50 protein-coding genes, 2 tRNA genes and 3 rRNA genes (2 of these 55 only partly in view) are annotated in these 57,671 nt (G+C 43.6%); 22 read left to right on the forward strand and 33 right to left on the reverse strand.

Translation table 11 applies throughout. The features are described 5' to 3' along the window. The 3 genes from QE417_RS10905 to QE417_RS10915 all read left to right on the forward strand — a co-directional run. A protein-coding gene (locus QE417_RS10905; RefSeq protein ID WP_311949892.1) for an MGH1-like glycoside hydrolase domain-containing protein crosses the window boundary here: on the forward strand, positions 1–418 show its 3' end. 2,189 nt of this gene lie to the left of the window's left edge; the window shows 418 of its 2,607 coding nt (coding positions 2,190–2,607); its start codon lies beyond the left edge, outside the window; it ends in the stop codon at positions 416–418. A 532-nt stretch (positions 419–950) separates the two neighbouring features. Further along, entirely contained in the window at positions 951–1,718 is a 768-nt protein-coding gene (locus QE417_RS10910) for an MIP/aquaporin family protein (protein ID WP_311949893.1), read from the forward strand. A gap of 55 nt (positions 1,719–1,773) precedes the next feature. Beyond that, positions 1,774–2,544, forward strand: a complete 771-nt coding sequence (locus QE417_RS10915; protein ID WP_311949894.1) for an SDR family NAD(P)-dependent oxidoreductase — start codon at positions 1,774–1,776, stop codon at positions 2,542–2,544. Between the two features lie 449 nt (positions 2,545–2,993). Here the strand turns inward: QE417_RS10915 and QE417_RS10920 are convergent, their stop codons facing one another. The 24 genes from QE417_RS10920 to QE417_RS11035 all read right to left on the reverse strand — a co-directional run bounded on the left by QE417_RS10920 (position 2,994) and on the right by QE417_RS11035 (position 24,482). Then, a complete protein-coding gene (locus tag QE417_RS10920; protein WP_311949895.1) occupies positions 2,994–3,371 on the reverse strand; it encodes a hypothetical protein in 378 nt (125 codons plus the stop codon). A gap of 51 nt (positions 3,372–3,422) precedes the next feature. Continuing rightward, the gene (locus QE417_RS10925) at positions 3,423–3,827 is read right to left on the reverse strand and encodes a hypothetical protein (RefSeq protein ID WP_311949897.1); all 405 of its coding nucleotides are present in this window, start codon (positions 3,825–3,827) and stop codon (positions 3,423–3,425) included. Between the two features lie 19 nt (positions 3,828–3,846). Next, complete coding sequence (locus tag QE417_RS10930) at positions 3,847–4,389, reverse strand: gamma-glutamyltransferase (protein WP_311949898.1); 543 nt, start codon at positions 4,387–4,389, stop codon at positions 3,847–3,849. Further along, the gene (locus QE417_RS10935; protein ID WP_311949900.1) at positions 4,286–5,548 is read right to left on the reverse strand and encodes a gamma-glutamyltransferase family protein; all 1,263 of its coding nucleotides are present in this window, start codon (positions 5,546–5,548) and stop codon (positions 4,286–4,288) included. Before QE417_RS10935 ends, QE417_RS10930 begins: the two co-directional genes overlap by 104 nt. 56 nt (positions 5,549–5,604) lie before the next feature. Then, positions 5,605–6,192 carry a nucleotidyltransferase family protein gene (locus QE417_RS10940; protein WP_311949903.1) on the reverse strand — a complete coding sequence of 196 codons (588 nt, stop codon included), beginning with the start codon at positions 6,190–6,192 and terminating at the stop codon, positions 5,605–5,607. Next, complete coding sequence (locus QE417_RS10945; protein WP_311949904.1) at positions 6,189–7,349, reverse strand: XdhC family protein; 1,161 nt, start codon at positions 7,347–7,349, stop codon at positions 6,189–6,191. Before QE417_RS10945 ends, QE417_RS10940 begins: the two co-directional genes overlap by 4 nt. Positions 7,350–7,443: 94 nt before the next feature. Beyond that, on the reverse strand, positions 7,444–8,631 hold the full coding sequence (locus QE417_RS10950; protein WP_311949906.1) for a molybdopterin molybdotransferase MoeA: 1,188 nt from the start codon (positions 8,629–8,631) through the stop codon (positions 7,444–7,446). Further along, positions 8,628–9,824 carry a HesA/MoeB/ThiF family protein gene (locus QE417_RS10955; protein WP_311949907.1) on the reverse strand — a complete coding sequence of 399 codons (1,197 nt, stop codon included), beginning with the start codon at positions 9,822–9,824 and terminating at the stop codon, positions 8,628–8,630. Before QE417_RS10955 ends, QE417_RS10950 begins: the two co-directional genes overlap by 4 nt. 38 nt (positions 9,825–9,862) lie before the next feature. Next, the gene (gene moaA / locus QE417_RS10960) at positions 9,863–10,858 is read right to left on the reverse strand and encodes a GTP 3',8-cyclase MoaA (protein ID WP_311949908.1); all 996 of its coding nucleotides are present in this window, start codon (positions 10,856–10,858) and stop codon (positions 9,863–9,865) included. Between the two features lie 8 nt (positions 10,859–10,866). After that, positions 10,867–11,277 carry a molybdenum cofactor biosynthesis protein MoaE gene (locus QE417_RS10965; protein ID WP_311949909.1) on the reverse strand — a complete coding sequence of 137 codons (411 nt, stop codon included), beginning with the start codon at positions 11,275–11,277 and terminating at the stop codon, positions 10,867–10,869. Between the two features lies 1 nt (position 11,278). Next, positions 11,279–11,518, reverse strand: a complete 240-nt coding sequence (gene moaD / locus QE417_RS10970; RefSeq protein WP_311949910.1) for a molybdopterin converting factor subunit 1 — start codon at positions 11,516–11,518, stop codon at positions 11,279–11,281. Between the two features lie 89 nt (positions 11,519–11,607). After that, positions 11,608–12,462: an ATP-binding cassette domain-containing protein gene (locus QE417_RS10975; protein WP_311949911.1), complete on the reverse strand. Its 855-nt coding sequence runs from the start codon at positions 12,460–12,462 to the stop codon at positions 11,608–11,610. Further along, entirely contained in the window at positions 12,459–13,133 is a 675-nt protein-coding gene (modB, locus tag QE417_RS10980; RefSeq protein ID WP_311949912.1) for a molybdate ABC transporter permease subunit, read from the reverse strand. The genes QE417_RS10975 and modB overlap by 4 nt, the downstream gene beginning before the upstream one ends. Before the next feature lie 90 nt (positions 13,134–13,223). Then, positions 13,224–13,961: a molybdate ABC transporter substrate-binding protein gene (gene modA / locus QE417_RS10985; protein ID WP_311949914.1), complete on the reverse strand. Its 738-nt coding sequence runs from the start codon at positions 13,959–13,961 to the stop codon at positions 13,224–13,226. Position 13,962: 1 nt separating this feature from the next. Then, a complete protein-coding gene (locus QE417_RS10990; RefSeq protein ID WP_311949916.1) occupies positions 13,963–14,445 on the reverse strand; it encodes a hypothetical protein in 483 nt (160 codons plus the stop codon). Between the two features lie 38 nt (positions 14,446–14,483). After that, entirely contained in the window at positions 14,484–15,629 is a 1,146-nt protein-coding gene (locus tag QE417_RS10995; RefSeq protein WP_311949917.1) for an NTP transferase domain-containing protein, read from the reverse strand. Continuing rightward, positions 15,622–16,110, reverse strand: a complete 489-nt coding sequence (moaC, locus tag QE417_RS11000) for a cyclic pyranopterin monophosphate synthase MoaC (RefSeq protein WP_311949918.1) — start codon at positions 16,108–16,110, stop codon at positions 15,622–15,624. Before moaC ends, QE417_RS10995 begins: the two co-directional genes overlap by 8 nt. Positions 16,111–16,294: 184 nt before the next feature. Then, positions 16,295–16,406, reverse strand: a 5S ribosomal RNA gene (gene rrf, locus QE417_RS11005). Positions 16,407–16,611: 205 nt separating this feature from the next. Beyond that, positions 16,612–19,495 (reverse strand): 23S ribosomal RNA (locus QE417_RS11010). 281 nt (positions 19,496–19,776) lie between these two features. Continuing rightward, positions 19,777–19,850, reverse strand: a tRNA-Ala gene (locus QE417_RS11015). Positions 19,851–19,944: 94 nt separating this feature from the next. Next, a tRNA-Ile gene (locus tag QE417_RS11020) sits at positions 19,945–20,019 on the reverse strand. Positions 20,020–20,174: 155 nt separating this feature from the next. Then, positions 20,175–21,696, reverse strand: a 16S ribosomal RNA gene (locus QE417_RS11025). The 16S, 23S and 5S rRNA genes sit together here with 2 tRNA genes alongside, the layout of an rRNA operon. Positions 21,697–22,435: 739 nt before the next feature. Continuing rightward, positions 22,436–23,158: a fibrobacter succinogenes major paralogous domain-containing protein gene (locus tag QE417_RS11030; RefSeq protein ID WP_311949919.1), complete on the reverse strand. Its 723-nt coding sequence runs from the start codon at positions 23,156–23,158 to the stop codon at positions 22,436–22,438. Positions 23,159–23,264: 106 nt separating this feature from the next. Further along, the gene (locus QE417_RS11035; RefSeq protein ID WP_311949921.1) at positions 23,265–24,482 is read right to left on the reverse strand and encodes a right-handed parallel beta-helix repeat-containing protein; all 1,218 of its coding nucleotides are present in this window, start codon (positions 24,480–24,482) and stop codon (positions 23,265–23,267) included. 257 nt (positions 24,483–24,739) lie between these two features. Here QE417_RS11035 and QE417_RS11040 point away from each other — a divergent pair, with 257 nt between their 5' ends. The 9 genes from QE417_RS11040 (at position 24,740) to QE417_RS11080 (ending at position 34,770) form a co-directional block, all read left to right on the forward strand. Next, on the forward strand, positions 24,740–25,672 hold the full coding sequence (locus QE417_RS11040) for an outer membrane protein assembly factor BamD (protein ID WP_311949922.1): 933 nt from the start codon (positions 24,740–24,742) through the stop codon (positions 25,670–25,672). A 15-nt stretch (positions 25,673–25,687) separates the two neighbouring features. Then, positions 25,688–26,017, forward strand: a complete 330-nt coding sequence (locus QE417_RS11045) for a DNA-directed RNA polymerase subunit omega (RefSeq protein ID WP_311949924.1) — start codon at positions 25,688–25,690, stop codon at positions 26,015–26,017. Between the two features lie 156 nt (positions 26,018–26,173). Next, the gene (coaBC, locus tag QE417_RS11050; RefSeq protein WP_311949925.1) at positions 26,174–27,373 is read left to right on the forward strand and encodes a bifunctional phosphopantothenoylcysteine decarboxylase/phosphopantothenate--cysteine ligase CoaBC; all 1,200 of its coding nucleotides are present in this window, start codon (positions 26,174–26,176) and stop codon (positions 27,371–27,373) included. Then, positions 27,370–28,263 (forward strand): type IX secretion system protein PorD, encoded by an 894-nt coding sequence (gene porD / locus QE417_RS11055; protein ID WP_311949926.1) that lies wholly within the window; start codon positions 27,370–27,372, stop codon positions 28,261–28,263. The genes coaBC and porD overlap by 4 nt, the downstream gene beginning before the upstream one ends. A gap of 61 nt (positions 28,264–28,324) precedes the next feature. Further along, the gene (locus QE417_RS11060) at positions 28,325–28,693 is read left to right on the forward strand and encodes a BlaI/MecI/CopY family transcriptional regulator (protein ID WP_311949927.1); all 369 of its coding nucleotides are present in this window, start codon (positions 28,325–28,327) and stop codon (positions 28,691–28,693) included. 21 nt (positions 28,694–28,714) lie between these two features. Next, positions 28,715–30,739: a M56 family metallopeptidase gene (locus tag QE417_RS11065; protein WP_311949928.1), complete on the forward strand. Its 2,025-nt coding sequence runs from the start codon at positions 28,715–28,717 to the stop codon at positions 30,737–30,739. 126 nt (positions 30,740–30,865) lie between these two features. After that, complete coding sequence (gene recN, locus QE417_RS11070) at positions 30,866–32,527, forward strand: DNA repair protein RecN (RefSeq protein WP_311949929.1); 1,662 nt, start codon at positions 30,866–30,868, stop codon at positions 32,525–32,527. Positions 32,528–32,652: 125 nt separating this feature from the next. Next, positions 32,653–33,465 (forward strand): enoyl-ACP reductase FabI, encoded by an 813-nt coding sequence (locus QE417_RS11075; protein WP_311949930.1) that lies wholly within the window; start codon positions 32,653–32,655, stop codon positions 33,463–33,465. Between the two features lie 90 nt (positions 33,466–33,555). Further along, positions 33,556–34,770, forward strand: a complete 1,215-nt coding sequence (locus QE417_RS11080) for a carboxypeptidase-like regulatory domain-containing protein (protein ID WP_311949931.1) — start codon at positions 33,556–33,558, stop codon at positions 34,768–34,770. Positions 34,771–34,850: 80 nt separating this feature from the next. Here the strand turns inward: QE417_RS11080 and QE417_RS11085 are convergent, their stop codons facing one another. Beyond that, complete coding sequence (locus QE417_RS11085) at positions 34,851–37,385, reverse strand: ATP-dependent Clp protease ATP-binding subunit (RefSeq protein WP_311949932.1); 2,535 nt, start codon at positions 37,383–37,385, stop codon at positions 34,851–34,853. Between the two features lie 518 nt (positions 37,386–37,903). Between QE417_RS11085 and ettA the strand changes: the two genes are divergently transcribed. Beyond that, complete coding sequence (gene ettA, locus QE417_RS11090; RefSeq protein WP_311949933.1) at positions 37,904–39,583, forward strand: energy-dependent translational throttle protein EttA; 1,680 nt, start codon at positions 37,904–37,906, stop codon at positions 39,581–39,583. A gap of 372 nt (positions 39,584–39,955) precedes the next feature. Continuing rightward, positions 39,956–40,531, forward strand: coding sequence for a hypothetical protein (locus QE417_RS11095; RefSeq protein ID WP_311949934.1), 576 nt, complete (start codon positions 39,956–39,958; stop codon positions 40,529–40,531). 45 nt (positions 40,532–40,576) lie between these two features. On the opposite strand, the gene QE417_RS11100 is transcribed toward QE417_RS11095, so the two are convergent. The 3 genes from QE417_RS11100 to recA all read right to left on the reverse strand — a co-directional run bounded on the left by QE417_RS11100 (position 40,577) and on the right by recA (position 43,997). Then, positions 40,577–41,608, reverse strand: a complete 1,032-nt coding sequence (locus QE417_RS11100) for an aldo/keto reductase (protein ID WP_311949935.1) — start codon at positions 41,606–41,608, stop codon at positions 40,577–40,579. 101 nt (positions 41,609–41,709) lie between these two features. Next, positions 41,710–42,777 (reverse strand): hypothetical protein, encoded by a 1,068-nt coding sequence (locus QE417_RS11105; RefSeq protein ID WP_311949937.1) that lies wholly within the window; start codon positions 42,775–42,777, stop codon positions 41,710–41,712. A 200-nt stretch (positions 42,778–42,977) separates the two neighbouring features. Continuing rightward, positions 42,978–43,997: a recombinase RecA gene (gene recA, locus QE417_RS11110; protein ID WP_311949938.1), complete on the reverse strand. Its 1,020-nt coding sequence runs from the start codon at positions 43,995–43,997 to the stop codon at positions 42,978–42,980. Positions 43,998–44,223: 226 nt separating this feature from the next. Between recA and QE417_RS11115 the strand changes: the two genes are divergently transcribed. Beyond that, complete coding sequence (locus QE417_RS11115) at positions 44,224–45,024, forward strand: methyltransferase, TIGR04325 family (protein ID WP_311949939.1); 801 nt, start codon at positions 44,224–44,226, stop codon at positions 45,022–45,024. 48 nt (positions 45,025–45,072) lie between these two features. Here the strand turns inward: QE417_RS11115 and QE417_RS11120 are convergent, their stop codons facing one another. Further along, on the reverse strand, positions 45,073–45,984 hold the full coding sequence (locus QE417_RS11120) for a LysR family transcriptional regulator (protein WP_311949940.1): 912 nt from the start codon (positions 45,982–45,984) through the stop codon (positions 45,073–45,075). A 108-nt stretch (positions 45,985–46,092) separates the two neighbouring features. Between QE417_RS11120 and QE417_RS11125 the strand changes: the two genes are divergently transcribed. The 5 genes from QE417_RS11125 (at position 46,093) to QE417_RS11145 (ending at position 50,936) form a co-directional block, all read left to right on the forward strand. Beyond that, positions 46,093–46,644: a hypothetical protein gene (locus QE417_RS11125; protein WP_311949943.1), complete on the forward strand. Its 552-nt coding sequence runs from the start codon at positions 46,093–46,095 to the stop codon at positions 46,642–46,644. Between the two features lie 180 nt (positions 46,645–46,824). Beyond that, entirely contained in the window at positions 46,825–48,180 is a 1,356-nt protein-coding gene (locus tag QE417_RS11130; RefSeq protein WP_311949944.1) for a DUF418 domain-containing protein, read from the forward strand. 20 nt (positions 48,181–48,200) lie between these two features. Next, on the forward strand, positions 48,201–48,614 hold the full coding sequence (locus QE417_RS11135) for a hypothetical protein (RefSeq protein WP_311949946.1): 414 nt from the start codon (positions 48,201–48,203) through the stop codon (positions 48,612–48,614). A 421-nt stretch (positions 48,615–49,035) separates the two neighbouring features. Next, positions 49,036–49,407, forward strand: coding sequence for a BlaI/MecI/CopY family transcriptional regulator (locus tag QE417_RS11140; protein WP_311949947.1), 372 nt, complete (start codon positions 49,036–49,038; stop codon positions 49,405–49,407). After that, positions 49,404–50,936, forward strand: a complete 1,533-nt coding sequence (locus tag QE417_RS11145) for a M56 family metallopeptidase (protein WP_311949948.1) — start codon at positions 49,404–49,406, stop codon at positions 50,934–50,936. Before QE417_RS11140 ends, QE417_RS11145 begins: the two co-directional genes overlap by 4 nt. Before the next feature lie 25 nt (positions 50,937–50,961). On the opposite strand, the gene QE417_RS11150 is transcribed toward QE417_RS11145, so the two are convergent. From QE417_RS11150 to QE417_RS11165, 4 genes are all read right to left on the reverse strand, one after another. Next, positions 50,962–51,435: an OsmC family protein gene (locus tag QE417_RS11150; protein WP_311949949.1), complete on the reverse strand. Its 474-nt coding sequence runs from the start codon at positions 51,433–51,435 to the stop codon at positions 50,962–50,964. A 1-nt stretch (position 51,436) separates the two neighbouring features. Next, the gene (locus tag QE417_RS11155; RefSeq protein ID WP_311949950.1) at positions 51,437–52,573 is read right to left on the reverse strand and encodes a TlpA disulfide reductase family protein; all 1,137 of its coding nucleotides are present in this window, start codon (positions 52,571–52,573) and stop codon (positions 51,437–51,439) included. Between the two features lie 100 nt (positions 52,574–52,673). Then, a complete protein-coding gene (locus QE417_RS11160) occupies positions 52,674–54,410 on the reverse strand; it encodes a phospho-sugar mutase (RefSeq protein WP_311949952.1) in 1,737 nt (578 codons plus the stop codon). A gap of 198 nt (positions 54,411–54,608) precedes the next feature. Beyond that, positions 54,609–55,196, reverse strand: coding sequence for a TMEM175 family protein (locus QE417_RS11165; RefSeq protein ID WP_311949953.1), 588 nt, complete (start codon positions 55,194–55,196; stop codon positions 54,609–54,611). A 107-nt stretch (positions 55,197–55,303) separates the two neighbouring features. Between QE417_RS11165 and QE417_RS11170 the strand changes: the two genes are divergently transcribed. Both QE417_RS11170 and QE417_RS11175 read left to right on the forward strand, forming a co-directional pair. Continuing rightward, positions 55,304–56,938, forward strand: coding sequence for an ABC transporter substrate-binding protein (locus QE417_RS11170; protein ID WP_311949954.1), 1,635 nt, complete (start codon positions 55,304–55,306; stop codon positions 56,936–56,938). A 27-nt stretch (positions 56,939–56,965) separates the two neighbouring features. Continuing rightward, positions 56,966–57,671, forward strand: the 5' end (the start) of a protein-coding gene (locus tag QE417_RS11175; protein WP_311949955.1) for a YfcC family protein. The gene runs 791 nt beyond the window's last position; the window shows 706 of its 1,497 coding nt (coding positions 1–706); it begins with the start codon at positions 56,966–56,968; its stop codon lies off the right edge, out of view.

Here is a 57,671-nt window from a genome sequence, read left to right on the forward strand (position 1 = left end):
TGGCGGCGAAGATTATTCGGTAAAATACACTCCTGCCGAAAGCGACAGTAACATGTTTGGTGGCAACAGCAACTGGCGCGGCCCGGTTTGGATACCGTTAAACTACCTGCTGGTCGAATCGCTATACCGTTTTCACGAGTATTACACCGATGATTTTAAAGTTGAATGCCAGGCAGGTTCAGGTAATTACGCTACCCTTGCTCAAATTGCCGGTGAGTTAGGCAATCGTTTAAAATCCATTTTTTTATGTAACGATAAAGGCGAACGCCCGGTTTTTGGCGGTCACCCCAAGTTGAACCATGATGAGCATTTTAAAGATTACATTCTGTTTCACGAGTATTTTCATGGCGATAACGGCAAAGGTTTAGGCGCAAGCCATCAAACCGGGTGGACGGGATTGGTGGCGTTGTTAAAGTAGTGGAGCGGGGATGAGAAAGCGAGAGAACTTAAACCACACGTCATTGCGAGACAGAGGGGACAGCAGCGGAGCCGTCGAAGCAACCGCTGCACATTCATAAGCAACTTTGTGTTTGTGCTTTAATTTCATGTAGTGCCCTGGTAGCACAGGGACGTACTTGCCGTAAGCCAGTGGATGTTACTTTTCTATTATACAAAAGAAAAAGTAACCAAAAAGAAAACTTGTGGCTACGTTTATTTGCTACGTTAGTGCTGTGCTTTTACTTGGGCTACTGCTACCCGCAAAACACTGATGCCGCGGAAAGAGGTTACGCCCGGGTAGTGCTTTTGCTTGGCACCAGCATACAGGGCAGTTAAAGAGCGCAGGGCATTCAGCGCACCCGGCCGGGAGCTGCCTGTGCGTTGGGAATGATTGCGATGAATAGGCCTTTTTGTTTATTTTGTGGCTATGACAAAAGAAGTAGCCTCCGCGGCAATGAGCGGTATAAAAGCGATAAGTAGAGACATTTAAAATCAACTTAAGGTATTTTTCAATGAACAAAACTCTCCTCAAACTCTACCTTGCCGAATTTATAGGCACAGCCTTATTGCTGGGGTTTGGGCTGAGCATTGTGATATTTAACTGGGGCGAGGGCACTGTTATGGAAAGCCTGGTACCCGATGCAGGTTGGCGGCGCTTGTTAACCGGCTTTTTATTTGGTACTACAGGTTGTTTGGTTACGCTATCGCCTGTGGGTAAAATTAGCGGCGCGCATATTAACCCGGCCGTGAGCATTGCATTTTGGCTTTGCGGTAAAATGAAAGACCATGCTTTGGTGGGTTACATCATTAGCCAGTTATTGGGTGCCGTGGTGGGCTGCCTGCCTTTGTTACTGTGGGGTGCTCAGGGTAAAAGTGTGGCATATGCCAATACTGTACCTGGTGATGTCGGCATAGTGGCGGCCTTTATTGGCGAAGTAATTACCACGGCAGGCCTCATCACCTTACTCTACATATTTGTAAGCAGCGATAAACTGCGCGATTATACCCCTTATACCATGCCCTTTTTATATGGGTTTATGGTCTGGGCCGAATCGCCGTTATCGGGGTGCAGCACTAACCCGGCGCGGAGTTTTGGTCCGGCGGTGGTGAGCGGTGTATATACGGCACAGTGGGTTTACTGGCTGGCACCGTTAACCGGTGTGTTGCTGGTAATGGGTTTTGTTAAGATGATGAATATTTACCGCCATCATGAAATGGAAGCCGCGCGGGTGAGCTATCATGACGAGCATTCGCCGCAAAGCATAAAAACTTCATCATGAGGCAAACCAGCAACCGCTTTTTACCTTTTATATACGTACAACTTAAAACTATAACATGACTCGTTTCCAAAACAAAGTAGCTTTAGTAACAGGCAGCAGCCAGGGCATTGGCGCAGCCTGCGCCTTACGCTTAGCCGCCGATGGTGCCGACATTATTTTGAACGGCCGCAAGCTTGATGAACGTGGCGAGGATATAATTAAACAAATAGAAGCATTAGGTCGCCGGGCGCATTTTTTGGTGGCCGATGTAAGCAAAATGCAAAACGTGGTCGATTTAGTGAATGAAGCCATTAGCGTATACGGTCAGCTGGATATACTGGTGAACAATGCCGGGGTTGAAAAGAACAACGATTTTTGGAACGTAACCGAAGAAGAATATGATTTTGTGATGGATACCAATCTCAAGGGCATCTTTTTTGGCATTCAGGCTTTTGTGAAATACTGCATGAATAACAAACGCGGCGGCGTAGTGGTAAACATGAGTTCGGTACACGAGGAAATTATTTTCCCCCACTTTGCAGCCTACTGCGCCAGTAAAGGTGGACTCAAAATGCTTACCCGCAACCTGGCAACTGAACTGGCCCCGCTCAACATTCGTATTAACAATGTAGCGCCCGGAGCCATTGCCACCCCCATCAATAAAAAGCTGATGGAAACCCCCGAATTGCTGGAAGGAGTACTCGACAATATCCCCATGCGTAAATTGGGCACCCCCGAAGATGTAGCCGCACTGGTTGCCTTTTTAGCCAGCGATGATGCCAAGTATGTAACCGGGTCTACTTATTTTGTGGATGGCGGGTTGACGTATCATTATGAAGAGCAATAGGCTTTGGTGGTTGGTGACAACACCAACCACAGGCTAAAAAATCGTGTCATCGCGAGGAGCGGGCGAGGCAAGAGCATTGGGGCGACGTGGCGATCTCTTACCACCACGTCTTTGCGAGACAGTAGTGGGCAAAAGCGTGAGTTGTCGAAGTAATCTCTGCGTAGGATTGGGTGGTGCTTTAACTTAATGCAGTACCCTGTTAGCACAGGTAAGTTAGTTGCACCGCAGCCTGTGGATGTACTTTTTCTTTTATACAAAAGAAAAAGTACCAAAAGAAACTAAGCATAGCGTTCTCATGAACACCACTAATAAAAACATCTGTGAATAAACTTGCGGCTACGTTTATTTGCTAATTAAGGCTGTGCTTTAACTTGGGCTTGTGCTACCTGCAAAACACTGATGCCGCGTAAGAAGCTATCGTTAGGGTAGTGCTTGTAGGAATTTTTAAATCAATTACATTCAAAATTAGTCTCCACCAGCTTTCCTCCTCTAAAATAAAACTCTGCGTAACACATTTCACCTGTTGAAATAAGTTTACCCCTTTGGCATTTACTATTGAAATAATACCTTAATACCTGCTGAATTTGCGTCCTGAACTCTTCATCGGGAGCCTGAAAAAATTTTAGAAAATGCTCTTCGGTATTATACATCAGATGATGCTTTTTAATGATTTGAAGTGCCATATCCTTTGACCGTGACAACTTGCAACCCAATGTATCATTCACCCATTGATGGTGTGATGCCGGCTTTTTTATGGCAATGCCTTTTTTATTGGAAAAATTACAGCTTATGAAAAAGATAGCAAGAAAGGCGAATGCACTTTTCATATATTTAAGCAAGATTAGTGGTTGATTATAGCATCAAGATTGTACTTAAAATTATAATTGCTTTGACATTGGTAAAGCAAGTTTCGGGTCAAGATTCACCTTCTCTATTCTGAATTCTACAATATGCAACTCATTGACTAATCGTTCCAACTCACCAATTATATACTCACACGTATTAGCCGGAATTTTCATTTTACTATTCGTTAGCTGCTTGAAAATAATTGGCATTAATTGTTTAATTGTTTTTTGTCCATCAGCATCTAAAAACAACTCCTGCGGCCAAAAATCCATGGTAATCATAGAAGGGTTGCCATCAATTTTCCCAGCAACATATATTTCATTATGTGTTAACCAATCCCATGGGGCAGTTCTGACGAAATATTTATCCTTATTTATGTATGACTCTAAATAGGATAAATCCGGCGGAGAGTCTTTCTTGAACAAATTCTTAAACATCTAATTTGATTTTATTGACCTACCACCCAGCAGCCTGCCCATCCTTGCGGCTTTCACTTGCACCATGATATACTTTTTCACGCGCATCAAACCGGATGGCCTGGTAACCGCCATAACTGCCGGGTATTTGAAAACCTACCTTATGCCCCAAGCTCATGAGGCCGCGTATGGTTTCGAATGAGTAGCCTGATTCGAGGTACACCATGCCTACGCCGTCGCGTTTTTCGCCGGTGGGTTCTGATGAGCCTTGATGATCGATGCGGGGGGCGTCTCCGGCTTCCTGGGCGTTCATGCCATAGTCTATCATGTTCATCAGTATTTCGGTATGGCCGAGGGGCTGAAAGCTGCCGCCCATTACGCCAAAGCTCATCCAGGGTTTACCATCCTTGGTTACAAAAGCCGGTATAATGGTATGGAACGGGCGTTTATGCGGCGCATAGGTATTGTTTTGCCCTTCTTCAAGAGTGTACATTTGGCCGCGGTCTTGCAGCATAAAACCCAAACCATCGGGCACCATGCCTGAGCCAAAGCCCCGGTAATTGCTTTGTATGAGCGATATCATGTTGCCATCTCCATCGGCCACGGTCATGTAAAATAGTATCGCCATCCTTAAGGGCAGGGTTACCGGCTTCGTAACTGTTTGAGGCACGGTTCATGTTAATGAGTTTGCGACGTTCGGCGGCATAATCTTTAGAAATAAGTTCCTTAACCGGAATTTTGGCAAAGGTTGGGTCGGCGTAATATTTGGCGCGGTCTTCAAAGGCCAGCTTTTTTGCTTCTAAAAACAGGTGTATACGCTCGGGACTATCAAACGGTATCTTACTAAAATCAAACCCCTCTAAAATATTGAGCATTTGCAAGGCACATATGCCTTGCCCGTTAGGCGGCAGTTCCCAAACATCATACCCACGGTAATTGGTCGATACCGGCTCAACCCAGTTGGAGGTATGGTCGGCCAGGTCTTTCATGCTCAAAAAACCACCGTTTTTTTTCATAAACTGATCGATAGTGCGCGCAATATCACCTTTATAAAAAGCATCGCGGCCGCCCTTGGCAATTTTTTCGAGCGTGTTGGCCAGTTGCGGGTTTTTAAATATTTCGCCACGTTTGGGCGCCATACCACCCGGGTTATACACATTCACTACGTTAGGGAATTGGCCGTATAAGGCCTTAACACGCGCCAAGGCTCCTGCTGCTTCATCGGCCACCGGGAAACCGTGGCGGGCATAGCCTATGGCAGCAGCCAAAACCTTATCAATAGGTAATTTGCCAAACTTTTTATGCAGGGCAAACCAACCATCCACACATCCCGGAACGGAAACGGGCAACGGACCAAGTGCAGGAATAAATTGAATATTGCGCTTTTTAAACTCCTCGAGCGTTAATGAATAAGGCGACCGTCCCGAACCATTCAACCCTATTAGCTTGCCCGTTTTGGCTTCGTAAACAATGGCAAAAATATCGCCGCCTATGCCGTTTACCTGCGGTTCAACCACGCCTGAAACTGCGTTGGCTGCTATGGCTGCATCAATGGCCGAACCTCCCTGTTTTAAAATATCCAGTGCCGCCTGTGTAGCCAGCGGCTGACTGGTACAGGCCATACCATGCTGAGCCAACACCTCGCTACGGGTGGCAAAGGTTTTACCAAAAGGCCTGTCTTGAGCGCAAAGCCCAAGGGGCAAAACAAGGCTGATGAAAGCGGAGAGTAATTTTGTTTTCATACGCTTGATAATGAGCCTTTAAGATACTCATTTCAGCGTACAATTTGTAGTTGTATTTATAATTGACCTTTTTTAAGCCTCTTTAAATCGTCGGGGGTATCAATATCAATACTGCCTTGGATAAAAGGGAGGGTTATAACGGTGCTTTGTTGCTGCATTAATAACTTTTTTGCTCCTTCGTTACCAGTTAAAGCCAACAGTTGACTAAAATGATTTTTACTAAATAATGCAGGCACGCCAATGGTATCGCTATATCCGCAGGCAATAATATAAGAGGGAGCTGATGTTTTTAGCCCGATCAGTTGCTTAAGCAAGGCGGCATCTACAAAAGGCTGGTCGCATAACATGAGCAAGGCATCGTCAACATCGGGGTACGCGCTTAAAGCTGTTATTCCTGCTTTTATTGATGATGACATGCCGCTTTCCCAATCATCATTATAAATAATGTTGACCGGTAAATGTTCAATGGTTAGTTTGATAACTTCGGCATTAGCCCCTAATACCACGTAAACAATTGCATTGGATATCCCCAAGGCTGCATCAATACTGCGCTGCAACAGCGTTTTTTGTTCATAAATTAGTTGCTGTTTGGGTTTCCCCATTCGGGTTGATGCCCCGGCCGCAAGTATGATAATGCCGGTCATAAATTTTCGTGGTTTACCGGCAGGGCATCCATTTCATGGACATGTATAACCGTAGTTTTGTTCCGTAACGATTTACCCTCTCGCTGCTGCAATACGGCCTGTATTTCGGATAGTATAGATAATGAAATTTCTTCGGGTGTTTGCGCGCCAATATCTAACCCGGTCGGGCCATATATGCTTTGCAGTTGGTTGGGCGTTATGGTCATGCCTTCCTGCTGTAATTCATCTAGCATACGCTCCAATTTCTTTTTGGGACCCAGGCTGCCTACATAAGTTAATTGCAGCGGAAGCAACTGCCTGAGCATTGCCAGATCATAATTGTAATTGTGGGTCATTAACACCACTACAGTATTTTCGTCAATGCTCAATTGCGATAAGGCTTCCTGTGGTTTAGCCAGCAACATTTTTGGGGCCGAAGGAAAGCGGCCAGCTACGGCGTAATTTGCCCGGCCATCAATAATTGTTACATGCCAGCCCAGCACTGCCGCCATTTGCGCCAGCGGAATGGCATCATTACCGGCACCAAATATCAGTAATGAAACAGCGGGTTTTAACAGCTCTACAAAAGCGGTTAGCTCATTTCCGTTGGGCGTAGTGTAAGTATGCGTGGCCGACCGGCTTGCTTTCAAAACCGCTTCGGCATCAGCTTGCAGCTGCATTGTTAACTCCGGGGTATCGTATTGAATAAAAAACTCATCACCCCTCAAAAACAAACAGGTGCCCGGTTGCGCTGCCTTGCGGTTAGTTAACGAAAACAGGGTAACAACCACGGCATTCTGTCGCTTGCTTAAAATTTTTTTAAAAAGGTTGATAGGTTGATGCTCATCATCAGCAAATATGGGTTCGATGAGGATATGGATAATGCCGTTGCAGCCCAGGCCAACGCCCAGCTTGGCATCGTCATCGTCGGTGGTATCATAAGTTACCAGCATGGGTTGTTGTTGTGCCATAGCCAAACGGGCTTTGCGCAGGGCATCGCCCTCTAAACAGCCGCCGCTTATGGCACCGGTAAGTTCACCATCTTCGGTAACCAGCATGCGGGCACCGGCTCTGCGGTACGATGAGCCCTCCACCTGCACCACCGTAGCCAGCGCAGTTTGCTTACCATGCTGTTGGGCAATGTCAAAAGCTTTAACAATATCTTCGAGTTCCTTCATTTCCTTAAATGTAAACTTAGGAAATAACCTGGAAATTATAGATTGGTTTAAGTTATTAGGAGCTATGCAGATAGCTGGGAGGTGACAAATAATATCAGAACAATTGCACCTCGAAAACTCTTCCTTCGGCAAACACTTCTTCGTTGGCGGGGAGGCTTAAAAAACCGTCGGCCTTCATGAGGTTCACCATATCGCCCGAGGTTGAGGTGTCAATGGGTTGGGCTATTATTCGGCCGTTTTTGTAATTTAATTTTACCAGTAGATGGTGTGTAAGTGCCGGTTTAAATACCACAGTTTTACCCAGCTCTGCCGAAACAGATGGTATGGCAATTCCTAACGATTGGTACAGCCACGCCTTAAAATATAATTGGTAGCAAACCCAGGTTGATACCGGGTTTCCCGGAAAACCAAACACAATTGGTCCGTTATTAAACTGGCCAAGCAACAGGGGTTTCCCCGGTTTTTGGGCTATGCTATGAAACAGCGTTTGCATGCCCAGTTGCTGCAATACCTGCGGCAAAAAATCAAACTTACCTTTTGATACCGCACCCGAAAACAACAGCACATCATATTGCTGCAGCATGGTTTTCATTTGGCTGGTCATGGCTTCGGGCTCGTCGGGCAGGTGATAGTTTGTTGCCGTAATACCCTCCTGCTGCAAGGCCGACAGCAGCATATAACTATTGGATTGCCGGATTTGATGCGATTCGGGTTGCTGCGTAACAGGCACCAACTCATCGCCGGTAGAGCATACGGCTACGCGCGGCAGGCAGTAAACCTTTACGGTTGATAGCCCCACTGTAGCCATAGCCGCAATAATAGCGGGAGTAATTTTCACACCTGCATTTGCCAGTATTTCGCCTTTCTTTTCATCGGTGCCTTTTAAATGCACGTTTTGGTAAGGCGAAACTGAATTAAGATTTACGGTTGCAACTCCATTAGCAATATCAAGATCTTCATACCTCACCACGGCATCGGTACCTATAGGCAGCATTGCACCAGTCATAATTTCGATGCAGTTATTATCGTCTTTAAGCTCTTTTTGCGGATGGCCTGCGGGCTGAATGTCTTCTATATTAAAACAACGGGCACCCTCTTCAAACGACTGGCTGCTGATGGCAACACCATCCATGGTAGCACGATTAAAGGGCGGAAAATCTCGGTCGGCTACAACGATTTGCGCAAGTATGCGGCCGGTAGACTGCAACAGGTCAATTTCTTCAATGGCAAAGCGTGTGGCTTGGGCTGATATGATTTGGAGGGCTTGGGTTACGGAGATCATAAAATGGCCCCTCCTAAATCCTTCTCCGCCTTAGGCGGAAGGACTTTTAAATTGTTCTTCACCAAATATTCATCATCAAACTCATCCTGCCAGTAATCCATTCCGCCTAAAACACTATAAATTGTGGCAGTTGGATATTGCTGTTGCAGCAGTTGTGAGGTTTTGTTACTGCGTGCTCCTTTTTGGCAAAACATCACCATGGGTTTGAGCTTATCAACAATTACATTTGTTGGTTTAAACTCGGAATAAGGTATTGAAATAGCGCCTTCCAGGTGTTCTTCTTCAAACTCATCTGCCTCACGTACATCCAGCAATTGAAATTCTTTACCGGCCTCGTACCAATCGTACAGCTCATCTACCGATAACAGCGATACCGTTTTGCACACAACAGCCTCGTAACTGGTTTGCAGGGTAGTTATTTGTTTGTTTTCGGGCTTTGTTTTCAGCTTCATTTTATACTGACTGTCTTCCAAAAAATCAAATATTTGTAAGTAACCCGATATTGTTTTACCTATGCCCGTTATTACCTTAACCACCTGTAAAGCCTGCTGACAGCCTACGATTCCGGGAGCTACACCTAACACACCGGCCGTATTGCAATCAGGTATTTCACCCGCAACGGGCGGGGTTGGGTACAGGCAACGGTAAGTTGGTCCATCCTGGTAATTAAAAACGCTTACATGCCCTTCGTACTGCTGCACAGCACCGTATACAAATGGTTTATTCAATATTACACAGGCATCATTTATTAAATACCGGCTGCTAAAATTGTCGGTAGAATCAACTACCATATCAAAATTGCCTATTACATTTAGCGCATTATGCACGCTAAGTAACTCATTGTATATTTTAAAGTCAACCTCGCTGTTTAGCTCACCTAATTTGGCAGCGGCGGTATATGCTTTACTTTGCCCTACTTCATTATCCGTATATAAAACCTGCCGGTGCAAGTTGCTCAGGCTAATTACATCGGCATCAATAATACCAATTGTACCCACGCCCATACCCGTTAAATATTGCAGCACAGGCACCCCTAAGCCACCTGCACCCACTACCAAAACTTTAGCCGAAGCCAATTTTTGCTGTCCCGCCAAACCAAATCCAGCCAAACCAACCTGGCGGGCGTAGCGGAGCCCCCCGGCTCCCTGAAGGGGTAGTTTTTGATTGGGCTTAGTTAAATCTCCGTTGGGCATTGTCTTGACTCTTGGTTCTTGGCTATTGATTCTCTTCGCTATCCTCCCAACACCGACATCGACGTATTGATCTCTCCCATACTGGCAGCTTCGGCGGCAAAGCCATCGGCTTCGCGTTTGCTTACCGCTATCAGGATTTGCTGTTCAATATCTTCTGTGGATGCGCCTTTGCGCAGTAAATCGCGCAGGTTGGTTGCAGGGAGGCCGTACAGGCAGGTGCGCAGTTCGCCGGTTGCCGATAGGCGGATACGGTTACAGGTACCGCAAAAGGTACGGCTAAACGATGGTATAATTCCAAAGCTCCCTTTGTAACCCGGTATTTTATAATTAATCGAGGTTGAACTGGTTTCGCTGATAAGTTGGCCGGCGTTAGGGTAATGCTGATGGATATAATCATATATACGCACATGGTTCCAGTCTGACAGTACCTGCGAGCCATCGCTGCCGTTAAAGGGCATTTCCTCTAAAAAACGCACTGACAGCGCGTTCTCTCTGGTTAGTTCGATGAAAGGAATTATATCCTGAATATTCTTATTTTCGGCTACCACGCAGTTTAGCTTCACCTCGAAACCGCTGTTGAGCAGTTTAAAGATCCCAGCGTACACACTTTCAAAATTATCGCGGCGGGTTATTTGCTCAAAGCGTTCGCGGCTTAACGAGTCGAGACTGATATTGATCTTGCGGATGCCCATTTGCAGCAACCCGGCCTGGTATTTAGCCGAAAGGGTTCCGTTGCTGGTAACAGTTATTTCATCCAAACCGTCAACTACCCGCAGCTTTTGTAAAAAGGGCATTATACCGTTGCGGATGAATGGCTCGCCACCGGTAATACGTATTTTAGAAACGCCCAGGTTGCAGAATATGGTTGATAGCTGCAACATCTCCTCAAACGACATCAGATCTTTACGGCGCGCAAAATCGATGCCTTCTTCGGGCATACAATAGTAGCACCTAAAATTACAGCGGTCGGTTACCGATAGCCGCAGGTAATTCAGTTGCCTGCCATATTGATCAATAAGTACGTTTTCTTTCATTTATTTGCTTACGGATGCGCATTCACCCAAACGCTGTTATCTTCAAAATATTCCTTTTTCCATATGGGCACCGTTTTTTTCAACTCGTCTATCAAAAAACGACAAGCCTCAAACGAGGCATCTCTGTGTGCCGACGATACGCCTACCACCACTACCGGTGTACCCGGCTCTTTAGCACCTACCGCATGTATTACCGCAACTTTAGCCAAAGGCCATTTTTGCATAGCCAGGCTGGCCACATGTTCCATTTGCCTGAGTGCCATGGCATCATAGGCCTCAAAATCGAGCCTCAAAACCTCCTTGCCCTTGGTTTGATTACGTACGGTACCTACAAACAGGTTTACCGCACCCGCATCGGGCGAGTTGAGGTGGGCATAAGCCTCATTTAAATCTATATGGTCAACTAATTTTATCAGCATATTATCCGCCGCTCACGGGTGGTATTAAGGCAATTTCTTGTCCTGCATGTATGGCATCATCGTCCTCAGCATACTCACTATCAACAGCCACAGCCAGCGAACTTAAAGTTTGCATAGCCGGGTATTGTTGGCCAAGCCAGCTTTTAAGCTCCTTTACTGTACTAACACCGGCATTGGCAGGCACGGTAAGCTTACTATGCCCGGTAATATCGCGTGTTATGCCAAATAGCAGTATGTTCATTGTTGTCTGTTGTCTGTTGTCTCTTGTCTGTTGTCTCTTGTCTGTTAAGGAAATTCTTAACAACAGCAAAAGTTTGCCTGAAAGTAAAGTTACGAAAGCTTTTGTAAAGAAAGGTCAGCGGCATGTATACTTACCTTATCGCCCACTTTTAGGCTATGGGTTTGTGCCGATGTGGGGATTGGTATAATATTACCCTGTGCAAGGATTTCGATGCGGCTATCATCGGCAAATAATACTTCACCAATTAAAATTAGTTTGCCTTGTTGTTGGTGCAGGCCAAATACCTGGGCAGGTGTTCCGGCTTGCAAAATGCTTCCCTGATCCATGCGGATAACCCTATTAGCCAATTTATAAATTTCGGGGATGTGATGACTAACCAGCACCGTGGTTAATTTAAGTTGTTGGTGAATAAGTTGCAGCTCGTTTTGCAGGTTAATGCGCGTTGCATCATCCACAGCCGACAAGGGTTCATCCAGCAAAAGAATTTCGGGTTGGCGCACCAGGGCACGGGCCAAGGCCACACGCTGTTTTTGCCCGCCCGACAAGACCTGCGGTTTTTGCTGTGCCAGGTTTTGCAGGCCTGTTATTTCAATTAATTGCTGCACTTTGCTTTTATTGGCATTAGCAGGCAGGGCGTACAATAAGTTTTCCTCCACCGTCATATTAGGAAACAGGGCATAATCCTGAAACACCAAACCTATGTTACGTTTTTGCGGCGGCAGGTTTATTTTTTTAGCAGTGTTGAGCCAGATTTTTCCGTTAACTTCAATGATGCCCTGCTCGGGCTGCAATAATCCGGCAATTATGCGCAATAAACTGGTTTTGCCCGCGCCGGATGCGCCGTATAAGGCGGTGAATGATTGAACCGGTAGCTCTACATCAATATTGAGCGCCCCATCGCCACCTGCCATATGCAGTTTTTTCTGTATACTGATTTTTATCATGTGGCTATGCGGCTTTTGTTTAAACGTTTGTTGGTAAGGTATACCGTTAACAATATAACAAACGAAACCACCATCAATATAGCCGCATAAATATGCGCAGTACTAAAATTGAGCGATTCTACCTCATCATAAATGGCAATGGATGCTACTTTGGTAACGCCCGGAATATTGCCGCCAATCATGAGTACCAAACCAAATTCGCCCAGCGTATGGGCAAACGTAAGGATAATGCCCGTTAACAAGGCTGGTTTTATATTGGGCAGCAAAACTTTAATAAACGTTTGCCAGCTTGATTTTCCCAACGTTTGCGATGCTTCGCGCAAGCTGGCCGGCAAAGCTTCTAATCCCGCCTGTACCGGGTGCACCATAAACGGCAAACTGTAAATAATTGAACTAATTACTAACCCGGAAAAAGAAAATAAAAGCCTGATGTTAAAAGCTACATCCAGCATTTTACCAAAACCATTTTGCGGACTAAAAGCCAGCAACAAATAAAAACCCAGCACCGATGGCGGCAGCACTAAAGGCAAACTAATAATGGCTTCTAAAAAAGGCTTCAGTTTAGACCGGCTTTTGGCCAGTACCGCCGCTATGGGAATACCCAGCAGTAACAAGCACAAGGTAGTTGCAAGTGCCAATTTGAAAGTAAGCCATAGGGGTTGATACATCATAAAACCTCTCCTAAATCCTCTCCAAAGGAGAGGATTTTTAAACCACTACTATATTTTAAAGCCCTCCCTCCCGGGGAGGGTTGGATGGGGCTATTTGTAACCATAGGCTTTAAATATCGCCTTTGCTTGAGCGCTAAACAAAAACTTATAAAATTTCTTTACCTGTTGCAAATTCCCACCTGTTGATGATTTAAGAATAACCACTGCCTGGGCAATGGGTTTATATAACTTGCTATCGATTTCGGTGTAGCTTCCTTTATCTTTTTGTGCAGGATCTAACACTACCGATTTTGCTGTAAATGCCACATCAACCGCACCGGTAAGTAAGTATTGATTTACCTGTGCAATGCTTTCGCCGTAAACTATTTTAGGTTGAAGCTGGGTGTATAGTTTAAGTTTTTGCAAAGTTTGAATTGTGGCCTCGCCATAGGGGGCTAATTTAGGATTAGCAACGGCTATTTTTCTAATATCGGCTTTTATGAGGTTGTTTACGGGCAGCTTTATTGTAGTATTGCTCCATAACACCAATGTTCCGTAAGCATAAACCTCTGGTTTACCTATAGTAAGCTGTTTTTCATAAAGCTCTTGGGGGTATTTCATATCGGCCGACATGAATATATCAAACGGTGCGCCCTGTTCAATTTGTGCAGTAAATTTGCCTGATGAACCTATAATCAGTTCTGGTTCTATACCGGTCAGTTGTTTAAACTCTTTTACCAATTCCTGGCTTACAAATTGGGCATTAGCGGCCGCCGCAATACGTAAACGTTGTGCATTTGAGCAAAATGGCACCAACAAAATGGTAAGGGCAAATAGTGTTAGTTTCATATTATTGAACGGTTACCAATTCAATACTAACTACCTGGCGCAGCCAACGAGCATGTTTTCTTTCGCCCGGAACAATTATCTGGTAGGGTGCATAACCTTCGGGCAAAAGTTGCTTATCAACTTTGTTAGCCAATATAATGGTGCGGTTGGCAAACAACGGGTCAATTTCAGGAAGTGTATAAATGGCCTTGTAATTATCAGCAGCTGTAACAATTATATACGAAACAATGGTTTTCTTTTTAGCCGAATCGCCCAATATTACTCCGGAATTTTTTAAAACATCGGCAAGGGCAACACCGGTGTATCTGTGTACTTTTTCATCGTGGCCTTTGGCCATCAATACAACAGGCTTAAGATTGGCAAACATCGCCTTAGTAAAATTAAAGCTGTTAATACCTTTACCGCTGATTGTGATATTTTGTGCCTTGCTACCAAACGAAAGCACTGCCATAACAATGAGCAGCACCAGTAATTTTTGTTTCATGAAGATTTTGTTTCAATGTGCCAATATAGTTCATTTTGCTATGAGGTTCGCTGCAAATGCTGCATTACCCTATCGCGTTCTTCAGGGTAGTTTATATTTTGAAGGTCGGCAACATCAGGAACCTGCAATAACTCAACTTCCGAATTGATGAGCACCTTGCGCGGACAGGAATAACCCTGGCTCAAAAACTGTAACATAGCCGGATAAGCACGTGGCTCCCAAATGGTAATCAACGGTTCGGGAAACTGGCTATCACTATCCATAAAACAGGTAGCCATTTTTGACGGATTACGTTGCTCGACCAAATAGGCTAATGTTTGTGCCGATAAATAAGGTAAATCGCAAGCAACAGTTAGCCATGCAGTATTTGGATTATTTTGAAAAGCCGAAAGTATACCGCCCAAAGACCCTAATCCTATAAATGTATCTGTAATTGCAGGTAAATTCTCTTCAGCATTTATGGTTGCGGCATTTGCATATGAAATAAATGTTTGGGCACAGTGCGCACTTAATAATTCGTGCATGTGTATGCGCTGGCTTTGCCCAAAGTAATTTATGCCACCCTTATCGGTTTGCATACGCTCGCTTTTACCGCCGGCTAATACCAAGCCGTTTAATGGCGACAGTTTTTGCTTAAGCCAATTGCTAACAAAAGTTGTAATAGCAAGCGTATCGCTTAGTTTTAAAATTGGAGCTGCAAAACCAACAGGCAAATGCTTTATAAGATAATCGGGCAGGCTGCTAACATCATCAGTCAGCAAAATGAGTTGCACATTGGTTAGCTTTTCCAGTTTTTTTTCCAGTGGTTTTGCCGGGTCGATAACTATAACCTGGCTTTGGGCAATAAAGTGATTGCCGTTAACCAATACAAAATCCTGTTCGTTAAACAGCACCCGGTTTTGAAAGGGATTGAACGAATGTTTATAGCTTATACTCCGATAAGTAATTTTGTCTATAAACTCAACCGAACCACCATTAGTTAATACGGAATCTTCATTAATTGCAGAACCATTATGCTCAGTATCAACATAAGCAATGTTGTATTGCTGGTTCAGTTCTTGTATTATACCATTAACCAAATTACGTATGGCGGCACAGTTTGTACCTAATATGGCCAACTCATTACGATGAAACTCGCCATAACCGGGCTTTGATAATTTTGCGTGTTTCTGATGTTTAGCCATTGTAATCGTTTTTACCACCAGTTTTTCTAAGCAATTTTGTCTCCTTAATAACAATATGGTGTGAAAATGCTTTGCACATATCGTAAATGGTTAATGCAGCAACACTTGCCCCCGTTAAGGCCTCCATTTCGACACCGGTTTTAGATGTAATGCTCACAGTACATTCAATTACTACTTCATGATCTTCATTAACGCTGATGTTTACCTTGCAATTCTCTAAAGCCAACGGATGGCATAGGGGTATCAGATCTGCAGTTTTTTTTGCAGCCATAGTGCCGCCAATAATAGCGGTTTGAAATACGGGCCCCTTTTTAGTTTGAATATCATTTCCTTCAAGCTGCTGCATAATTTCATTACCAAGCACCACTATACTTTGAGCCACTGCTGTACGTTTGCTTACCAGCTTATCACCAACATCTACCATAGCAGGGAAACCACTTTCGGGGTTAATATGGGTAAATGTTTTGTCGGAATTATTCATATTTTTTTGTATTTAAAGCAAACACAAATTTACTGAAGAATTTAGTTAGAAATGGGGGTATAATGAAAGGGAAGTGAGCTAATGTACTTATGATACATAAATGTATAGGTATAATACTATGAGAGAAAGGGTATTAAACGCAAAAAACCCCGCTACGAGTGAACGTACGGGGTTGATTGATAAGGTTTGGCGCCGACCTACTCTCCCACATTTTACTGCAGTACCATCGGCTCTGGCGGGCTTAACTTCTCTGTTCGGAATGGGAAGAGGTGGACACCGCCGATATAGGCACCTAAATTTCTTTTTGTTTGAAGGGAAGGATGGAAAGGAGAAGGGTGAAAGGTTTTGATACCTTTATCCTTTTGCCTTTGACCTACCGGCCTTAACAATGACATATTATTGAAAGAAGCAACTGTTTTTTCCTGAAAAGAACTTTACAGTACTATTTTGTTTTTTGAGTTCGGTGATGTGACCGGAAAGATCACACCACCTTATCTGTTTGCGAAGAAAGCGTCGGGCAATTAGTATTACTCGGCTATGATGTCACCACCTTTACACCTGTAACCTATCAACGTAGTAGTCTACTACGACCCTCAAGGGAAGTCTCATCTTGTGGCTAGTTTCGCACTTAGATGCTTTCAGCGCTTATCTATTCCGAACGTAGCTACTCTGCAGTACAGCTGGCGCCATAACAGATTCACTAGAGGTTCGTCCAACCCGGTCCTCTCGTACTAAGGTCAGCCCCACTCAAACTTCCAACGCCCACAACAGATAGGGACCGAACTGTCTCGCGACGTTCTGAACCCAGCTCGCGTGCCACTTTAATCGGCGAACAGCCGAACCCTTGGGACCTTCTCCAGCCCCAGGATGTGACGAGCCGACATCGAGGTGCCAAACCTCCCCGTCGATATGAGCTCTTGGGGGAGATCAGCCTGTTATCCCCAGCGTACCTTTTATCCTTTGAGCGATGGCCCTTCCATGCAGAACCACCGGATCACTATATCCGTCTTTCGACCCTGCTCGGCTTGTCTGCCTCACAGTCAAGCAAGCTTATGCTATTGCACTCCACGTACGGTTACCAAGCGTACTGAGCTTACCTTTGAAAGCCTCCGTTACCTTTTTGGAGGCGACCACCCCAGTCAAACTACCCGCCAAACAATGTCCTCCATTGTATAGAGTTAGACACCAAATACAGAAAGGGTGGTATTTCAACGTTGACTAACATACTCCTAGCGAAGCATGATCACAGTCTCCCACCTATCCTACACATCCTGTAGCCGATATCAATGTTAAGTTGTAGTGAAGGTGCATGGGGTCTTTCCGTCCCGTTGCGGGTAACCGGCGTCTTCACCGATACCACAATTTCACCGAGCTCATGGCTGAGACAGCGCCCAGATCGTTACACCATTCGTGCAGGTCGGAACTTACCCGACAAGGAATTTCGCTACCTTAGGACCGTTATAGTTACGGCCGCCGTTTACCGGGGCTTCGATTCAATGCTTCGCCTTGCGACTAACATCCCCTCTTAACCTTCCGGCACCGGGCAGGTGTCAGGCCATATACGTCATCTTTCGATTTTGCATAGCCATGTGTTTTTGTTAAACAGTCGCCTGGGCCTTTTCACTGCGGCTCCCATTGCTGAGAGCGCCCCTTCTCCCGAAGTTACAGGGCCATTTTGCCGAGTTCCTTAGCCATGAATCACTCGAGCACCTTAGGATTCTCTCCTCGACTACCTGTGTCGGTTTACGGTACGGGTTTTTATAACCTGAAGCTTAGCAGGTTTTCTTGGAAGTCTGATTACCATCACTATCACGCCACCCGAAGGCTTTGTGTACTATCAGCGTTCAGCAAATCTGGCGTACTTAACTACCAAACCTATACCTACGGCCTTTAACGTCCTATTCCGTCAGGACGCGGATGTGTCACTACTCCGTCACTGCATCGCAGTTATAAAAAGTACTGGAATATTAACCAGTTGTCCATCGGAATCTCCACTCGGATTATCCTTAGGCCCCGACTAACCCTGATCCGATTAGCGTTGATCAGGAAACCTTAGTCTTTCGGTGGGCGGGTTTCTCTCCCGCCTTATCGTTACTTATGCCTACATTTGCTTTTCTATCCTCTCCACATGCACTTGTCGTGTCATGCTTCGCCGATGATAGAATGCTCCCCTACCAGTATATACAATGTATATAATCCATAGCTTCGGTATACTGTTTAATGCCCGTTTATTATCCATGCCCGGCCGCTCGACTAGTGAGCTGTTACGCACTCTTTAAATGAATGGCTGCTTCCAAGCCAACATCCTAGCTGTCTGTGCAGCCGGACCTCGTTAGTTCAACTTAACAGTAATTTAGGGACCTTAGCTGATGGTCTGGGTTCTTTCCCTCTCGGCCCTGGACCTTAGCACCCAGAGCCTCACTGCAGCGTATATTATAAAGCATTCGGAGTTTGTCTGGATTTGGTAGGATTTGACTCCCCCGCACCCAATCAGTAGCTCTACCTCTTTATAACTTTACCGCCACGCTGTTCCTAAAAACATTTCGGGGAGTACGAGCTATTTCCCAGTTTGATTAGCCTTTCACCCCTACCCACAAATCATCCGGAAACTTTTCAACGTTTATCGGTTCGGTCCTCCAGTACCTGTTACGGCACCTTCAACCTGTCCATGGGTAGATCACAAGGTTTCGCGTCTACCTCCTCTGACTGCACGCCCTATTCAGACTCGCTTTCGCTTCGGCTTCGTGTCTTAAACACTTAACCTTGCCAGAGAAGAGTAACTCGTAGGCTCATTATGCAAAAGGCACGCCGTCACAGATCAAGTCTGCTCCGACCGCTTGTAAGTACACGGTTTCAGGTTCTATTTCACTCCCCTGTTCGGGGTTCTTTTCACCTTTCCCTCACGGTACTGGTTCACTATCGGTCTCTCAGTAGTATTTAGCCTTACCGGATGGTGCCGGCAGATTCCTACAGGGCGTCTCCGACCCCGCAGTACTCAGGAACTCACTAGGTTATTATTCCTTACGCGTACGCAACTCTCATGCTCTATGGTAGGCCTTCCCATGCCTTTCCGCTTCAGTTTAATATACCACATCGTGGTCCTACAACCCCAGTTATGCCGTAACATAAATGGTTTGGGCTGTTTCCCTTTCGCTCGCCACTACTCAGGAAATCACTATTGTTTTCTCTTCCTCTGTTTACTTAGATGTTTCAGTTCAACAGGTTCGCGCATTTGCAGTTATCCTTCAGATAACTAGGTTTCCCCATTCGGAAATCTCCGGATTAATTCATATTTGCTAATCCCCGGAGCTTATCGCAGCTTATCACGTCCTTCATCGCCTCTGAGAGCCAAGGCATCCCCCGTGTACCCTTTCTTACTTTCTTCTACCTGTATCGCTTTTGCTCGATACGGTATGTTTTATTTAGTTCAAGTTATTTCAGAGTCAGGAGTCAAGAGTCAGGAATCAAGACAATTGCTTGTCTGTATTATTGAGTCTTTATTCTGTACTCTTCGTAACTGTCCTTCACTGTTGTTTTTTCAGTTTTTCAATTACTTCTTCCAATATGTCAAAGAACGTTTTGCTTTTAGTACTTAGTAGTGAGTACTTAGTATCAAGACCGGAGTCTTTTTACTTTATACTTGCTACTTACTACTCGTAAGCATCGTGGAGAATAACGGATTCGAACCGTTGACCCCCTGCGTGCAAGGCAGGTGCTCTAGCCAGCTGAGCTAATTCCCCTTTTAAAAAGCAATGAGTGATTTGGTGAATGTTATAATGACTGAATGTTTCACTCATTCGCTCATTCATTCCTTCTCTCATTTAACCCCTGTAGTAGTCCCGAGCAGATTTGAACTGCTGACCCCTACATTATCAGTGTAGTGCTCTAACCAAACTGAGCTACGAGACTATGGTTTGATGTTAGCCACTTTTCTGATATGGCTTCCTTTTTAAAGGGTTTCTCTTTTTTCTTCTTCTTTAATTTCTTAAGAAATACATGTACGTAGCAGGACTTTCTGTCTTTCCAATTGTTCCTTCAAGGCCACTTTCAGAATACTGCTCCAGAAAGGAGGTATTCCAGCCGCACCTTCCGGTACGGCTACCTTGTTACGACTTAGCCCCAGTTACCGGTTTTACCTTAGGACGCTCCTTGCGGTTACATACTTCAGGTACCCCCAGCTTCCATGGCTTGACGGGCGGTGTGTACAAGGCCCGGGAACGTATTCACCGCGTCATTGCTGATACGCGATTACTAGCGAATCCAACTTCACGGGGTCGAGTTGCAGACCCCGATCCGAACTGTGAATGGCTTTTAGAGATTGGCATCCTGTTGCCAGGTAGCAGCCCTCTGTACCATCCATTGTAGCACGTGTGTAGCCCCGGACGTAAGGGCCATGATGACTTGACGTCGTCCCCTCCTTCCTCTCTACTTGCGTAGGCAGTCTGTTTAGAGTCCCCACCTTGACGTGCTGGCAACTAAACATAGGGGTTGCGCTCGTTGCGGGACTTAACCCAACACCTCACGGCACGAGCTGACGACAGCCATGCAGCACCTAGTTTCGTGTCCCGAAGGACTGATTCGTCTCTGAATCATTCACTAACTTTCAAGCCCGGGTAAGGTTCCTCGCGTATCATCGAATTAAACCACATGCTCCTCCGCTTGTGCGGGCCCCCGTCAATTCCTTTGAGTTTCACCCTTGCGGGCGTACTCCCCAGGTGGAATACTTAACGCTTTCGCTTAGACGCTGACCGTATATCGCCAACATCGAGTATTCATCGTTTAGGGCGTGGACTACCAGGGTATCTAATCCTGTTTGATCCCCACGCTTTCGTGCCTCAGTGTCAATCACAATTTAGTGAGCTGCCTTCGCAATCGGTGTTCTGTGACATATCTATGCATTTCACCGCTACTTGTCACATTCCGCCCACTTCATCTGTATTCAAGCCCATCAGTATCAAAGGCACTGCGATAGTTAAGCTACCGTCTTTCACCCCTGACTTAATAGGCCACCTACGCACCCTTTAAACCCAATAAATCCGGATAACGCTTGGATCCTCCGTATTACCGCGGCTGCTGGCACGGAGTTAGCCGATCCTTATTCTTACCGTACATTCAGCTTCGGTCACGACCAAAGGTTTATTCCGGTACAAAAGCAGTTTACAACCCGTAGGGCCGTCTTCCTGCACGCGGCATGGCTGGTTCAGGCTTGCGCCCATTGACCAATATTCCTTACTGCTGCCTCCCGTAGGAGTCTGGTCCGTGTCTCAGTACCAGTGTGGGGGGCCATCCTCTCAGATCCCCTAGACATCGTCGCCTTGGTGGGCCGTTACCCCGCCAACTAGCTAATGTCCCGCATGCCCATCTTTATCCTATAAATATTTGATGACACCTCAATGCTGAGTCGTCATGTTATGCGGTGTTAATCTCTCTTTCGAGAGGCTATCCCCCAGATAAAGGTAGGTTACATACGTGTTACGCACCCGTGCGCCACTCTCATGAGAAGCAAGCTCCTCAATCCCGTCCGACTTGCATGTATTAGGCCTGCCGCTAGCGTTCATCCTGAGCCAGGATCAAACTCTCCATTGTAAAATGTTTTGTTTGTATCCAGACCCTACTTTACTTAAAAATAGAAATCTGATTATTTGTATATCTTTATACAGTATTCAGTAGCTATATTTGAAGGTTTCTTTTTTTTTGACAGAGTAGACAATTACTTATCTCTCCCGCTACGTTACATGTTACTTCTTAAAAGAACTTTGTCGTCTCACCATCCCGGTTCGACTTTATATCTGGCACCATTGCGGTGTTTCGAAATCTTTGTTTGTTCGCCCTAAGGCTTTTCAATCTTAGTTAACAATTGCTGTTAACTTTTCTCTTCCCGCTCTTCTTTTCAGCCTCTCAGCTTCGTTCCGTTTGGGAGTGCAAAGGTAGATATTCTTTTTACTTTTCCAAAAAAAAGTTTTTCTTTTTTTTTGGCGGCCTTTTCTTTCGAAAATAACCTTTTAAAATACCCCTGTGCCGCTTTTCAATTCTTTTCCCTTTCGTTGCGATTGGGAGTGCAAAGGTAGAAAAGGTTTTCATTTCTGCAAAATAAATCTGAAATTTATTTTGAGCTGCTTTTTCTTTCTGTTTTTCCTGGTGTTTATTACTAAACCTCCCCCTCAAACCCCTTGCCTTTCAAATAACGCCCCGCTTTCTTTCTTGCGGGTTGCAAAGGTAACTATTTATTCTATTCACTAAAACTTTATTCATGGTATTTTGTATCACAATGCCTAATGCCCTACGCGTCAAGATGATAAAATAGCTTGAGGCTCTAAAAAACCTTTCAATCTTTAATACAACGCACGCTAAAGCCGCAAACACGGTCGTCAACATCCAGCTTTATGGCTGTGCTTTGGGCTAATAACCTATAATTGGCAGCAAAATCGGCGTCGGGTTCGGTTGTTGTTGTCCACCACACGGCCAAAAAGGCCTTGTTATCAAATATGCCGTTGTTATTACGCATTCCGCAAGGTTGCGCGTTAAACAGGCTTTGCCCTGTGGCTGTATGATCATCAGCACCCCAAAAGTTGTTTGCTTTGAGTTTGCTGCCAGCCACCGGCAAACCGCCCAGGTGCTTAGCAAGTATCTCCCACTCGGCATCGGTAGGGATATGCCATCCGCGCGGGGCCAGTTTCCGGTTATCTGTTACCGCATGCCAGTTATATAAGTAACCGCAATGGGCCGTGGTATCATTATTATATATACACCAGGCGCCGGAGGGGTAATTGCGCCATTGCTTATCGCTCTTAATATGGGCTATGGCATCTCCACTATTATAGTGTGCTACACGCAGGTTTTCGGCCATCCATGTTTGGGTACCTATTTTAACGGTACGGTATGTATTGCCATCGTAATCTATTACTTTGCCAACAGGTACGGTTACCGCAATTTTTGCGGGTACTTTGTTAGTTAGGGTGTCGGCAGTATCATGGCCTGATTGAGCACTATTGCAGGCAGTGCTGCTAATTACCAGCAAGCCTATCAGTACATATATATAAGTATGCATATAAAGGTTAGTATAAACCCCGGCATATTGATTAGGTACGCCGGGGTAAGCCTTCTTTCAAAAGCTGCCAATTATCTGTATAGGTTTGTTGAATAATAAGTGTGTACTATAAGGTATTACCTGTTGATACACTGTTGGGGCCGGCCAAGCTTAAGCCGTTACCATTAAGTTTACAGTTTTTAACCGTATTGTAGTTTGATGGGGCTGTTTCGCGAATGCCGAAAGCGTTACCTGATACATTGAGATTTTGCACAATATTGTCGCGACAGATGTAGCTCAAGGTGGTTGAAAACCTGATACCATCAGATCCATTGCCTGATATGGTACCGCCATTAATTTGAATTTGCTGTGCATTCTCTAATAAAGCACCGTGCGATTCGCAATTTTTAGCATTTAGCGTGCCTATGGTGCAACCATTACTGCTGGTTACGCTAAAAAAGCCACGTCCGCATCCGGTGGAGTTAACCGTAGTTACCCGAATGTTGGGACCGGCATTGTTGGCTATCCGAAACCCGGCATACCCCGTACCCTGACCGCAATTTGTTGCATTAACCGTTCCTACCGTTCCGTTTTTTGATTTGTTAAGCAGCAAACCACACGCGCCGGCATTACTGGCCGTTACGGTGCCAATGGTAAAACCGTCTACTCCGTAGGTTTCAACGGCGTTATCGCCCGAGCCGCTGATATTACAACTGGTGAGGGTGAAGTTGCGAGACCAATCGCCTTTGCTGTCGTCAACCCGGATGCCTAAACCCGATGACGAATTAAGTGTCATGGTAATATTGCTCAGGGTAATGTTGCTGCAGGTTTTTAGCCAGATGCCATACCGTGGGTTACCGCTAACCTTCATGTTTTTAACTTCTATGTCGGTACGGCGTTCGCCTTGTATGGGTACAATTAACTGGTCGGTGCTGTTGCAGGTAAAGGTTGTGTTGCCAAAATCGAGTATGGTATAGCTTGGAATATTTACCGCTTTTATAGCACCGCCAGATTGGCCCGAACTACCTGAATTTTTAATTAAAACGGTTTCTTTGGTGGTACGGCCCGCAGTTAGATTATTGCACGCAGCTTGTATAGCTGCAATGTAATCGGTACCGGTATATTTGGTTACACCGTTTACTTTGGCAGTAAAGGTACCGCCCGAGCCGGTTACCTCGGCAGAGCTTGTTGCGGCCGGGCGAATGTTACTGCCATCATCGGTAGCGACAGTGGTTTCTTCGGGCGTGGTTGATTGTTTTTCTTTCTGGCAGCTGCTGAAGCACAAAAACAGGCTAACAGCAAAGCCCATGTGGAGTAAACTCCAAGGCAGGTTTTTTCTTTTCATAAAGGTTTTTAGTTGGTTTTCAGATAATTGGTAAAACGAATGTGACACATATTACCATGATAACTATCCTGCACCTTCCTGAACTTAAACGAAAGTTTTATTTAACCCGCCAACAAATAGCAGGGGCTCCTTTTAGGTATCTTTTAGTTAAAAGATGTTAAATAAAAAATTGACATGCATTTGTAAACAATATGCCTGTTATTTTCGGGCTGAAATAAATAATTGACTGATTTACATTATATAATTATCTTTGCAGGATGTTTAAAAAGCAACGTGCTATAATTGCAGGTTTATTTGTTGCCATAATACTTGTAACCGGTAGCTGCAAAAGCAGTTACGAGAAGTTAAAAGAGAGTAACGACCGGGCTAAGCAATATCAGCAAGCCATAAAATTTTATAATAAAAAAGACTACTCAAGAGCATTGGAGCTGTTTGAGCTTTTAACGCCTAAATACCGCGGCCACGGTGAGGCCGAAGAGTTGTTCTTTTACTATGCATATGCTAACTACTATTTAAAGGATTATACCTCGGCACGTTACCATTTTAAAAACTTTGCCGATATGTACCCGGCCAGTAACCGCTCTGAGGAGTGCCGTTATATGTCGGCCTATTGCTACTACCTTGATTCGCCAAACCCAACACTCGATCAGGAGAATACAACTAAAGCAATTGAAACCCTTCAGTTGTTTATTAACTTGTACCCTAAGAGCGAACGTAGTGTGGAGGCTGGTAAACTTATACAAAACCTACGCGATAAGCTTGAAACCAAAGCTTACTTAGCATCGAAATTGTACTTTGACATGGGCGATTATTTATCGGCAGTAATGTCGTTCAACAATGCCCTGCGCGATTACCCCGACACTAAATACGGTGAAGAAATGGAATACCTGATCGTAAATGCACAATACATGTATGCTAAAAACAGTGCCGAGTACCGCCAGGAAGATCGTTTTACCCAAACTATTACCTTTGCCGATCAGTTTAACGAGAAGTTTCCGGAGAGTAAGTACAAAGGTGATGTTGCTGATTTCCGTAAAAATAGCGAGCGTGGAATTGAAAATGCCAAACGCGTACTGGCCGCATTAGCAGCCGAAGGCAAACTGGCCAAAAAGATAGCTAAAGACAGTACCCGTTCAACAGGGCAGCAACAGTCCATAACTGACAAACAAAATCAAAAAAGTCCGCAATAATAAAATATAAAGAAAATGAGCAAAGATCTTAATAATAAACCAGCTGTTGCAAGCAGCACCGTGACCCGCGATTTGCGTGATTTAGACAGAACCACCAACAACTTGTATGAGTCGATCGTGATTATGTCGAAACGTGCTAACCAAATCTCTAACAACATTAAAGAGGAGTTACACCAAAAACTTTCGGAGTTTGCATCATCAAATGATAATCTGGAAGAAGTATTTGAAAACCGCGAGCAAATCGAAATTTCTAAACACTACGAGCGTTTACCTAAGCCAACTTTGGTTGCCGTTCAGGAGTTTTTAGAAGATAAGGTTTACTTCCGTAACCCAAACAAAGAGTAAGTTGCCCCCCCGGGAGGGAGGATTTAATTTATATGCCGGATATTAAGTAATTAATATCCGGTTTTTTTATGCTCACCCAACTCGTCTCCGGGAGGGTTAGATTGGGCAATTGCGGGCAACTATCCTTATTCTGCTTTTTTATAATATTTTTGCACTATGCTCGAAGGCAAAAAAATTGTTTTAGGCGTATGCGGAAGCATAGCGGCCTACAAAGCGGCCACACTGGTTAGGCTATTGGTTAAGGCCGGGGCCGAGGTTCAGGTTATAATGACGGCCGATGCTGCCAGCTTTATTACCCCGCTTACGCTTTCTACCCTGTCAAAAAAACCGGTACTGGTGAAATACTTCGAGGCTGAAACCGGTGTTTGGAACAACCATGTAGAACTGGGATTATGGGCCGATTTATTTATTATAGCTCCGGCCAGTGCCAATACTTTGGCTAAAATGGCTAACGGGCAGTGCGATAATTTGCTTACGGCCGCTTACCTATCGGCCAAATGCCCCGTGTATTTTGCGCCTGCTATGGATTTAGATATGTGGCGACACCCGGCTACGCTTAATAACGTTCAAAAACTAAAAAGCTACGGCAATATCCTAATTCAACCCGGTACTGGCGAACTGGCCAGTGGGCTGCATGGCGAAGGCCGTATGGCCGAACCGGAAGATATTCTGAATTTCATCACTGCGGATATAAATAAAACGCTACCCTTAACCGGGAAAAGCATACTGGTTACCGCCGGCCCCACTTATGAGGCTATTGACCCGGTGAGGTTTATAGGCAACCATTCATCAGGCAAAATGGGATTTGCCATTGCCGATGAATTGGCTAAACAAGGTGCTATGATCACATTAGTGAGTGGCCCATCGGCTTTAATAAGTAAGCAGCCGGGTATTAAGCGGGTTGATGTAACATCAGCTGCCGAAATGCTTGAAGCTTGCACCACCTATTTTGAAAATGCCGATGCCTGTGTAATGAGCGCCGCCGTGGCCGATTATACCCCGGTAACCGTAGCCGATCAAAAAATCAAGAAGAAGGAAGATACCTTTTGTATTGATTTAAAAAAGACCACCGACATATTAAAGGTATTAGGCGAACGCAAACAAGCCAACCAGTTACTCATAGGCTTTGCACTCGAAACACAAAACGAAGAGCAAAACGCCATCGATAAGCTGCATAAGAAAAACCTCGATCTCATTATTCTCAATTCGCTGAATGATAATGGTGCCGGTTTTAAATTCGATACCAACAAGATAACGATGATTGACAGCAGTTTGCAAAAAACCACCTTCGATACCAAAAGCAAAACCGAAGTAGCTGCTGATATATGTGATAAAATAATAGCTTTGATAAAATGAAAAAGCTTATCCTGTACATTGCTGCCTGCCTGATAGGTTTTACCGCTTCGGCGCAAGACCTTAATGCACGTGTACAGGTGCTATCGCCTAAAATTGCCACTACCAACAAGCGTATATTTACCACGCTGCAAACCGCCATGCGCGATTTTCTGAATGGCCGCAAGTGGAGCGCTGATGCCATACAGCCTGATGAAAAAATTGATTGCAGCTTTATTTTAACCATTACCGCCTGGGACAACGGCACCAGCTTTAGCGGCGAGTTGCAGGTACAATCAACCCGTCCGGTATTTAATGCCTCGTATAATTCGCCGGTATTTAGCATTAACGACCGCGATTTTGATTTTACGTATACCGAAGGGCAAACCATTGACTTTAATAACCAGAGCTTTCAAAGCAACCTGGCATCGGTATTGGCCTATTACGCGTATACCGTATTGGCGTTTGATTACGATAGTTTTTCGAAATTTGGCGGAACACCGTATTATGCCAACGCACAATCGGTAGTTATAAATGCACAAAGCTCGTCATACCGTGGCTGGAAAGCGTTTGATAATAACACTAACCGCTACTGGCTATCCGAAAACACCATGAGCGGAACCTACATTCCGCTGCGTGAGTTTTTATATACTTATCATAGATTAGGCATTGACCGCATGGTTGAAAATGCCGCCACTGCACGCCAAACTATTTTTACCGCCCTTCCGTCGCTTACTCAATTAGACCGTGTGCGTGTTGGTGCTACCCTCCCAACCCTATTCTTTTTGGCTAAACGCAATGAGCTGGTTTCCATTTTTTCGAAGGCCGACCCGCAAATGCGCACTCAAGCAATGAACATTTTATTACAGGCTGACCCGGCTAACGGGAACCTTTATAAGTCCCTGCAACAATAATTTCATTTTTTTCTTGCATATACGAAATCTATCGTAGATATTTGTACGAAGAAATTCGTACATGATGAATATTAAACCTACAGAGAGCGAACTGGAAATATTACAAGTGCTTTGGAACAAAGGCAACTGTACCGTTCGGGATGTGCATGAGGAATTAACCAAGACCAAAGACGCCGGCTATACTACCACGCTTAAACTGATGCAGATCATGCACGACAAAGGCTTGGTTACGCGTGATTCATCGGCCAAAACACATATTTACCAAGCCGCTTTTAGCGAACAGCAGGCACAAAAAACCGCGCTCGATAAAATTATCACCACGGTATTTAAAGGTTCGGCTGCCGAACTGGTTATGCAGGCACTGGGCAACCACAAGGCATCAAAAGATGAGATTGATGCGATCAAGGACTATCTGAAAAAATTTGAATAACCACACCCAACCCTTATAACAATGGAAACAGTATTGTATAATTTAGGACAAGCGGTAGGCGCCGCCATTATTCATTCGTTATGGCAGGCCTTGTTGGTATACCTGGTATTACGGGCTATGCTTGCGGCCCTGCCGGGCATTAGTGCAGGCGGAAAATACAACTTATCGGTTGCTGCTTTAATGAGCATTAGCTTGTGGTTTTTGTTTACACTGGTTATGCAACTCTATGATCAAAACTGGGGCAACAACGATGCATTGCAGGAAACTTACCCGTTAACGTTACAGGCGATGAGCAAATCGGCCGTGCAGGTTTACCAGGATTACAGCTTAAGCCTGCGCCCCCACCTGCCCTACATCAGTTTATTATACATGTGCGGTTTAATACTGCAAACTACCCGATTAATGTGGAACAGGCAGCAGCTTAACCAACTCAAACAATCGTTTATACAAAATGATGCTTTAAGTGAGCAGGTAAGCCGTTTGGCAAAAAGACTTTCGTTAAACAAAACGGTGTTCATTGGTTTAAGCAAGTACGTTACCGTTCCATGTGTGGCCGGTTATTTAAAGCCCATCCTGCTTTTACCGGCATCGGTATATACCTGCCTTTCGGCTGCCGAAATTGAAGCCATTATTATACATGAACTGGCGCACGTAAAACGGCACGATTACCTGGTTAACTACATGCAACAATTATTGGCTACGGTAATGTTCTTTAACCCTTTTACGCATTTAATAAACCGCATTATTAATACCGAGCGCGAAAACTGCTGCGACGACATGGTAGTGAGCGTAACCGGCCAACCTTTAAACTATGCCTACGCCCTGCTCAAATTGCAAGAAACACAAACACATCAAAACACGCTGGCACTTGCAGCCACCGGTAAAAACTACACCCTCCTAAATCGAATAGAACGTATCATGAAAACACAAAAACCAAGCGGTAACATTCGCCACCTCGTTTTTTCGCTGGCACTGTTAGCCGGTAGTATTTGCAGCATTGCCTGGTTAAATCCTGAATTTAAAGATGGCAAATTAGTGGTTAGGCCGGTAAAGGCATTTAATGCCCGGCAAAACGTATTAACCGATACGCTGCCCAAACATCACAAAATGCCTGAAACTTTAAAGGTTGTTAAAACATCAAAACCAAAGTTGCCCAAGGCTGCAAAACCAGCATCAACAGAAGATATTGGTTATGCCGTAAGTTATTCTGACGATCCAAAACTGGATCGCTTAACCAGGGAAGTTGACAAGCAGGCTGCAATTATAGACAAGTATTATAACAGCCCCAAGTATCTCAAACTTCAGCAAGAGCTGGAAAAAGTGGGAGAAAAATTGGATATGTTTCAGGAATCGCCTGAAATAAAGGGGTTGCAGGAAAGATTTGAAAAACAAAGCTCATCTTTTGATGCACTTAATAACGATCCGCAAATAGAAAAAATAAACAGCCAGATAGATGAACTGAGCAACAACATAGACCAGTATTACAACAGTACCGAATATAAAAAAGCGTTGGATAATTATGAAAAAGCTGAAAAAGAATTGGGCAATATAGCAAACCCCAACAGCAATACTTATAAAGCGCGTTACAAGGCGTTTCAAAAAGCAGCAGATAACTTTAACAAATATCAGCATAGCCAGTATATCAAAAATCAGCAAGATGAAATTAGAATACTAAGCGGTAAAATGAGGGAATTTTACAATAGTGCCGAATATGTTAAGCAGCGCGACGCGATCAAACTAATGTCGGATAGTATAGGCAAAGCTTTTCATAACCCAAAAATGAAAGGTTACCGTGAGCAAATGAATGCTTTGCAAAAACAGCTGCAGCTGCTTCAATCCACACCAGAGTTAAAATTGGCCCATCTTCGCTTAAAGCAAGCATCTCAACGGGTGCGCGAGTATATGAACAGCGCAGAATTTAAAAAGCGCAACCCAACTTACATGAGTAATGGTTATACCCATCAGTTAAAAAAGACAAAAGTTGAAAAACTTGAGATCAAAGAAAAACCTAAAGAGATCATCATACTTGAACCTACAATTAATTAACCAACTTAAAGGCGCTCTAACAAGCGCCTTTTTTATGCACTATACTTACGCTTAAAACACCAAATGCTAATATTGTTAGACATTATTTAGGTATTTGAATATCTTTGTCTACAAGGATATTTACACATGCTTCAGCAGCTAACCATTAATAACTACGCATTAATTGATAACCTCGACATTAGTTTTGATGCCGGGCTAAACATTATAACCGGCGAAACCGGTGCCGGTAAATCCATTATACTGGGTGCATTATCGTTAATACTGGGTCAGCGGGCCGAGAGTAAGTACTTTTTTAATCAGCAAAAAAAGTGCGTTATAGAGGGTACCTTTAAAATAGGCGGGTTTCATTTAAAAGCATTTTTTGAAGACAATGACCTGGATTATGAAGTAGAAACGGTGTTAAGGCGAGAAATATCGTCGGATGGTAAATCACGTGCTTTTGTGAACGATACGCCGGTTAACCTGGCAACGCTTAAACTATTGGGCGAGCAGCTTATCGACATCCACTCGCAACAAGCCACTCGCGAAATTAACGATCCGGCATTTCAGCTATTGGTGGTTGACGGCGTGGCTAAACATCAGCCTTTGTTGTTGGAGTATCAATCCGGTTTTCGTGCTTACAAAAAAGCTAATACCCGGTTACAGCAGTTAATAACTGATAGCAATAAGGCCAAGGCCGACCTTGATTATTACCAGTTTCAGTTTGATGAACTGGAGAAAGCCGCATTGCTGGCTGATGAGCAGGAAGAACTGGAAAAAGAACTTTTTACCTTAAACAATGCCGAAGAAATTAAGCGCAACTTAACCGGCGCGTTGTATTTGTTGCAGGATGGTGAATCGGCCGTTACGTTACAACTAAAGGAGGCTAACCAGCAGCTGGCTTCGCTCGAAAAATTCAACCCCGATATTGCCGAGCTGCACGAGCGTTTGAACAGCACCCTTATTGAGTTGAAAGACATTGCTGCCGAAATTGAAATACTGGAGCAACGTACCCAAACCAATGAGGCCCGGGCCGACGAGGTAAACACCCGTTTGAGTTTGATTTATAACCTGCAAAAAAAACATCGCGTAACCAGCAATGCCGAACTACTGGCCATACAGGAAGATCTTTCGGGCAAAATACAGCAGGCATTGTTTGGCGATGAGGAAATAGACGCGTTACAAGAACAGATTAAACTGCAAAAGGCCGATTTGGAAAGACTTGCCGAACAGCTATCGGCTAACCGCATCAATGCCCTCCCAGATATTGAGAAGCAGGTAATGGATACCCTGGCCGAAATGGGCATGGGCAATGCTCAAATTAAAATTGAACATACCCACAACGCCGATAAAGAACTCACCAAAAACGGTACCGACCAAATCCGTTTCCTGTTCACCGCCAATAAGGGCCATAACCTGGCCGAGATGAGCAAGGTGGCATCGGGTGGTGAGCTTTCGAGGCTCATGCTGAGCATTAAGTCGATCATTGCCAAGTATACTTCCTTACCAACCATTATTTTTGACGAGATAGACACCGGCGTATCGGGCGAGGTGGCCAACAAAGTGGGTATTATTATGGAACGCCTGGCCAAAAACCTTCAGGTAATGACCATTACACACCTGCCGCAAATTGCCAGTAAAGGCCAAAGTCACTATTTTGTGTATAAGGATACCGAAACTGATACCACCTTTACCCAACTACGCAAACTAAACAATGACGAGCGTGTGCTCGAAATTGCTAAAATGCTGAGCGGTGACAAGCCGGGAGAAAGTGCGCTGCAAAATGCGAAGGATTTGTTGAAGATATAAACATTAACCGTCACAGCAATTACGAATTTCTTATGGCCTGCTACCGCGATAACGTGTTTGTTATACATATGGCTTAGTGACAAATAATTTCTACCTTTACCCCCCGATTAACAATTCGAAAGAACATGGCTTATAATTTATTACAAGGTAAAAAGGGTATCATTTTCGGTGCTCTTGATGAAAAATCAATTGCCTGGAAAACAGCCCAACGCTGCAAAGCCGAAGGTGCCGAACTGGTATTATCCAATGCCCCTATTGCCCTGCGTATGGGTACCATTAATCAACTGGCCGAAGAGGTGAATGCCCCTGTTATTCCGGCTGATGTTACCGTAACCGCCGATATTGAAAATTTATTTACCCAGGCCCAGGAACACTTTGGCGGTAAAATAGATTTCGTACTGCACTCTATTGGCATGAGCATTAACGTGCGCAAAGGCATACATTACACCGAAAACAATTATGAGTTTTCGCACAAAGGCATGGACATTTCGGCCTTGAGCTTGCACCGTATTTTACAGGTTGCCATGAAACAGGATGCCATTAACGAGTGGGGTTCGGTTGTTGCTTTATCATACATTGCCGCTCAACGTGTATTCCCTGATTATAATGACATGGCCGATAATAAGGCTATGTTAGAAAGCATTGCCCGTAACTTTGGTTACCAATACGGTGTTAAAAAGAATGTACGTATCAATACCATATCACAATCGCCAACCCGCACCACTGCAGGTTCGGGCGTTAAAGGCTTTGATGGCTTTGTTGATTTTGCCGAAAAGATGAGTCCGCTGGGTAACGCCACTGCCGACCAGTGTGCCGATTACTGCGTAACCCTGTTCTCCGATTTAACTAAAATGGTTACTATGCAAAATCTTTTCCATGATGGTGGATTCTCCTACACCGGCGTAACCCAAGCTATCATCGATCAAATGACTAAATAATCCTCCCAGGAATATACCTATTGAAAGCCACGTTAAATAACGTGGCTTTTTTGTTTTGAATATTAACTAAATTTTTAGTTAATTTGAATTATGCTGAAGTATGGGTTTATATTATTACTGTTTTGTCCGCTACTGTCGTGGGCACAATATACCATATCAGGCAAAATCATCAATCTGTATGATAAAAAACCTATTGCCAAAGCCAGTGTATTTTTAAGTAATACCACCGTAGGCAGTGCAAGCGGCGAAGATGGCAGTTATACACTCAGTAATGTAAAACCAGGCCAATATGATATGGTGGTGTCGGTAGTGGGATATGAAACCTTTCATAAAACGGTACTAATCAGTAATAATCTCAACATTCCGTACATAGAGCTTACGCCCAAAACAGTTGAATTAAATGCCGTATTGGTTAAGCCCGATCCTAACTGGCAACAGAATTACAGATTATTTAAGGAGGAGTTTTTTGGCCGTTCGCCCGAAGCTGAACAATGTAAGATACTTAACCCTGAGGTCTTAAATTTGGATTTTGACAAAAGCAAGAATGAACTTACAGCCAGTTCTAACGGCTATCTTGAAATTGAAAACAAAGCTTTAGGCTATAATATCAAATACAACCTGGTAGAGCTTAAACGTAACTACCGCAGCGGTATAACATTTTATATGGGCAATACCTTGTTTACAGATATGCAAGGCAAATCATCGCAACAAAAAAAATGGCGCAAGGCTCGTTTAAACGCATATTTAGGCTCAAGCGAGCACTATTTCCGTTCTATTATCAGCAACACTTTAACCGAAGCTGGCTTTAAAACCTTCCCACTACTCCGAAGGCCAAATCCACAACGGAAACCTGATAGTTTAATTAAAGCCAAACTTAAACAGTTTAGAATGGCATCATTGCTAAATGGCACACACAATTTTCAACGTAATGACTCGCTCAACTACTGGGCCGAACAAAACCGCCTACCTAAAACGGTTGATTATTTGGTTACCAAACCGCTACGTGTAGATAGTTTGGTAAAACGCACTGATGTAAAAGGAATTTTTGCCCTTAGTTACAACGAAATTTTGTATATTGTTTACATTAAAAAAAGTGATGATGGGAGCTTACAAAACAAACCGATGAATGCGCCAAACAATCCGGCTACCCTCATGACTATTAAGGAACCCTATACCTTTTTTGATTTGAATGGAATTATTATTAATCCAACATCATTTTTATACGAAGGAGCTTGGGGAACCGACCGCGTAGCTAAATTACTCCCGGTTGATTACGACCCGGCCGAAAAAGAACACAAACCTTAATACCATATCACACAACACACACCACAAAGCAAAACGGCCGCTAATTTCTTAGCGGCCGTTTGCATTTATGTTATTAAAACTTATCCCTGCTGCTCTGCTTCGGGAGTTTTGCTTTCACCGTTGTGTTTAGCATTTATTTTTATTTCGTTGGCTTCTTTGTCAAAGTCAACTTCCATAACGTCACCATCAGCTAATTCGCCTTTCAATATTTCCTCGGCAATCGGGTCTTCGAGGTATTTTTGAATGGCACGTTTAAGTGGACGTGCGCCAAAGTTCTCGTCGTAACCACGTTCGGCAATTACTTCTTTGGCATTTTCGGTCAACTCAATTTTGTAACCTAAGCTGTTTATACGGCCAAATAATGAGGCTAACTCAATATCAATGATTTTGTAAATGTTCTCTTTAGTTAAAGAGTTAAATACAATCACATCATCAACACGGTTCAAAAACTCAGGGGCAAAAGCACGTTTCAGTGCGTTTTCAATTACACCTCTCGAATGGGCATCGGCTTGGTTAACTTTGGCAGCAGTGTTGAAACCAACACCTTGTCCAAAATCCTTTAACTGGCGTGCACCAATATTTGAGGTCATGATGATAATGGTATTCCTGAAATCAACCTTACGACCTAACGAGTCGGTTAGCTGACCTTCATCCAACACCTGTAAAAGAATATTGAAAACATCAGGGTGAGCTTTTTCGATCTCATCTAACAATACCACCGAGTATGGTTTACGACGTACTTTTTCGGTTAATTGTCCACCTTCTTCATAGCCTACGTAGCCCGGAGGCGCACCAACTAAACGTGATACGGCAAATTTTTCCATGTACTCGCTCATGTCAATTTGAATGAGGGCTTCCTCAGAATCGAACATAAAACGGGCAAGCTCTTTAGCAAGCTCGGTTTTACCAACACCGGTAGGACCTAAGAAAATAAACGAACCGATCGGTTTTTTCGGATCTTTCAGTCCGGCACGGGTACGTTGAATGGCACGGGTAAGCTTTTTAATAGCATCATCCTGACCAATAATTTTACCTTGAATATTGTTGGTCATGTTCAACAGTTTTTGGCTGTCGGCTTGCCCAACTTTTTGTACCGGTATACCGGTCATCATGGCAACCACTTCAGCAACATTATCTTCTGTTACGGTGTAACGTTTCGACTTTGTTTCAGCTTCCCAGGCTGCTTTAGCTTGTTCCAGTTCCTCGAGCAAGTGCTTTTCGGTATCACGAAGTTTTGCGGCTTCTTCATACTTCTGGCTACGAACTACACGGTTTTTCTCAACCTTGATCAACTCTATCTTCTGCTCAATATCCAGGATGTTATCCGGAACATGAATATTGGTTAAGTGTACACGCGAGCCAGCTTCGTCTAAAGCATCAATAGCTTTATCGGGTAAAAAGCGGTCGGTAATGTAACGTGCAGTTAAGCTAACGCAAGCGTTAATAGCTTCAGGAGTATAGGTTACGCCATGGTGCTCTTCGTATTTATCCTTAATGCGGGTTAAAATCTCGATAGTTTCATCTGGCGAAGCCGGTTCAACCATTACCTTTTGGAAACGACGGTCTAACGCACCATCTTTTTCAATGTACTGGCGATATTCATCTAAGGTAGTTGCGCCAATGCACTGGATTTCTCCACGGGCCAAAGCCGGTTTAAACATGTTCGAGGCATCTAAAGAGCCCGAAGCACCACCAGCACCAACAATAGTATGAATCTCATCAATGAACAGGATAACATCCGGAGATTTTTCCAACTCGTTCATCACGGCTTTCATACGTTCCTCAAACTGGCCACGGTATTTGGTACCGGCAACCAATGAGGCTAAGTCTAATGTAACTACACGTTTGTTAAATAATACGCGAGATACTTTACGCTGAACAATTCGTAATGCAAGTCCTTCGGCAATGGCCGATTTACCCACACCCGGCTCACCTATTAAAATAGGGTTGTTCTTTTTGCGGCGCGACAGGATTTGCGATACACGCTCAATCTCCTTTTCGCGACCAACAATCGGGTCCAATTTACCTTCTTCGGCAGCTTTGGTTAAATCGCGGCCAAAGTTGTCGAGTACCGGGGTTTTTGATTTAATGTCTGAAACCTTTTTAGGCTGGCTAAATGATTCTTCTTCTTTAAAATCATCATCGCCGCCGGTTGAAGATCCGGGCATTTCATCAGTAATGTTTTTGTGTGATTCTACTTCACCTTTAAAAATTTCGTAGTTCACATTAAACTGTAATAACAGTTGTGAGGCAATATTATCTTCGTCGCGTAAAATAGACAGCAGCAAGTGCTCGGTGCCTATAATATCGCTCTTAAATATCTTTGCTTCCAGGTAGGTAATTTTTAATACCTTCTCTGCTTGTTTTGTTAAAGGAATGCTGCCAATGTGAACATTGGTGCCGGTTGTGCCCTTTACAGCATCTTCAACTGCGCGGCGCAGTTTGGCGGTATCCACATTCAAGCCTTTCAGCAATTTTATGGCTATGCCGTCACCGTCGCGGATTAATCCTAATAACAGATGCTCGGTTCCAATATAATCATGACCAAGGCGCAGGGCCTCCTCACGGCTATAGGAAATCACATCTTTAACACGTGGCGAAAATTTAGCTTCCATTGAGTACCTTTCTATAGTTTGTTTAACATACCGGATGAATATCTCTTTTAAAGGGGTACACATGCGGAAGTTTATATTGTTTAACAACAATGTTGCCAACTCCTAAATGTTGGCACATGCAAATTGTTATTTAATTGTAATCTGTTTTAAACCGAACGATTTCGGCTTACTTGTATTAGTGTTTACTGTAGAATAACGTGTAATTAACAACATATTACATTTGCAATTTAGTATTTGATTTAAACTTTTTCATAAAGTTTAACAAATATCTTTTACAGCATTACATATTATAAGGCAGCATGTTATTTCGTCACAACGGCGTGCCATTAAGACATACGTAATATCAGGCTATCCGGTTTATGCCGTTGCTCCACTTACTGAATACGTATGCAGGCGCAATTATGTTAACGATTTTTTTAATATTTATTTCAAAACACATTTTACAAACAATAATTGCCGGTTACTTGCTTTTGTAATGCCACCAATTTGGCTGATATTTGAGCCCTCAACATAGAAACATGGCCGACGAAAAGATCATATTCTCGATGGCGGGTGTAAGTAAGATTTACCCCCCTCAAAAACAAGTATTAAAAAACATTTACCTTTCGTTTTTCTACGGTGCCAAAATTGGCGTTATAGGTTTAAACGGTTCGGGTAAATCATCATTATTAAAAATTATTGCCGGGTTAGATAAATCTATCCAGGGCGAAGTAGTATTCTCGCCAGGTTACTCGGTGGGTTACCTTGCCCAGGAGCCTGTGCTCGACCCTGAAAAAACCGTACGCGAAGTGGTTGAAGAAGGCGTTGCCGAAGTAACCGCCATATTAAATGAGTACGAAGAAATAAACGAAAAATTTGGCCTGCCCGAATACTACGAAGATGCCGATGCCATGGACAAACTCATGGCGCGCCAGGGCGAACTACAGGATAAAATCGACGCTGTAAACGCCTGGGAATTAGACACCAAGCTGGAACGCGCCATGGATGCCCTACGCTGCCCCGAGCCCGATACCAAAATTGGTGTACTATCGGGCGGTGAACGCCGCCGTGTGGCTATGTGCCGTTTACTATTACAGGAACCTGATGTTTTACTGTTAGATGAGCCTACCAACCACTTGGATGCCGAGAGCATTGACTGGCTGGAACAGCACTTACAACAATACAAAGGTACCGTAATAGCCGTAACCCACGACCGCTACTTCCTCGACAATGTGGCCGGATGGATACTGGAACTCGACCGTGGTGAAGGTATTCCGTGGAAGGGCAATTACTCATCGTGGTTAGACCAAAAGGCCAAACGCCTTGCGCAAGAAGAAAAAACCGAAAGCAAACGCCAGAAAACTTTAGAGCGCGAGCTGGAATGGGTGCGTATGGCTCCTAAAGCCCGCCACGCCAAAGGCAAGGCTCGTATTGCTAACTATGAAAAGCTGGCCTCCGAAGAAACTAAGGAACGCGAAGACAAACTGGAATTGTTTATTCCGCCAGGGCCGCGTTTGGGCAATGTAGTTATTGAGGTGAATAATGTAACCAAGGCCTATGGCGATAAGGTACTGTTCGAAAACCTTTCGTTCTCTTTACCTCCTGCAGGTATTGTGGGCATTATTGGCCCGAATGGTGCGGGTAAAACTACTTTGTTCCGCCTGATTACCGGGCAGGAACAGCCTGATGCGGGCGATTTTCGCGTGGGCGAAACCGTAAAACTGGGCTATGTTGACCAGATGCACGATGACCTGAAAGCTGATAAATCGGTTTGGGAAAACATTACCGATGGGCAGGAAACCATCCTATTGGGTAATAAACCCATCAACTCGCGTGCTTACGTATCAAAATTCAACTTTAACGGCGGCGATCAGCAAAAGAAGATAGAAGTACTATCGGGCGGTGAGCGTAACCGGGTGCATTTGGCCATCAATTTAAAAAAGGGGTCGAACGTGTTGCTGCTGGATGAGCCAACTAACGATATTGACGTAAATACCTTACGCTCGCTGGAAGAAGCCTTAGAAAACTTTGGTGGCTGCGCTGTAATCATTAGTCACGACCGTTGGTTTTTAGACCGTGTTTGCACACACATCCTTGCCTTTGAGGGCGATTCTCAAGTATACTTTTTTGAAGGTAACTATACCGATTACGAAGAAAACCGCAAAAAACGCCTGGGCGATGTAGCACCTAAGCGTATTAAATATAAAAAACTGGCGTAGTTTTTTGGAGCGAGATTTCGGGGAGCGGAGAGCGAGGAGTTTTGAGTTGTCTTGCAGTAGCAATATTACTTTACACTTTGTTTTCCGCTCTTTGTGTTTTAGTTATTTTACCACTCTCACTCCCGGCTGCCCTCCTTCTTTGCTCATCCCTGCTCCTCTCCGATTTCATCTTCTGAAAACCGCGAAATTGCCCGGTGTTACCCCGGTCTTGCAGCATTAATGCTATTATTTCATCCTTCATCAGTTTTACCATTTTTTTTCCAAATGTTTAAACTCATTTCAGGACAAGACAGATTGAACGCTGACACAATCCTGTCAGTACTTTGTTAATTTTGTTGAAATTAATATTTTACTTGCTTTAAAAAAATTATCATGAAATCAGCCTTTTCTTACTTATCCGTTCTTTTCGTATTGTTATCATTTTTTGCATCGGCTCAAGTAAAGCCGGCGTTTAAAGAACTGACTTATGTTACTTATGAAACGGATGAACTAAAGAAACATGCTACAATAAAAGATTTGCTTGTTATTGATGCAAACGGACAAGTAAAATATAAATCAGTATACTACAATGGGATAGCCGATACAATTTATAAGCTTACCGAAGCCCAAGTAACAAAGCTGAATTCCATTTTTAACGGACAAAAGCCGTTGAAAGAGTATGTTATAAAAACAAAAATGCCGGGCACTATGCGCTTTGCCGGACCGTTTGATTATATAATTTATGAATCCAAAGATGGTAAAAAGGATGAGCTAACTATTGTTGCTCCATTTATGGCAGATGAATTTAACAAAGCTTTAGACTATCTTGCTAAAGGCCCTGCAAAGGCAGATAAAAGGGTGAAAAAAATCAAAAACGAAATATTAGAAAATCAAATACTTAAATGCGAAAAGGCAACGGCCAATCTGCCAAAAGTTGAATTGCCGCCAAGTGAAATAATCACGAATTGATATAAATAAGAAAGCCGCTCTTTTTATCAAGCGGCTTTATGATTATTAATAAAATTTTGGCAACGGTATCAGCTTTGTATTTTGGCGCTGATGCCAGTACGGATATACCGGTGGCACTTCGCTGGCTGCATCCAGTTTTTTAATTTGGTCGATGGTTAGGTTCCAGCCTACAGCACCAAGATTTTGTTGGAGTTGCTCTTCATTACGGGCACCAATGATGATGTTAGCTACCGTTGGGCGTTGCAGTACCCAGTTGAGTGCTACCTGTGGTACGGTTTTACCGGTTTCTTCGGCTACCTCGTCAAGAGCATCTACAATGGTGTATAAGCGCTCCAGGTCGGTTTCGGGACCGTGTGAGCCGCCCTGGCTGCGGCGGTTATCTTGCGGTATAGGCTGCCCACGGCGAAACTTGCCGCCTAACTGGCCCGATGCCAGCGGGCTCCATACAATGGTGCTCACTTTTTGATCGATACCCAAAGGCATTAATTCCCATTCAAATTCACGGTCGAGCAGAGAGTAATAGGCCTGGTGTGCTACGTAGCGTGCCCAGCCATAACGTTCAGATACCGACAGCGATTTCATAAGGTGCCAGCCCGAAAAGTTGGAACAAGCTATATAGCGTACTTTGCCGCTTGTTATCAGGTCGTCGAGGGCTTTCAGCGTTTCTTCTACCGGGGTATTGGCATCAAAACCATGCAGGTGGTAAACATCAATACGGTCGGTATTTAAACGGCGCAGGCTGGCCTCGGCTTGTTCAATTAAATGAAAGCGTGATGAGCCAAAATCGTTAGGGCCATCACCCATAGGGAAGGTGGCTTTGGTTGAAATCAATACCTCGTTACGCTTGCCATCAATAGCCTTGCCCAATATTTCTTCGGCCAGGCCTCTCGAGTATATATTAGCTGTGTCAAAAAAATTAACACCTGCATCGAGGCACAGGTTAATCAGTCGTTTAGCTTCGTCAACCTGCGTACTGCCCCATGCTTTAAAAAACTCGTTGCCGCCGCCAAAGGTGGCCGTGCCAAAGCTTAGCACCGGCACGTGCAGGCCCGATGCGCCTAATTGTCTGTATTCCATAGTTTGTAGTATTTAAATTTTATGATGTAAAATAAGTCTATGAGGTATAAATACATGTCAAGCTTATATCATCATTTCTTTTGTCCAAGATAATAAATACACTATTTAGTTGGCTCAAAAAAGTCTTGCAAGTATTCAAAGTGTGTGCGTAATTCACCAAACAGTGAGTGTTTTACACCTAAGAAGTTGCCTTCGGCATCATGATAATATTCGGCATCGTATATTATGGGCATCCGTCTTTCTGAATATGTGAATATGGGTGCAAAATGCTCACGGCTCAGGCCGGTCCTCGCATTGGTTTCCCAATGAATGTTTTTGAGTTTATTGCCAACATATGTATATTGTATGTTTTTGTAAAGAGTATCCTTACTTGTCTTTAATTTGCTTAATTGTTTATGCGCGTTATACTCGTATTCAACCTTGGTTACATCTTTATCGCGTGAATATGAGCCGTAAAGTTCTTGAGTTAGCAATTTGTTAGTGTAAGTATAATCGTTAAACTCAAGCAGCGTTCTGTTACCGTTTCTCACTTCAAAGCGTTCTTTTTTTGCTAATGAGGTATCAGGGTTGTAGGTATATAGGGTTTCGTAGAAAATATTTTTTAAGTAAGGATTTAAAATTGCCTCAACCCTTTTAAGCAGTTTCCCCTCGTATATAAAATTATGATGATTAAGAAGTCTGGGCTTTTTTTCGAGGTTGGTACTCATATAATATTTACGGCTGGTTGGCTGTTTTAGAGCATTGTATGTGTAAGTATAAACAGTGTGAATTGTGGTGTGTGCTTTTCTTACAACTTTAGTACTAACAGATGCTACAGTGTTATCTTTGTTAAATAGAGTATCAACGATTCGCCGTACATCTTCATTGTACTCTTTTCCAACTGTGGTAAATCCGGTATGTTTGTCTCTTTTAAGGTACGTATAATTTACAGGGTTTTCCCGTTTTCCTTTGTTAAACATGATATAAGTTTGGCGTTGCCCGTTTTTATCTTTTAGTTCAATACTAATTGTATCATTATATAGCCCGCGTTCTTTGTTCAATCTTTGAATGTAGACTTGCCTTTTTACTGCACTTTTAGTTTGGGCTGTATTGAATACCACGGTGCGATAAGGTTCCAAATCTATGGTATCTGTTTTTACATCTTGAGCCATAGTGTGGTATGTTGCCATAAAAAAGAATGCAATACACAAGGATTTTGGTTTTATATAAGCTGACATAGGTCGTTACAATTTCGTATGTTACTAATATAGGCTTACGGTATAAAAATGATACTGTTTGTAGTTTTATATTAAAGTTTCCTATCATAAACAAAAAAAGCCACTCTGCGCGCAGCAAGAGTGGCTATATAAACTATAACTAAATATTAAACTTATTCGGCTTCGATGGCTAAATCTTCGCCCGATACCACTTCTTTAATTTTGTTTTCCAGTTCTTCGGCAAGTTCGGGGTTATCCATAATGAGTTGCTTTACGGCATCACGACCCTGACCTAAACGGCTGTCGCCGTAGCTAAACCAAGAGCCCGCTTTTTTAATAATGGCATGCTCAACACCCAGGTCAATAATTTCGCCTGCTTTTGATATACCTTCGCCAAACATGATATCAAACTCGGCCAAACGGAACGGAGGTGCTACCTTGTTTTTAACAATTTTTACCTTAACGCGGTTACCCGATACCTCATCGCTGTCTTTAATTTGTGATATACGGCGTACATCCAAACGTACCGAAGCATAGAACTTAAGGGCGTTACCACCGGTAGTGGTTTCGGGGTTACCAAACATAACGCCAATTTTATCGCGCAGCTGGTTGATGAATATACAGCAACAGCCGGTTTTGCTGATAGTACCGGTAAGCTTACGCAAGGCTTGCGACATTAAACGGGCATGTAAACCCATTTTCGAATCGCCCATTTCGCCTTCGATCTCAGCTTTTGGAACTAAGGCTGCAACCGAGTCGATCACTAATATATCAATAGCACCCGAACGGATCAGGTTATCGGCAATTTCTAAAGCCTGCTCGCCGTTATCAGGCTGCGAGATGAGTAAGTTCTCTACATCTACGCCCAGTTTTTGGGCATAAAAACGGTCGAACGCGTGCTCGGCATCAATAAAGGCTGCAATGCCACCTTTTTTCTGAGCTTCGGCAATGGCATGTATGGCTAAGGTAGTTTTACCCGATGATTCGGGACCGTAAATTTCAATTACACGGCCTTTAGGTAAACCGCCTACACCCAAAGCTAAATCGAGCGTAAGTGAACCAGTAGGGATAACCTCAATAGGTTCAATGGTGGTATCGCCCAACTTCATGATGGTACCTTTACCGTATGATTTTTCCAGCTTATCTAATGTAAGCTGTAATGCTTTTAATTTATCTGCGTTTACGTTGCTCATCGTGTTTGTATTGTATAACAAATATAAAGTTATTTATTTGAATACTAAAAATTTTAGTAATATTTTTTTAGATGCCTGTAAAGGTAAGCATCTTAATGTTTACAATAGTGTGGTTAACACATAGGGCCTTGGTGCCTGTTTGTAAAAACCGTAGTAGAAAAAGTTGTATGCGAATGCACGGCTGGAATTTTGCTGTAAATTGGCAACAAGATCAACTTTAACACTTATGCCTTTAAAAAAAGGAGAATTTATACCCGCCATTGTTAAACGATTAGTGCGTTACAGCTTTAAATACGGCTGGCATGGCCAGTACCCAAATTGGCAGGAAGCTTTAAAACGATCAACAGGATACAATGCTGATAGTGTTTTACAGCGCGTAAAAGCCGCCGCCCTCAAAGTAAAAAACGGCGAAGCCAATTACGAGCGCGATGGTATTGCCCAGCAGCATGTGGAGATATTTTATCCAATTTTATCGTCGTTATTGTGGGTAGCCTCGCAAAATAATAACAACCTGAGCATTGTTGATTACGGCGGCTCGCTGGGTACCTCGTACCGGCAAAACTATCCGTTTTTAAAACACCTCAATAGCCTGCAATGGAATCTCATTGAACAAAAAATGTTTGTTGACGAAGGCCGACAAAACTTTGAGAACGAACACCTGCACTTTTATTACAACCTTGATGAAGTGCTGGCTGTGGCTAAGCCGCAATTGCTCATGTTCAGCAGTTCGTTACAGTATATGGAAAAGCCTTACGAATTGCTCAATAAGGTTAAGCAAAGCACCATCCCATATCTAATTATCGACCGCACGGCATTCATTAACGAGCCCGAAGACCGCCTTACCATACAAACCGTGCCCCCGGCATTTTATGATGCCTCTTACCCTTGCTGGTTTTTTAGCGAGCAAAAAATGAGTGACTATTTACAGGATACCTTTGAGGAGGTGTTCAGCTTTGAATCGGGACAGAAAGTTACTTTGGGGTTGGAAGAGCTGGATTATACCGGTAAATTGTGGAAGCGTAAGTAATATTTAAACCCAAATTGCCCTTGTTTATGACAGGTGAAATGAATTTAATTACTGATCAATACTATATATGGCCGAATATTTTTTTAAGCAATCTGCCATTAAACACGCGGCTTTCTTTTGATAGGTATTGGCCCACCATGTTATTGTAGCTTCACGCTCCATTCCATCACCAGTAATTTTAATGGCTCTCAACTCGGGGTGTTGGTAAATGGACGATGCCATGAGCACAGTACACCATTTGCCGGTATCAACCAGTTGCAGCAACATATTAATATCGTTCACTTCCATTTGTACATTTATATTTACCCCGTGCTTTACCGTTATTTTATCAAAGTAGTTGCGGATGCTGTAGCCTGCAGATGGTAACAACAACTGCAATTTCTCTAACTCTTTAAGTTTTACCTGTTTGTTTTTTGTACAAGTATGATTTTTATGGGCTATTAAAGATAGCGACGAAGAAAATAGCTTTTGCGAATGATAGGCTGAATTTTGCTGTACCGGCAAAAACGATAATACCATATCAACCTTACCCTGTTCGAGGTTTGCCAATAACTCGCTTGTGGTGCCAAAGTTTATAAGCAAGCGAATATTAGGGCGTTGCTGGCTAAAGTCTTCAATGGCTTTGGTGAGTACATGCATTAATCCGTAGGTAATGCCTATAGTTAGGGTGCCAGTTTCGAGGTTCATCAGGTCTTTTAGTATATCACTGCCATCTTGTGCATCTTTAGCGGTTTTTTGGGCATAGGGTAAAAACAATTGTCCGGCTTCGGTTAATCGCACGCGCTTGCCCAGGCGGTCGAATAGTAATATCCCCAGCTCATCTTCCAACTGCTTTATTTGCTGCGATAATGTGCTCTGCGTAATAAACGACAGGTTGGCCGCCTCGGTAAAGTTTTGTAGTTCGGCGGCTTTAATAAAGTATTTGAGTTGGCGCAGTTCCATGGCTAAAGCTTTCTTCAAATATATATTCTAAATCGGTTATGTCAATATATTACAATGGAAAAATCAATTTTAACGATTAAGGAATTGTGCAGAACTTTGGATTAACGATTAAAAAAACATAACACCATGGAAATTCAACAAACCCCCGAAAATGCATTATCGCACTCAGTTGTAAAAGCAGTTATCAATGCTCCGATTGAAAAAGTAAATATTGCCGATTGGCTACTGAACCTGCCCGATGCTGAATATCAAAAATGCTCAGTAAATCATATTGCAGCAGGCTCAACTACTACTTACGATGGTTTACCTATGTCAATTAATGTAGAAATGATAGGCGATGCCTTAGTTATTCAACACTATGTAGCTACCGAGTATCGTGCCGATTACTGTCGTATGCTTTCCCTGTCTGACGTGATCACCAAGAATGGTAACAGCCGTGTACAGGTGTTATGGGAACTAAAAGCCGTAGCCATTGGCGAAAATACCTGCGAGTACACCAACGAAATACACGCAACTGCCACCCCCGAATTTATGACCTTTATAAATGAACACGGCATCACCTTAGCTCAAGCAGCGGCCGCCCGTCAGGCTGCATCGGATGTACATAATCATGAAGAAACTCCGCTGTTTGCCAAAAGTATTGAACATAAAGCTTTGACAGGAAAGTATGTTGATTGAAACGTACGTAAATCATCTATCAAATTAGCTAATTAATACTGAAAAACCATCTCCAACAAAGAGATGGTTTTCGTATTTAACATTACTTAAGTTTTAGTTGTTAAAAAGAGTTAAACCCTTAATAACCAATTGAAAAAGCGGTAAATTAGTACTGTTAATATTTAACACCTCATTAACCTTATGCAACCCAACCCCTCAACCAAGGCACAACCGGTGGCTCAGGCCGACCGTATTCAAACTATTGATATTTTGCGTGGGGTGGCCCTGCTGGGCATCCTCATGATGAATATCCCGGCGTTTGCCATGCCCGAGCAGTTTTCTGAAGTGTTTCACCAAGACTGGCACAGTATTAACTTTTGGACCGATGCCATTATTGATGTGTTTTTTGAAGGCAAGATGCGGGCACTGTTCTCCATGCTTTTTGGGGCTGGCATACTGCTATTTGTAATGCGTAAAAAAGATGCAGGGCATTCATCAACAGGGCTATTTTACAGGCGCATGGGGTGGCTTGTACTTTTTGGGTTGATACATGCTCACGTGCTGCTTTGGGAAGGTGATATTTTATATGGTTACGGCATGGTAGGCATGCTGGCCTTTCTTTTCCGTAATATGAAGCCGCGCTACCTGGCTATGGGGGTGCCCCTTGTAGCCATAATTGATTTTACGGGCTCTGCGCTTTTTTACCAAAATGTGCGTAACCAGCGTTTAGAATATAATAAGGCAATTGCTATCGAAAAGCAGCACAAGCCGCTGTCGAAAGAGCAAAAAGAGGCCATTACCACCTGGAGCGCTACCGAAAAGGAATTTTTACCCAACAAAACTATTATTGCCGCCCATACCCGCAGCATGAAATCTGATTACAGTGGGGTGGCTCAATATATCCGTCCGCTTACGTGGGGCTTTCAAACTAAATACCTTATCTTTTTAATTTGGGATGTATTAGCGCTCATGATGCTGGGCATGGCGCTGTACAAGTGGCAGTTTATATCGGGCGGTTGGACGGATGCTCAATATAAACGCACGGCCTTCATTGGTTACGCCATTGGCTTGCCCCTGGTTATGATCGATTACTACCATGATTTTACCGAGCCTTCGGATAGTGCGGCGGCCATTACCTACATCGAAACGCATGCCATGTCGTGGTGGGGATTAATTTATCCCTTTCAACGCATCTTGCTGGTAATGGCACATGCCAGTGTGCTCATTTTATTGGTAAAGCACGGTGTATGGAGGGCGTTTACCAAACGTTTGGCAGCCGTAGGGCAAATGGCTTTTACCAATTATATTATGCAAACGGTGTTTTGTACGCTGTTCTTCTTTGGCTATGGCCTCAACTACTTTGCCGAGCTCGAATTTTACCAGTTATACTTTGTGGTAGCCGCCATATGGGTTATACAATTGATTGTTAGTCCGCTGTGGATGAAGTACTTTTTATTTGGCCCGTTGGAGTGGGTTTGGCGCAGCCTAACTTACTGGCAAATGCAACCCATGCGCAGGCCCGCTTTTGATAATGAACCTGTAGCTGCAATAAACTAAACTTTTTTGACTATACCCGCATGAAAAAGGCTGCATTAACCCCTATTGTTTTCTTAGGTGTGGTGGCGTTTAATTGGCCACAGCAAAAACTGCTTAAAAGCTTTACGCTGGGTAAGTTTAGCTACAACTTGTACGAAGAAAACTATTATGTACACGACAATAATGTTGACGGTGCCTTTTTTGTAGTATACCGCACCGGGCAAAAGGGCAGCCTGTGCAGTGCCTGGATGAAAGCCACCCGTAACGATTCGGTACTTACCCGGGGGACGTACATCATTGGCTCAAACCGTGTGGAGTTTAAAGAAGTATATTTTCATAAACACGAAGCTATCGATTCGTTAGTGAAAACATTTAGTCCGGATGCCGAGGGCGATTTACAGTTGCGAGAATTAAAGGAATATAGGAAGGGTGTAGTGAGTAAGAAAATGTATTGAGCCGGGTTACAAGGGGGTAATGGCACGCTACTAATTATATAAACCCGCTTTTCTCTGGCGCAAGTATGTAGGGTTGGTTGTGTGGTGGCTACTTGTGCCGTCGTCGATTTTTTATCTCGGCGAGCGCTCATTAGCTGCTGAGGCTATTGCTTTGGCATTGCCCCAAAGTAACCAAAACGCCTATTCATCGCAATACCTTCCACCCCGCAGGCAGCTCCTGGCCGGGTGCGCTGAATACCATATGCTCTTTTTGATTTGAAAATCTCTCCAACCTGTCATTTCCTTTAGGAGAAATCTTTTCGAGGCAGTAAGCATTCCACTATGCTTTTTAAACAGCTTTTCATATCAACATCAAAATAAATTTGCATTTCTAATTTTTATACTCTACAATTGTAGAGCTAATTCTAAATAAATAGAGCAAATGAAGCTTACTACTGCCGAAGAGCAATTAATGGAAATAATTTGGGATAAAACCGAATTGTACATGAAAGATATTATTGACCATTACGATGAACCTAAACCAGCTACTACCACAATTGCTACACTGCTTAAACGTATGCAGGATAAAAACTTTGTGGGCTATAAGCTAACCGGTAACTCGCGGCTGTACTATGCTTTGGTAAAAAAGGAAGATTACTTTTCGAAACACGTAAACGGCCTTATTAAAAACTTTTTTGGCAATTCGGCCATGCAGTTTGCGTCCTTTTTTACCCGCGAAACCAACCTCACTGCCGATGAGCTGGAAAACCTGAAAAGAATTATTGACCAGGAAATAGACAAAAAGAAGCCATGATAAATTATCTCATCAGTTTCACACTATGCTCGGCATTGTTATATGCGGTGTATGCGCTCCTGCTGCAAAACAAGGTAATATATGGTTTTAACCGTTTTTACCTGTTGTTCAGTATTTGTTTTTCGCTGGTGGTTCCGCTGGTTACAGTTGAGCAAGCTGTGCCTGCTGCACAAAATATGATAAAGGAGCAGGTTGCTAATTTTAAGGATGATATGCTTACGGTAATTGAAGGCACATCTCCACAAACCGAGGTTAAGCCAAAAACCAATTATGGTATATATGCCTGCGTATGTATTTACATTCTCATAGCCACCTGTTTACTGGTGAAATTTGCGGTTAATATGCTTAAGCTAACACGGCTCATCAAGGCTAATGAACGAATTGCTTACAACAAATCAACCCTGGTATTAATAAATGATAGCATTGCGCCTCACAGCTTTCTGAACTATATTTTTCTCAATAAGGATGATTACTACAGCGGGCGTATTAGCAACGATATTTTAAAGCATGAACAAGCCCACATCAGCCAACGCCACAGTATTGATATTTTATGGATCGAGCTTTTGCAGGCCATAAGTTGGTTTAACCCGGTGCTTATATTATACCGGCGTGCAATTCGCCTTAACCACGAGTTTTTGGCCGATGCTGCCGTGTTACGCCAAAAGGGCGATGTAAAAGCTTATCAGCATTTATTGCTTCATCAGTTCAGCCAAACCAACGGTTTGGCAATTGCCAGTAGTTTCAATTATTCAAATACTAAAAAACGTTTAATTATGATGACCATGAACACTTCAAAAGGGGCTTCTGTTATTGCACGAGGAACCGCCTTTGCCGTTTTAACCGGCGCATTTATGTTGTTTTGCCAAAAAACACAAGCCTTTCAGCAAGTTGAGGTGCAACCTGTTAAACAGAAAAGTGAAACACGTAAACATCCTGAAAAGCAAGAAAATAAATCAACTAAACCAATTCATTTAAGGTTTTCAAAGTATCATCATACTAAAGAAGGTGTATCTGAAGAATTGTTAAATGAATATGCGGCAATTGCTTCCAAGTACAAAAGCTTACCTATCGACCGTAATAAACTGTCTGCAACAATATCGGACGATAAAGCCCGGATGGAGAAAATTTTCAGGCAAATGAGCATTGAACAGCAGTATGCGCAAAAAATAGGTTTTATGTTCCCTTCTCCTAAAATTGGCAAAAAGGCACCTACATCAGCACAGTTTAGCAGTTGGAAAAACAGCAAAATGTATGGCGTATGGATAAATGATAGACATGTAAATAACAGCGTGCTTGATGATTATAAGGCTGCCGACTTTAACCTGGTTTTTGTGAGCAGATTGATGCCTAATGCCATCAATTACAAAAACTATAAGTACCAGGTAGATTTAATGACCGTTGACGCATACCAGGAATACCTGAATAAACCTCAGCCGGAGTATTTAATGTATTACAGCTATCGCCCGGTAACAATCCCCAGTTTAAATCCTGCGGTAACTTTCCCTAAACCACGAAAATCACAGTTGTAAGTTGAAGCGGCATGAAGGGTATGGGCTATGTTTTAACCTCGCCCATACCCTCATGCTTAATGGGAAACTTTACCGAATTGGCAATAAAGCAATATTTATTGGCTTTATGATGTAATTCATCCAACTGCGCAAGCATACTTTCATTGCTCACCACTACATGCGGCTTTAAAGTGGCCTCGGTAAAATAGCCGCTGCCATTGGCTTCTTCAACCATTAAAGCCGAAGTCACATCGGTATAAGCTACTACGTTTACACCGGCTTCCGAACAAAAATGCAAAAACCAGAGCATGTGACAGCTCGATAGCGACATGAGCAGCATTTCTTCGGGATTGTGCTTGGTGCGGTCGCCGCGAAAGTTGGGGTCAGATGAGCCCTCAATGATCGCCTTGTTTTCGATACTGATAGTGTACGAACGTTCGTATGAACGGTAGCTGACTGTTCCTTCGCCGGTGTTGCCGGTCCAGGTAAGGGTGGATGAGTAGTTATGCTGTTTTGCCATTTTAGTTAGTAGCAGTCACGGAAAATATTTCGGCCAATTTATTATGCAGGGTTTGATCTTTAAGATTGGTAGCTATGATCTTTCCTTCGGGATTTACCAACACATTGGCCGGAATAGACGTAATGCCGTAAAGATGCGCAACCTTGCTGTTAAATCCCTTCATATCTGAAACATGGGTCCAGGGCAGGCCATCATCTTTTATGGCTTTTAGCCAGGCTGCTTGGGTTTCAGGCTTATCTAATGACACACCCAGTACGGTAAAGCCTTTATCCTTATATTTTTCATAGGCCGATTTTACGAACGGATTTTCGGCCCGGCAGGGCAAGCACCATGAGGCCCAAAAATCAATCAGTGTGTATTTGCCTTTATAATCAGCCAGGCTTACCGATTTGCCTGCAACATCAGGCAGGTTAAAATCAGGTGCCATGATACCTGATATTGCTTTGAGCGAGGCATTAATATTTTGCTGTACTTTTTTGCCAATGGTGCTTTCTTTCAATTCAGAATTAATACTATTATACGCAATAGTAGTTTCTTTAACAAAGTCCTTATTATATGAGATCTCCTGGAGCGCAATAAGACTGATGTAAGAATTAGGTTTTTTATTGATAAAAGCTAATTGCACAGGTAGCAACTCCTGATCTCGTTGTTTATAAACCTGCCGTATGGCGGCTACATTTTCAAGGTCTTTTTGCTGCTCTTCGGATAGATTATCATAGGCACTAACAGCCTTTGCATATTTCTTTCGAATGGGCCACAGTGCATCACGCAATTCGGTATGATCAACATTATTAGCGGTGCCTGATATTTTTGCGCGCTCCATTGAATCGCGTGATGTAATAAGAATATCGCCCGGTTCAATGTAAAAGGTAACCGCATCGTGTGAAATGTCGATCACCCTTGGGTCTTCATTTTTATAGATGTTCGTTCGCCATATGCCGGTTGTGATTCCTTTAAATTTAAAAGTGCTGCCACTTACAATAACCGAATCCAGGATATGCTTTCCATCAACAATGTATGATAAGTATAGCTTGTCGCCTTTTTTAAACCCGCCTCCGGTACCGGTTACCGTAAAAGGTTTTTGGGCATAGGTTAACAAAGGCAATAAAAGGGAGAGCAGGGTCAGGCATTTTTTCATGTGATGGGGCGTATGCACTAAAGTTAATGATAGTGAGGCCTTAAAACAAAAAAGTCCCGGACAAATATGCCGGGGCTTCATATTTAGAACACATCACTGGTTATACGCCCAAATCGGTCATGATGGTTTTCAATTTCTCGTCCAGTTGTTTTTCAGTTTCGTGGAACGCCTCTTTGCTGGCCAGTTTGGTGTTCACGCTGCAATAGAACTTAATTTTAGGCTCGGTACCCGATGGACGCGCCGATATTATGCTACCATCTTCGGTAATAAACTGCAACACGTCTGATTTTGGCAGATCGATAGGCGTTACGGTGTTCGAGGTCAGGTCGGTTTCTTTGCGTAGTTCGTAATCTTTTAACGCAATTACTTTTGAGCCACCCAGTGTAGCCGGCGGATTGGTGCGGTACTGCTCCATCATGGCCTTGATTTCTTCGGCACCGGTTTTACCTTTCTTGGTGATCGAGATCAGGGTTTCTTTGTAGAAGCCGTATTTCAAATAAGTATCTATCAAGGCTTCGAACAGGCTGCTGCCTTTGTCTTTGTAAAAGGCGGTCATTTCGGCAATAAACGCGGCCGATACCACGGCATCTTTATCGCGCACAATATCGCCAATTAAGTAACCATAGCTTTCTTCGCCGCCACCAATAAAGGTTTTTTCGCCTTCAAACTTGGTCATTAACTCGCCAATGTATTTAAAGCCGGTTAAGGTGTTGTAGCACTCTACGCCTTTATCTTTAGCAATGGCATCAATTAAGTAGGAGGTTACAATGGTTTTTACGATGTATTCTTTACCGGTAAACTTGCCTTTCTCTTCCCATGCCGATAGCAGGTAGTTGATCAGTTGACTGGCCACCTGGTTACCGTTTAATAAAACCACCTCGCCTTTATCGTTTTTAACGGCAATGCCCACACGGTCGGCATCAGGGTCGGTAGCCATTACCAGGTCGGCATCAATTTCTTTGGCTTTTTCCATAGCCAGGTTAAGGGCCTCTTTCTCCTCAGGGTTAGGGTACACCACGGTAGGGAAATTGCCATCAGGCGTTGCCTGTGATTCGAGCACGGTTACGTTCTCAAAGCCAAATTGTGCCAGTGCTTTAGGTACCAGAGTAACACCGGTACCATGCAACGGGGTGTAAACTATTTTAAGGTCTTTTTGGCGTTTAATAGCCTCCGGCGATACCGATAAGGCAGTAATCAGATCCAGATAAAGCTGATCTATTTCCTCACCTATCAATTCAATGTTGGCATCGTTACGGGTAAACTTAACATCATCAACACTTGCAATGGCGGCAACCTCGTCCATTACGGCTTTATCATGCGGGGCAACAAACTGGCCGCCATCTTCGCCATAAGCTTTATAACCGTTGTATTCTTTTGGGTTGTGTGATGCCGTGAGCATTACACCGCTTTTACAGCCTAAATGGCGTACCGCAAACGAAAGTTCGGGCGTAGGGCGTAAAGCTTTAAAAAAGTAAACGTGAATATCATTAGCCGAAAATACATCGGCGGTAATAGCACCCAGCACGTCCGAATTATTGCGACTATCATGCGCAATTGCTACTTTAATTTTTTCGCCCGGATAAGTTTTTTTAAGGTAGTTGGCCAAACCTTGTGTAGCTGCGCCAATGGTGTATTTATTAATACGGTTTGAACCCGGACCCATTAAGCCACGAAGGCCACCTGTGCCAAATTCAAGGTCTTTATAAAATGAATCGGTAAGCTCGGTGTAGGCTTTATCATCAATTAGTTTTTGCACCTGTTGCTTAACATCGGCGTCATAATTTCCCTGAAGCCAAACGTTGGCCTTCTCTAAAATGGCCGGATCTAATTCTTGCATATTTTTATTGTGATTGATGTATTGTGTGATAGCTCAAATATGGTAAAAAAATGGAGTTTTATAAACTATCAGGCAGTTTTATAACAAACGTTGTAATGATACAAACCGGAGATTAAATTGTGTGCATTATATGATTAAGTTTTATAAAGCTATACGGTTTATTATTTATGTGATGTGTACTAAGCCTTGGCTGTGTTCTTAATCTTTAGTCTCGTTCAAAAGTGCACGCTCAATGCGCCTGTCGGGTATAAACCATATAATAGCTACCATGGTGTATAAGGTTAGGCTAATTGCAGGGTTAACAAATGCCAACCCAATAGCCAGCAGGTATACCAGTGTCGATGCTCTGCTCTTCCAGTCTTTGCCCAGGGCTTTGGCCAGGGTTGATCCCGGACCTGCTTCTTTTACCAATACCCAAGCCAAAAGGGTGAAAGCAAACCCGTTGAGCGCCAATATAAGGCCGTATACGATAACGGGCCATTCCGAAAAATGATTCTCGCCCATCCACCCGGTTACAAACGGTATAACCGACATCCAAAACAATAAATGAAGATTAGCCCAAAGTGCCGCGCCCCGTATCTGGTGTACTGCATGAAACAGGTGATGATGATTGTTCCAATAAATGCCTACATAAATAAAGCTGAGTAAATAACTCAAAAGCTTTGGAATAAGTGGTGTAAGCGCCGCTAATGTAGTGCCATGCGGTGTTTTTAACTCCAGCACCATAATAGTTATAATGATGGCAATTACCCCATCGCTAAAAGCCTCAATGCGTCCTTTATTCATGTGTGGTAGTATTGTTGGGCTAAAATAAATTAAAAATTAATTAGAGATGAATATTTGCTGCGGGTTATTATAATTTACTACCTGAATTATTTTGCATATTTAGCACAATGTATACAGCAAGGCTCGGGATTTTATGGCTTTTATGCGTGGCGGTTTTTTCGGCATGCCGGTCGGCTGATGATACCTCACGCAAAACCATATTCAACATTAACCTTGATCAGGGACTTACGTCTTTAGACCCGGCCTTTGCCCGTAACCAAAACGCGCTTTGGATAGATAACCAGATATATAATGGCTTGGTACAAATTGACGACAGCCTGCATATCAAACCCTGCATAGCCAAAAGCTGGGCACTATCGCCCGATGGCCTCACCTACACCTTCCATTTGCGCAACGATGTATACTTTCACAACGATGAACAATTTACAGGCAGCAAAGGACGCATAGCAACTGCGGCCGATTTTGCGTACAGTTTCGGCAGGCTCATCGACCCTAAAGTGGCATCGTCAGGCTCTTGGATATTCAGTGACAAGGTGAGTGGTAAAGATGCCTTTGCTGCCCTTAATGATACTACGTTTCAAATCAAATTAAAGCAGCCCTTTCCGCCGTTAATGAGTTTGCTTACTGCGCAATACTGTTCGGTAGTACCACGCGAGGTAGTGGAGCATTATGGTAAAGATTTTCGGAGCCACCCGGTGGGCACGGGACCGTTTAAGTTTAAGTACTGGAAAGAGGGCGAGGTAATGGCCCTGCTTAAAAACGAAAACTACTGGGAACGCGATAAACAAGGGAACCGTTTACCGCATTTGGATGCTGTTAAAGCCACATTCATCAGTGATAAGCAAACCGCGTTTATGGAGTTTATAAAACAAAAGCTCGATTTTTTTAACGGCATTGATGGCAGCTACCGCGATGATATACTCACCAAAAGCGGCCGCATCACTCATAAGTACCAAGGTAAATTTAAACTGCATGTATCGCCAACCCTTAATACCGAATACTTAGGTATACTGGTTGATACCAGCCTCTCCATAGTTAAAAACTCCCCCCTGCGGATGCTGAAAGTGAGGCAGGCCATCAATTATGCCATTAACAAACCCCGCATGATCAAATACCTGCGTAACAGTTGTGGTGCGCCGGGCTATGCCGGGTTTATTCCGCAGGGTATGCCGGGGTTTGACACCAGCGCGGTACGCGGCTATCATTACAATCCCGAAAAAGCCAAGCGTTTATTGACTGAAGCAGGTTTCCCCCAAGGCAAAAACCTGCCCGAAATTATACTGAGCACCACCACCAGCTACCGCGACCTCATTGAATACATACAGGGCGAACTGCAACAAATAGGCATACGTACGCGTGTAGAACTGGTGCAGGGAGCGAGCCTGCGCGAACTGATTGCCAAAAATGGTGTAAACTTTTTCCGTGCCTCATGGATAGCCGATTATGCCGATGGCGAAAATTATCTGTCGGTTTTTTACAGTAAAAACAAAATACCTTTTGGGCCAAATTACACCGGTTTTCACAATAAACAGTTTGATGCCTTGTTTGAGCAAGCTTACCATGTAACTGATGATGCCCGACGTTTTAAGCTTTACCAGCAAATGGATAACATGGTTATGCAGCAAGCCCCGGTTGTGATTTTATATTACGACAAACTGGTGAACATGTACCAAAACAACATCAGCGGCTATCATTTAAACGCGCAGAATTTGCTGGTGCTGAAGGATGTGAGGAAGAAGTAAGATAAAGTATATACCCAATAAAAGACTATGCCTTCCCTCAAAAAAATACCGCACCCCTTAGCTATCTTAATGCTGGTTATTATACTGGCTGCTGTGGCTACATGGCTGGTACCTGCCGGTAAGTTTAACACACTGAGTTATGCCGGTAAAACCTTTACACTAAATAAGGGTGATACCGAGGTAACTCTCCCTGCTACGCAAAAAACGTTAGACAGCCTGCACATCAGTGCCCCGCTTACCGCGTTTGAGCAGGGCACCATCCGTAAGCCGGTATCGGTGCCGGGCACTTATCATAGGCTGCCGCAAAACGCCAAAAGTGTGCTGAGCGTTATTGAAGCGCCTATACAAGGTATTTATGATACCATTGATATCATACTGTTTATATTGCTTATTGGTGGTTTTATTGAGGTTTTTAATGCTACCGGAGCGCTGGAAGCTGGTTTAAAAAGCCTCTCGGCCAAAATGCAGGAGCGCGAAGGGTGGTTAATTATCATACTCACTTTCCTGCTTACCTTTGGCGGGGCATCTTATGGTATGGCCGAAGAAGGTTTTGCCTTTTACCCCGTACTGGTGCCGTTGTTTTTGGCGGCAGGGTATGATTTGCTGGTGCCCGTGGCCGTTATATTTGGCGGCACGCAACTGGGTACGCTTTCCTCGTTCTCCAATCCGTTCTCAACCATTATCGCTTCCAATGCCTGCGGCATCAGCTGGACGGATGGTTTGAACGGCCGGC

It is taken from the genome of Mucilaginibacter terrae (assembly GCF_031951985.1).
GTDB classification, from domain to species: domain Bacteria; phylum Bacteroidota; class Bacteroidia; order Sphingobacteriales; family Sphingobacteriaceae; genus Mucilaginibacter; species Mucilaginibacter terrae_A.

Coding starts and splice junctions, on each gene's coding strand:
- QE417_RS11075 (WP_311949930.1), top strand. CDS start 32,653: ATGGCTTATAATTTATTACAAGGTAAAAAGGGTATCATTTTCGGTGCT.
- QE417_RS10945 (WP_311949904.1), bottom strand. CDS start 7,349: ATGAAGGAACTCGAAGATATTGTTAAAGCTTTTGACATTGCCCAACAG.
- modB (WP_311949912.1), bottom strand. CDS start 13,133: ATGATGTATCAACCCCTATGGCTTACTTTCAAATTGGCACTTGCAACT.
- QE417_RS11115 (WP_311949939.1), top strand. CDS start 44,224: ATGCCTTTAAAAAAAGGAGAATTTATACCCGCCATTGTTAAACGATTA.
- QE417_RS11035 (WP_311949921.1), bottom strand. CDS start 24,482: ATGAAAAGAAAAAACCTGCCTTGGAGTTTACTCCACATGGGCTTTGCT.
- QE417_RS11155 (WP_311949950.1), bottom strand. CDS start 52,573: ATGAAAAAATGCCTGACCCTGCTCTCCCTTTTATTGCCTTTGTTAACC.
- moaA (WP_311949908.1), bottom strand. CDS start 10,858: ATGAAAGAAAACGTACTTATTGATCAATATGGCAGGCAACTGAATTAC.
- QE417_RS11160 (WP_311949952.1), bottom strand. CDS start 54,410: ATGCAAGAATTAGATCCGGCCATTTTAGAGAAGGCCAACGTTTGGCTT.
- modA (WP_311949914.1), bottom strand. CDS start 13,961: ATGAAACTAACACTATTTGCCCTTACCATTTTGTTGGTGCCATTTTGC.
- QE417_RS11060 (WP_311949927.1), top strand. CDS start 28,325: ATGATGAATATTAAACCTACAGAGAGCGAACTGGAAATATTACAAGTG.
- QE417_RS10935 (WP_311949900.1), bottom strand. CDS start 5,548: ATGAAAACAAAATTACTCTCCGCTTTCATCAGCCTTGTTTTGCCCCTT.
- QE417_RS10925 (WP_311949897.1), bottom strand. CDS start 3,827: ATGTTTAAGAATTTGTTCAAGAAAGACTCTCCGCCGGATTTATCCTAT.
- QE417_RS11100 (WP_311949935.1), bottom strand. CDS start 41,608: ATGGAATACAGACAATTAGGCGCATCGGGCCTGCACGTGCCGGTGCTA.
- ettA (WP_311949933.1), top strand. CDS start 37,904: ATGGCCGACGAAAAGATCATATTCTCGATGGCGGGTGTAAGTAAGATT.
- QE417_RS10990 (WP_311949916.1), bottom strand. CDS start 14,445: ATGAAACAAAAATTACTGGTGCTGCTCATTGTTATGGCAGTGCTTTCG.
- QE417_RS10995 (WP_311949917.1), bottom strand. CDS start 15,629: ATGGCTAAACATCAGAAACACGCAAAATTATCAAAGCCCGGTTATGGC.
- QE417_RS10975 (WP_311949911.1), bottom strand. CDS start 12,462: ATGATAAAAATCAGTATACAGAAAAAACTGCATATGGCAGGTGGCGAT.
- QE417_RS11170 (WP_311949954.1), top strand. CDS start 55,304: ATGTATACAGCAAGGCTCGGGATTTTATGGCTTTTATGCGTGGCGGTT.
- QE417_RS10930 (WP_311949898.1), bottom strand. CDS start 4,389: ATGATATCGCTCATACAAAGCAATTACCGGGGCTTTGGCTCAGGCATG.
- QE417_RS11135 (WP_311949946.1), top strand. CDS start 48,201: ATGAAAAAGGCTGCATTAACCCCTATTGTTTTCTTAGGTGTGGTGGCG.
- moaC (WP_311949918.1), bottom strand. CDS start 16,110: ATGAATAATTCCGACAAAACATTTACCCATATTAACCCCGAAAGTGGT.
- recN (WP_311949929.1), top strand. CDS start 30,866: ATGCTTCAGCAGCTAACCATTAATAACTACGCATTAATTGATAACCTC.
- porD (WP_311949926.1), top strand. CDS start 27,370: ATGAAAAAGCTTATCCTGTACATTGCTGCCTGCCTGATAGGTTTTACC.
- QE417_RS11065 (WP_311949928.1), top strand. CDS start 28,715: ATGGAAACAGTATTGTATAATTTAGGACAAGCGGTAGGCGCCGCCATT.
- QE417_RS10920 (WP_311949895.1), bottom strand. CDS start 3,371: ATGAAAAGTGCATTCGCCTTTCTTGCTATCTTTTTCATAAGCTGTAAT.
- QE417_RS10950 (WP_311949906.1), bottom strand. CDS start 8,631: ATGATCTCCGTAACCCAAGCCCTCCAAATCATATCAGCCCAAGCCACA.
- QE417_RS11045 (WP_311949924.1), top strand. CDS start 25,688: ATGAGCAAAGATCTTAATAATAAACCAGCTGTTGCAAGCAGCACCGTG.
- QE417_RS11125 (WP_311949943.1), top strand. CDS start 46,093: ATGGAAATTCAACAAACCCCCGAAAATGCATTATCGCACTCAGTTGTA.
- QE417_RS10955 (WP_311949907.1), bottom strand. CDS start 9,824: ATGCCCAACGGAGATTTAACTAAGCCCAATCAAAAACTACCCCTTCAG.
- QE417_RS11080 (WP_311949931.1), top strand. CDS start 33,556: ATGCTGAAGTATGGGTTTATATTATTACTGTTTTGTCCGCTACTGTCG.
- QE417_RS11095 (WP_311949934.1), top strand. CDS start 39,956: ATGAAATCAGCCTTTTCTTACTTATCCGTTCTTTTCGTATTGTTATCA.
- QE417_RS11040 (WP_311949922.1), top strand. CDS start 24,740: ATGTTTAAAAAGCAACGTGCTATAATTGCAGGTTTATTTGTTGCCATA.
- QE417_RS11130 (WP_311949944.1), top strand. CDS start 46,825: ATGCAACCCAACCCCTCAACCAAGGCACAACCGGTGGCTCAGGCCGAC.
- moaD (WP_311949910.1), bottom strand. CDS start 11,518: ATGAACATACTGCTATTTGGCATAACACGCGATATTACCGGGCATAGT.
- QE417_RS11145 (WP_311949948.1), top strand. CDS start 49,404: ATGATAAATTATCTCATCAGTTTCACACTATGCTCGGCATTGTTATAT.
- QE417_RS11085 (WP_311949932.1), bottom strand. CDS start 37,385: ATGGAAGCTAAATTTTCGCCACGTGTTAAAGATGTGATTTCCTATAGC.
- recA (WP_311949938.1), bottom strand. CDS start 43,997: ATGAGCAACGTAAACGCAGATAAATTAAAAGCATTACAGCTTACATTA.
- QE417_RS10915 (WP_311949894.1), top strand. CDS start 1,774: ATGACTCGTTTCCAAAACAAAGTAGCTTTAGTAACAGGCAGCAGCCAG.
- QE417_RS11105 (WP_311949937.1), bottom strand. CDS start 42,777: ATGGCAACATACCACACTATGGCTCAAGATGTAAAAACAGATACCATA.
- QE417_RS11150 (WP_311949949.1), bottom strand. CDS start 51,435: ATGGCAAAACAGCATAACTACTCATCCACCCTTACCTGGACCGGCAAC.
- QE417_RS11140 (WP_311949947.1), top strand. CDS start 49,036: ATGAAGCTTACTACTGCCGAAGAGCAATTAATGGAAATAATTTGGGAT.
- QE417_RS10965 (WP_311949909.1), bottom strand. CDS start 11,277: ATGCTGATAAAATTAGTTGACCATATAGATTTAAATGAGGCTTATGCC.
- QE417_RS11030 (WP_311949919.1), bottom strand. CDS start 23,158: ATGCATACTTATATATATGTACTGATAGGCTTGCTGGTAATTAGCAGC.
- QE417_RS10940 (WP_311949903.1), bottom strand. CDS start 6,192: ATGACCGGCATTATCATACTTGCGGCCGGGGCATCAACCCGAATGGGG.
- coaBC (WP_311949925.1), top strand. CDS start 26,174: ATGCTCGAAGGCAAAAAAATTGTTTTAGGCGTATGCGGAAGCATAGCG.
- QE417_RS10910 (WP_311949893.1), top strand. CDS start 951: ATGAACAAAACTCTCCTCAAACTCTACCTTGCCGAATTTATAGGCACA.
- QE417_RS11165 (WP_311949953.1), bottom strand. CDS start 55,196: ATGAATAAAGGACGCATTGAGGCTTTTAGCGATGGGGTAATTGCCATC.